This is a genomic window from Mangrovihabitans endophyticus, assembly GCF_014646155.1.
Lineage (GTDB): Bacteria > Actinomycetota > Actinomycetes > Mycobacteriales > Micromonosporaceae > Actinoplanes > Actinoplanes endophyticus.
In genome coordinates this window covers 7,544-65,214 of sequence record NZ_BMMX01000010.1, presented here as the reverse complement: position 1 = coordinate 65,214, position 57,671 = coordinate 7,544, and the positions used below count along the sequence as shown (strand labels likewise).

47 protein-coding genes (1 of these 47 cut by a window edge) are annotated in these 57,671 nt (G+C 70.8%); 24 read left to right on the top strand and 23 right to left on the bottom strand.

Annotated features, from left to right (window positions below; all coding sequences use genetic code 11):
* Positions 1-550: the 3' portion of a CDP-alcohol phosphatidyltransferase family protein gene (locus IEY73_RS13795; protein WP_373292783.1), read on the top strand. The gene continues 428 nt to the left of window position 1, outside the view; the window shows 550 of its 978 coding nt (coding positions 429-978); its start codon lies beyond the left edge, outside the window; it ends in the stop codon at positions 548-550.
* A 97-nt stretch (positions 551-647) separates the two neighbouring features.
* On the opposite strand, the gene IEY73_RS13790 is transcribed toward IEY73_RS13795, so the two are convergent.
* The 3 genes from IEY73_RS13790 to IEY73_RS13780 form a co-directional block, all read right to left on the bottom strand.
* Positions 648-1,895 carry a phosphatidylserine decarboxylase gene (locus tag IEY73_RS13790; protein WP_189079592.1) on the bottom strand — a complete coding sequence of 416 codons (1,248 nt, stop codon included), beginning with the start codon at positions 1,893-1,895 and terminating at the stop codon, positions 648-650.
* 91 nt (positions 1,896-1,986) lie between these two features.
* Entirely contained in the window at positions 1,987-2,415 is a 429-nt protein-coding gene (locus IEY73_RS13785; RefSeq protein WP_229715820.1) for a hypothetical protein, read from the bottom strand.
* A complete protein-coding gene (locus tag IEY73_RS13780; RefSeq protein ID WP_189079591.1) occupies positions 2,412-4,136 on the bottom strand; it encodes a PspC domain-containing protein in 1,725 nt (574 codons plus the stop codon). Before IEY73_RS13780 ends, IEY73_RS13785 begins: the two co-directional genes overlap by 4 nt.
* 173 nt (positions 4,137-4,309) lie before the next feature.
* Here IEY73_RS13780 and IEY73_RS13775 point away from each other — a divergent pair, with 173 nt between their 5' ends.
* From IEY73_RS13775 to IEY73_RS13745, 7 genes are all read left to right on the top strand, one after another.
* Positions 4,310-5,551: an ATP-binding protein gene (locus IEY73_RS13775; protein WP_229715819.1), complete on the top strand. Its 1,242-nt coding sequence runs from the start codon at positions 4,310-4,312 to the stop codon at positions 5,549-5,551.
* Positions 5,548-6,210: a response regulator gene (locus IEY73_RS13770; RefSeq protein WP_189079590.1), complete on the top strand. Its 663-nt coding sequence runs from the start codon at positions 5,548-5,550 to the stop codon at positions 6,208-6,210. Before IEY73_RS13775 ends, IEY73_RS13770 begins: the two co-directional genes overlap by 4 nt.
* Before the next feature lie 316 nt (positions 6,211-6,526).
* Complete coding sequence (locus IEY73_RS13765; protein ID WP_229715818.1) at positions 6,527-8,155, top strand: peptide ABC transporter substrate-binding protein; 1,629 nt, start codon at positions 6,527-6,529, stop codon at positions 8,153-8,155.
* 137 nt (positions 8,156-8,292) lie between these two features.
* On the top strand, positions 8,293-9,219 hold the full coding sequence (locus IEY73_RS13760; RefSeq protein WP_189079589.1) for an ABC transporter permease: 927 nt from the start codon (positions 8,293-8,295) through the stop codon (positions 9,217-9,219).
* Positions 9,212-10,150 carry an ABC transporter permease gene (locus IEY73_RS13755; protein WP_189079588.1) on the top strand — a complete coding sequence of 313 codons (939 nt, stop codon included), beginning with the start codon at positions 9,212-9,214 and terminating at the stop codon, positions 10,148-10,150. The genes IEY73_RS13760 and IEY73_RS13755 overlap by 8 nt, the downstream gene beginning before the upstream one ends.
* Positions 10,151-10,157: 7 nt before the next feature.
* Positions 10,158-11,192, top strand: coding sequence for an ABC transporter ATP-binding protein (locus tag IEY73_RS13750; protein ID WP_189079587.1), 1,035 nt, complete (start codon positions 10,158-10,160; stop codon positions 11,190-11,192).
* Complete coding sequence (locus IEY73_RS13745) at positions 11,185-12,192, top strand: ABC transporter ATP-binding protein (RefSeq protein ID WP_189079586.1); 1,008 nt, start codon at positions 11,185-11,187, stop codon at positions 12,190-12,192. The genes IEY73_RS13750 and IEY73_RS13745 overlap by 8 nt, the downstream gene beginning before the upstream one ends.
* 420 nt (positions 12,193-12,612) lie before the next feature.
* On the opposite strand, the gene IEY73_RS13740 is transcribed toward IEY73_RS13745, so the two are convergent.
* Together IEY73_RS13740 and IEY73_RS13735 are read right to left on the bottom strand one after the other, a co-directional pair.
* Complete coding sequence (locus IEY73_RS13740; RefSeq protein WP_189079585.1) at positions 12,613-12,903, bottom strand: chorismate mutase; 291 nt, start codon at positions 12,901-12,903, stop codon at positions 12,613-12,615.
* Between the two features lie 295 nt (positions 12,904-13,198).
* Entirely contained in the window at positions 13,199-15,043 is a 1,845-nt protein-coding gene (locus tag IEY73_RS13735) for a bifunctional metallophosphatase/5'-nucleotidase (protein WP_189079584.1), read from the bottom strand.
* Positions 15,044-15,261: 218 nt separating this feature from the next.
* Here IEY73_RS13735 and pcrA point away from each other — a divergent pair, with 218 nt between their 5' ends.
* On the top strand, positions 15,262-17,778 hold the full coding sequence (gene pcrA, locus IEY73_RS13730) for a DNA helicase PcrA (RefSeq protein ID WP_229715817.1): 2,517 nt from the start codon (positions 15,262-15,264) through the stop codon (positions 17,776-17,778).
* 16 nt (positions 17,779-17,794) lie between these two features.
* Here pcrA and IEY73_RS13725 read toward each other — a convergent pair whose 3' ends face one another.
* Together IEY73_RS13725 and IEY73_RS13720 are read right to left on the bottom strand one after the other, a co-directional pair.
* Positions 17,795-18,523, bottom strand: coding sequence for a M23 family metallopeptidase (locus tag IEY73_RS13725; protein ID WP_229715816.1), 729 nt, complete (start codon positions 18,521-18,523; stop codon positions 17,795-17,797).
* 487 nt (positions 18,524-19,010) lie between these two features.
* Positions 19,011-19,748 (bottom strand): M23 family metallopeptidase, encoded by a 738-nt coding sequence (locus tag IEY73_RS13720; protein ID WP_189079582.1) that lies wholly within the window; start codon positions 19,746-19,748, stop codon positions 19,011-19,013.
* 439 nt (positions 19,749-20,187) lie between these two features.
* On the opposite strand from IEY73_RS13720, the gene icmB reads away from it, so the two are divergent.
* The 4 genes from icmB to IEY73_RS13700 all read left to right on the top strand — a co-directional run bounded on the left by icmB (position 20,188) and on the right by IEY73_RS13700 (position 24,644).
* On the top strand, positions 20,188-20,592 hold the full coding sequence (icmB, locus tag IEY73_RS13715) for a coenzyme B12-dependent isobutyryl CoA mutase small subunit (protein WP_189079581.1): 405 nt from the start codon (positions 20,188-20,190) through the stop codon (positions 20,590-20,592).
* A 464-nt stretch (positions 20,593-21,056) separates the two neighbouring features.
* Positions 21,057-22,235, top strand: a complete 1,179-nt coding sequence (sucC, locus tag IEY73_RS13710; RefSeq protein ID WP_189079580.1) for an ADP-forming succinate--CoA ligase subunit beta — start codon at positions 21,057-21,059, stop codon at positions 22,233-22,235.
* 4 nt (positions 22,236-22,239) lie between these two features.
* Positions 22,240-23,121 (top strand): succinate--CoA ligase subunit alpha, encoded by an 882-nt coding sequence (gene sucD, locus IEY73_RS13705; protein WP_189079579.1) that lies wholly within the window; start codon positions 22,240-22,242, stop codon positions 23,119-23,121.
* Between the two features lie 116 nt (positions 23,122-23,237).
* On the top strand, positions 23,238-24,644 hold the full coding sequence (locus IEY73_RS13700; protein ID WP_189079578.1) for a cell division protein PerM: 1,407 nt from the start codon (positions 23,238-23,240) through the stop codon (positions 24,642-24,644).
* A 43-nt stretch (positions 24,645-24,687) separates the two neighbouring features.
* On the opposite strand, the gene IEY73_RS13695 is transcribed toward IEY73_RS13700, so the two are convergent.
* Positions 24,688-24,960, bottom strand: coding sequence for a DUF4190 domain-containing protein (locus tag IEY73_RS13695; RefSeq protein WP_189079577.1), 273 nt, complete (start codon positions 24,958-24,960; stop codon positions 24,688-24,690).
* A 126-nt stretch (positions 24,961-25,086) separates the two neighbouring features.
* Here IEY73_RS13695 and purN point away from each other — a divergent pair, with 126 nt between their 5' ends.
* Together purN and purH are read left to right on the top strand one after the other, a co-directional pair.
* Complete coding sequence (gene purN, locus IEY73_RS13690) at positions 25,087-25,704, top strand: phosphoribosylglycinamide formyltransferase (RefSeq protein ID WP_189079576.1); 618 nt, start codon at positions 25,087-25,089, stop codon at positions 25,702-25,704.
* On the top strand, positions 25,701-27,275 hold the full coding sequence (gene purH / locus IEY73_RS13685; protein WP_189079575.1) for a bifunctional phosphoribosylaminoimidazolecarboxamide formyltransferase/IMP cyclohydrolase: 1,575 nt from the start codon (positions 25,701-25,703) through the stop codon (positions 27,273-27,275). Before purN ends, purH begins: the two co-directional genes overlap by 4 nt.
* On the opposite strand, the gene IEY73_RS13680 is transcribed toward purH, so the two are convergent.
* A complete protein-coding gene (locus IEY73_RS13680) occupies positions 27,247-28,038 on the bottom strand; it encodes a type IV toxin-antitoxin system AbiEi family antitoxin (protein WP_229715815.1) in 792 nt (263 codons plus the stop codon). The genes purH and IEY73_RS13680 overlap by 29 nt on opposite strands.
* Positions 28,039-28,484: 446 nt before the next feature.
* On the opposite strand from IEY73_RS13680, the gene IEY73_RS13675 reads away from it, so the two are divergent.
* The 3 genes from IEY73_RS13675 to IEY73_RS13665 all read left to right on the top strand — a co-directional run bounded on the left by IEY73_RS13675 (position 28,485) and on the right by IEY73_RS13665 (position 31,488).
* The gene (locus IEY73_RS13675; protein ID WP_189079574.1) at positions 28,485-29,081 is read left to right on the top strand and encodes a pentapeptide repeat-containing protein; all 597 of its coding nucleotides are present in this window, start codon (positions 28,485-28,487) and stop codon (positions 29,079-29,081) included.
* 71 nt (positions 29,082-29,152) lie between these two features.
* The gene (gene mdh / locus IEY73_RS13670; RefSeq protein ID WP_189079573.1) at positions 29,153-30,103 is read left to right on the top strand and encodes a malate dehydrogenase; all 951 of its coding nucleotides are present in this window, start codon (positions 29,153-29,155) and stop codon (positions 30,101-30,103) included.
* A gap of 170 nt (positions 30,104-30,273) precedes the next feature.
* Complete coding sequence (locus IEY73_RS13665) at positions 30,274-31,488, top strand: NADP-dependent isocitrate dehydrogenase (protein ID WP_189079572.1); 1,215 nt, start codon at positions 30,274-30,276, stop codon at positions 31,486-31,488.
* A gap of 285 nt (positions 31,489-31,773) precedes the next feature.
* Here IEY73_RS13665 and galT read toward each other — a convergent pair whose 3' ends face one another.
* The 4 genes from galT to IEY73_RS13645 form a co-directional block, all read right to left on the bottom strand.
* A complete protein-coding gene (gene galT / locus IEY73_RS13660) occupies positions 31,774-32,856 on the bottom strand; it encodes a galactose-1-phosphate uridylyltransferase (RefSeq protein WP_189079571.1) in 1,083 nt (360 codons plus the stop codon).
* The gene (locus IEY73_RS13655) at positions 32,853-33,629 is read right to left on the bottom strand and encodes a DeoR/GlpR family DNA-binding transcription regulator (protein WP_189079570.1); all 777 of its coding nucleotides are present in this window, start codon (positions 33,627-33,629) and stop codon (positions 32,853-32,855) included. Before IEY73_RS13655 ends, galT begins: the two co-directional genes overlap by 4 nt.
* Positions 33,630-33,724: 95 nt before the next feature.
* Positions 33,725-34,639: a glycosyltransferase family 2 protein gene (locus tag IEY73_RS13650; protein ID WP_189079569.1), complete on the bottom strand. Its 915-nt coding sequence runs from the start codon at positions 34,637-34,639 to the stop codon at positions 33,725-33,727.
* Positions 34,639-35,580: a sulfotransferase gene (locus IEY73_RS13645; RefSeq protein ID WP_189079568.1), complete on the bottom strand. Its 942-nt coding sequence runs from the start codon at positions 35,578-35,580 to the stop codon at positions 34,639-34,641. The genes IEY73_RS13650 and IEY73_RS13645 overlap by 1 nt, the downstream gene beginning before the upstream one ends.
* A gap of 62 nt (positions 35,581-35,642) precedes the next feature.
* Between IEY73_RS13645 and IEY73_RS13640 the strand changes: the two genes are divergently transcribed.
* The gene (locus IEY73_RS13640) at positions 35,643-36,449 is read left to right on the top strand and encodes a WecB/TagA/CpsF family glycosyltransferase (RefSeq protein ID WP_189079567.1); all 807 of its coding nucleotides are present in this window, start codon (positions 35,643-35,645) and stop codon (positions 36,447-36,449) included.
* A 48-nt stretch (positions 36,450-36,497) separates the two neighbouring features.
* Here the strand turns inward: IEY73_RS13640 and IEY73_RS13635 are convergent, their stop codons facing one another.
* The 8 genes from IEY73_RS13635 to cysC all read right to left on the bottom strand — a co-directional run bounded on the left by IEY73_RS13635 (position 36,498) and on the right by cysC (position 46,727).
* Positions 36,498-37,511 (bottom strand): glycoside hydrolase family 26 protein, encoded by a 1,014-nt coding sequence (locus IEY73_RS13635; protein WP_229715814.1) that lies wholly within the window; start codon positions 37,509-37,511, stop codon positions 36,498-36,500.
* 1 nt (position 37,512) lies between these two features.
* A complete protein-coding gene (locus tag IEY73_RS13630; protein WP_189079566.1) occupies positions 37,513-38,247 on the bottom strand; it encodes a methyltransferase domain-containing protein in 735 nt (244 codons plus the stop codon).
* Positions 38,244-39,842 (bottom strand): lipopolysaccharide biosynthesis protein, encoded by a 1,599-nt coding sequence (locus tag IEY73_RS13625; protein WP_229715813.1) that lies wholly within the window; start codon positions 39,840-39,842, stop codon positions 38,244-38,246. Before IEY73_RS13625 ends, IEY73_RS13630 begins: the two co-directional genes overlap by 4 nt.
* A complete protein-coding gene (locus IEY73_RS13620; protein ID WP_189079565.1) occupies positions 39,839-40,717 on the bottom strand; it encodes a sulfotransferase family protein in 879 nt (292 codons plus the stop codon). Before IEY73_RS13620 ends, IEY73_RS13625 begins: the two co-directional genes overlap by 4 nt.
* A gap of 4 nt (positions 40,718-40,721) precedes the next feature.
* A complete protein-coding gene (locus IEY73_RS13615) occupies positions 40,722-41,957 on the bottom strand; it encodes a hypothetical protein (protein WP_189079564.1) in 1,236 nt (411 codons plus the stop codon).
* Complete coding sequence (locus IEY73_RS13610) at positions 41,954-43,345, bottom strand: O-antigen ligase family protein (RefSeq protein WP_229715812.1); 1,392 nt, start codon at positions 43,343-43,345, stop codon at positions 41,954-41,956. The genes IEY73_RS13615 and IEY73_RS13610 overlap by 4 nt, the downstream gene beginning before the upstream one ends.
* Positions 43,342-45,066 carry a tyrosine-protein kinase domain-containing protein gene (locus tag IEY73_RS13605; RefSeq protein WP_229715811.1) on the bottom strand — a complete coding sequence of 575 codons (1,725 nt, stop codon included), beginning with the start codon at positions 45,064-45,066 and terminating at the stop codon, positions 43,342-43,344. Before IEY73_RS13605 ends, IEY73_RS13610 begins: the two co-directional genes overlap by 4 nt.
* 140 nt (positions 45,067-45,206) lie before the next feature.
* Positions 45,207-46,727, bottom strand: coding sequence for an adenylyl-sulfate kinase (gene cysC, locus IEY73_RS13600; RefSeq protein ID WP_189079562.1), 1,521 nt, complete (start codon positions 46,725-46,727; stop codon positions 45,207-45,209).
* A 165-nt stretch (positions 46,728-46,892) separates the two neighbouring features.
* Between cysC and IEY73_RS13595 the strand changes: the two genes are divergently transcribed.
* From IEY73_RS13595 to IEY73_RS13575, 5 genes are all read left to right on the top strand, one after another.
* On the top strand, positions 46,893-48,212 hold the full coding sequence (locus tag IEY73_RS13595) for a glycoside hydrolase family 26 protein (protein WP_189079561.1): 1,320 nt from the start codon (positions 46,893-46,895) through the stop codon (positions 48,210-48,212).
* 111 nt (positions 48,213-48,323) lie between these two features.
* Positions 48,324-49,238 carry an ABC transporter ATP-binding protein gene (locus IEY73_RS13590; RefSeq protein ID WP_189079560.1) on the top strand — a complete coding sequence of 305 codons (915 nt, stop codon included), beginning with the start codon at positions 48,324-48,326 and terminating at the stop codon, positions 49,236-49,238.
* The gene (locus IEY73_RS13585; RefSeq protein WP_189079559.1) at positions 49,231-50,094 is read left to right on the top strand and encodes an ABC transporter permease; all 864 of its coding nucleotides are present in this window, start codon (positions 49,231-49,233) and stop codon (positions 50,092-50,094) included. Before IEY73_RS13590 ends, IEY73_RS13585 begins: the two co-directional genes overlap by 8 nt.
* On the top strand, positions 50,091-51,011 hold the full coding sequence (locus IEY73_RS13580) for an ABC transporter ATP-binding protein (protein WP_189079558.1): 921 nt from the start codon (positions 50,091-50,093) through the stop codon (positions 51,009-51,011). The genes IEY73_RS13585 and IEY73_RS13580 overlap by 4 nt, the downstream gene beginning before the upstream one ends.
* Entirely contained in the window at positions 51,011-51,718 is a 708-nt protein-coding gene (locus tag IEY73_RS13575; RefSeq protein WP_189079557.1) for an ABC transporter permease subunit, read from the top strand. Before IEY73_RS13580 ends, IEY73_RS13575 begins: the two co-directional genes overlap by 1 nt.
* Before the next feature lie 73 nt (positions 51,719-51,791).
* Here the strand turns inward: IEY73_RS13575 and ppc are convergent, their stop codons facing one another.
* Together ppc and IEY73_RS13565 are read right to left on the bottom strand one after the other, a co-directional pair.
* On the bottom strand, positions 51,792-54,587 hold the full coding sequence (gene ppc, locus IEY73_RS13570; protein WP_189079556.1) for a phosphoenolpyruvate carboxylase: 2,796 nt from the start codon (positions 54,585-54,587) through the stop codon (positions 51,792-51,794).
* 556 nt (positions 54,588-55,143) lie between these two features.
* Positions 55,144-57,420, bottom strand: a complete 2,277-nt coding sequence (locus IEY73_RS13565; RefSeq protein ID WP_189079555.1) for an enoyl-CoA hydratase-related protein — start codon at positions 57,418-57,420, stop codon at positions 55,144-55,146.
* Between the last annotated feature and the right edge of the window lie 251 nt (positions 57,421-57,671).

The window sequence follows — 57,671 nt, the reverse complement described above, 5'->3', positions numbered from 1 at the left end:
GGCGTGCCTGGTCGCGTGCGTGGTGTTCGACGGCCTCGACGGCGCTCTGGCGCGCAAGCTCGGGGTGTCGAGTCCGTTCGGCGCGCAGATGGACTCGCTGGCCGACATGTGCTCGTTCGGCCTCGCCGCGCCGGTGGTGGTCTATGCCTCGCTGGCGCACTCGGTGCCGACGGCGGCCGCCGCGGTGGCCTGCATGCTGGTGGCCGGGTGCGCCGCCATCCGGCTCGCCCGGTTCAACGTCTCGCCCAAGGACGGCAAGTTCTTCTCCGGCGTGCCGACCACCATGGCGGCGGCGGTCCTCGCCCTGTCCGTGCTGATCGACCTGCCCATTCCGGGCATCGCCCTGCTGGGCGGGGTCGCCCTGCTCGCCTTCGCGATGGTCTCCAGCTTCCCGTACGCGAAATTGGCCCGCTTGGTGAAGCTGCCGCCGTGGCTGTGGCTGCTGCCCGTCGTCGGGGCGCTCGTCGACCCCCGGCTGACCTTCGTCTGCCTGGTGGCGGCCTACCTGGTGAGCGGCCCCGTGATGTGGGTGCGCACCCGCCGCGTCTGAGCCGCGCTCGTCCCGCCGGGGCGATCCCCTCTCGGGGCCGCCCCGGCAGAGCCTGTCTTTCAGCAGACGGCGGCGGTCCCGCTCACCGTGATTGCCCTCACCGCGTCCACCGGGCGATGACCGACGAGCCGCCCAGCACCCGGTCGCCCACGGTCACCATGCTCTCCGCCTTGTCGGCCGGCAGGTAGACGTCGGTGCGGGAACCGAACCGGATCAGCCCCATGCGTTCCCCGCGGGCGACGAGCGCACCGACCGGCGTGCGCTGCACGATCCGCCGGGCGATCAGTCCGGTGCGCTGCGCGACCACGACGGTGCCGTGCTCGGTGTCCAGCACGGTGTAGGCCGCCACGTTGTGTTCCGCCGCCGCGGTCATCGCGTTGGCATATCCGCCGTCCTCCACGAAGTGGTCCGTGACCCGGCCCGCGACCGGGATCCGGTTCACGTGGACGTCCAGGACGGAGAGGAAGACCGCGATGCGCAGGAACTCGCCGGCGCCGAAGCGGGAATCCGTCAGACGCTCCACCGACAGCACCCGGCCGTCGCTCGCGGCCACCACCGCGGACGGTTCGCCGGGCACGTCCCGCTCCGGATCCCGGAAGAACGCGGCGATCGGTGCCGCGGCGATCGCCGGGAGGAGCCAGAGCCGGGAACCCGGCCGACCGACCCGCGCCAACAGGGCCAGGCCGGCGGCGATGCCCGCGGCGGCGATGCCGTTGGAGTCGATGTGCATCGTCCGGGACACCGGCACGCTGGAGGTGCGGTAGGCCGGGGCCAGGGCCGTGGCCCGAGCGGCGGGCGCCGCGGTGAACCGTAGGCGGTGCACGCGTACCGGCGGATTGTTGCGCACCACCAGGTCCGAGCCGACCCCGAAGAGCGCGCTCTGCCGGAAGAGCTCCGCGGCGGCCCCGCCGGTGCGGCCGGGCAGCGCCGGCGTGGCGATGGCGACCACCGCGCCGTCGGTGAGGTATTTGGTCAGCGCGTCGAGGGTGGCACGCACGTCCTCGGCGGTACCGGTGAGCGGTTCGCCGATGATCACCACGTCGGCCGGGTCGGCCTCGGCCAGCGTGTCCACGATCTTGACCCGGTCGGAGATCCAGCTACCCAGCCCGGTGATGTGGTCGCGGAGCAGATCTGCGGTGGTGCGCTCGCCGGCGACCAGGGTGAGGCTGTCGTCCGGTAGCAGGGCCTCGATGGCCGCGGCGATCACGCCGGACGCGTGGTCGGCGCCGATCACCAGCGCCGACGTGGCGGTGTTGTGCCGTGCGAACTCCGCGGTCAGCGCGCGAGCGGCGCGGGGTCCGATGCTTGCCACCGGGGCCGTGGAAACGGCGGGAAACGGCGTCATGACGGTGCGTGCTCCTCGCGCAGTGGACTCGGATGCGCCGAGTTTATTGCGCCGCCCGCGGGTTTGTTCACCCGCGGGCGGCGCCCCCCGTTCACCCGCGCGCTGAGTCGTCCCTGCCACCGGTCGGCGGTCGCGCCGCGAGCTCCTCGGTGGGCGGCTCGGTGGGCGGCTCGGTGGCCGGCCGGGCCGACGGCTCGGGGTGGTCCCGGCCGAACCGCTCGGCGGAGTTCTCCATCAGCTCGCGGACGATGTCGGCGTGCATCTGCGGTGGCAGCCCCCCGGCCGCGGTGTCGTCCGGGGCCGGCTCGGTCGTCGTCGCCTGCACCGGCTCCGCGCGCCGCCCGGACCGGATGGCTCGCAACAGCCCGATCATCCCGAACAGGATCAGCATGCCGGCGATCAGCCAGCCGAGGGTCGGCAACCGGAGGTGAACCACCCGGGAGACCGCCCACCACGCGGCGACCAGCACGAAGATCAGGCCGAAGCTCAGCGAAACCCCGTCGGCGCGGTGCGGCTTCATCGGGTCACCTCCACGGAAACGGTGTCCATGTCCAGATCCAGGGCCAGCGATCCACCGCCCGGCCCGTCGACGCCGTCATCGGTGACGACCTGCCTGGCCAGATTGTCACCGGACCATTCGTGTCCGAGCACGTTCACCTGGCCACGCTGGACGTGGACCGTGACGGTGACGTCCACGTCGGGCGGCAGCAACACCTGGACCTTGCCGAGTTTCATGCCGATCGACGTCCGCTGGTCGGCGCCGGCGAAGTCGACGTCGCGCAGGTCGACGGTGGCATCTCCGGCCTTGAAGCCGTAGCGCTCGGCGATCGCGCCGACGGTCTGCGGGCGGTAGACACTCTGGCCGACGTGCCCGTCGTAGCCGCTCACCGCGGTCGCAGCGGCCAGGCCGATCGCGGTGATCAGGCCGAGCGCGATGAGTCCGCGGGCGCGTCCCACCCAGGTGCCCAGCACCAGGCCCAGCCCGATGGTGGCCAGCGCGGCGGCGAAGTAGGCGGCCACCGGTATGTGCGCGCCGGCCGCGGAGGTCAGTGCCATCAGTCCCACCACCAGCAGCACCCCGAAGAACGTGATGCGCCCCAGCCGGGATTTCTCCCGCGGCGGTTTCGGTACGCGCGGCCGGGGCGCGGCGGGAGGCGGAGGCGGCGGATACGCGGGTTGTGCCCACGGCCCGTGCGGTGCGAACGGCGGACGGTAGCCGCCGGTGGATTCCGGCTGCGCCGCGGGCCCGGGCGGCGTCGCCCCCGCGGATGCCGCGCCGGGTGGCCGCGGCGGCAGCGGCCCGGTCTGCGGCGCGGCGGTCGGCGTGCGGCCGGCGGGCGGAGCACCGAAGCCGGCGTGCGGGGTGGCCGCGGCGAACGCGGGTGAACCGGCACCCTCGGACGGTGCCCGCCCGGACGGCGGCGTGCCCCAGGGCGTGGCCGGGCGGTTGTTGCGCCGCAGCAGCAGTGCCGCGCCGCCGAGCACCGCGGCCGCCAGCAGCGCGGTACGGAACCCGTCGTTCACGGTGAACGCGAAGCTCATCAACGCGGCGACGCCGAGCAGCACCACGGACAGCGGTGACATGGCGGACCGGCCGCGGCCCAGGAGCGACTCGACCGGGGAGACGGCGTCGCCCTCGCCCGCGATGGTGAGCCAGCCGACCAGATAGATCAGCACGCCGACGCCGAAGATGCTGAGCACGGCCAGCAGCACCCGCCACAGCACCGGGTCGGTGTTGGTGGCACGCCCGATGGCGGCGCACACTCCCGCGATGTACCGGCCCTGGCGGGGACGGATCAGCTTGTCGCGCGAGAAGCTGAGCCCCTCGGTGCCGCCGGACCAGGGCGGTGGGTCACCCGGTGCGCCGGGCGGCGGACCCTGGCCGGGCGGCGGCCCGCCTTGGGGCGGTGGTTCTTGGCCCGGGGGCGGTTCTTGGCCCGGGGGCGGGCCTTGGGCTGGTGGCGTGTCCTGGTGGGGAGGCAGGCCGGCGTCGGGCGGCGTGGCCGCTGCGGGGAACTCCGCCGCGGGGAACTCCGCCGTGGCCTCCTCGTTCCGCGCAGGCTCGGTTTCCTCGTTCCGCGCGGGCTCGGTTTCCGGATGTGTTCCGCCGACGGCGCCGGACGCTTCGCCCGAAACGACGCCGGGAGTGGTGTCTGCGGTGGCGGGTGCCGGGGCGTCCGACGACGGAGCACCGGTCTCCGTCGTCGCCGGTCTGCGGGACTCGGCAGCTTCGTCGGTCATGCCATCGATACTGAAGGTCCCCCGGCCCGAGCCGCTTCCGGTGCCGACCCTGAGGCCACCCTGACTCGGCGGGCGTCCCAGGCTCCGGGAAGTTCCCCGTAGCCCCGTGGCTCCGGGCGTGTGATGCTCGAAAGCGAGCAGAGGAGAAGCCGATCGCCACCGTCACCGCGCCCGTGCCGCCGCGCCGCCTGTACCGGCCGCGCGACCACCGGATCATCGCCGGGGTCGCCTCCGGGCTGGCGCGCCATCTCGGCATTCCGGTGATCGCGGTGCGCATCGCGCTCGTCGTGTTGCTGAGCTTCTCCGGGCTCGGCCTGATGCTCTATGCGGCCTACTGGGCGGTGCTCCCGCAGCAGGTTCCGGACGGCGAGCAGCCCACCCGGCGCGACTTCGGCGCTATTCTGCCGTTCGCCGCCATCGGCGTCGGCGTCGTGCTGCTCCAGGCGCTGGTCTTCGGCGATGACCTGACCGGAACGGCCGGATGGCTGATCGCCGTCATCGCCGTCGGCGCCGGCGTGATCTGGCACCAGTCCGACCCCGAGCGGCGCGGTCAATGGGCGCACAATCCGCAGGCGCCGTGGCTGGCCGCGGTGGTGGCCGAGAGCGACCGCCGGTCGTTCCTGTTCCGGTTCATCGGGGGCGGCGTGCTGGTCGCCGTGGGCATCATCGGCATCGTCGCGGTGTACGCGCCGGCCGGCAGCCTGGACTCGGTGCTCAACGGCGTGCTGTTCGCGCTGATCGGCCTGGCCGGCGTCGGCGTCGTGGTCGCGCCGCTGTTGTGGCGGATGTTCAGCCAGCTACGCGCCGAGCGCGAGGGCCGGATCCGCGAGCAGGAACGCGCCGAACTCGCCGCGATGATTCACGATCAGGTGCTGCACACGCTGGCGCTGATCCAGCGCAACTCGACGGACATCAAAGAGGTGCAGCGGCTGGCCCGTGGGCAGGAGCGCAGCCTGCGCAACTGGCTCTACAAGCCGACCGCTTCGCCGACCGAACGGTTCGGTGCCGCGCTGGAGCAGGCCGCGGCGGAGGTCGAGGACACGTACGCGATAAGCGTGGAGGCCGTCGTGGTGGGCGACAAGGACTGCGACGAGGGTGTCGCCGCCCTGGTCGCCGCGGCGCGCGAGGCGCTGGTCAACGCCGCCCGGCACTCCGGGGAGCAGAGCGTGTCGCTGTACGCCGAAGTCGAGGCGGACCAGCTAAGCGTGTTCGTGCGCGACCGCGGGGCCGGCTTCGACATCGCCACCATCGAGGAGTCGCGGCACGGCGTCCGTGGCTCCATCATCGGACGGATGGAACGCCACGGCGGACGTGCGGTCATCCGCAGTTCCCCGGGCGACGGCACCGAAGTGCGCCTGACCCTGCCCGTCTCGTCGCGGGAGAGCATTGGCGCCGGGAAGGAGATGGCGAGATGAACGAGCCCGTTGCGGAGGGTGGCCGGCTCACCGTCTTCCTCGTCGATGACCACGCGATGTTCCGCGCCGGTGTGCGGGCCGAGCTCGGCGCGCATGTCGACGTCATCGGCGAGGCGAGTTCGGTGTCCGAGGCGATCAGCCGGATCGCCGCGAGCACGCCCGACGTGGTGCTGCTGGACGTGCACATGCCCGACGGCGGCGGCCGAGCGGTGCTGGAATCGATCCGCCGCACCCATCCGCAGGTGAAGTTCCTGGCCCTGTCGGTGTCCGACGCGGCCGAGGATGTGATCGGCCTGATCCGGGCCGGCGCTCGCGGGTACGTGACCAAGACGATCTCCCCGGATGAGCTGGCCGCCGCGATCAAGCGGGTGGCCGACGGTGACGCGGTGTTCAGCCCGCGGCTGGCGGGGTTCGTGCTGGACGCGTTCGCGGCCCGTTCCGAGGTGCCGCTCGCGGATCCGGAGCTCGATCAACTGACCAACCGGGAACGCGAGGTGCTGCGGCTGCTGGCGCGCGGGTACGCGTACAAGGAAATCGCCAAGGAGCTGTACATCTCCATCAAGACGGTCGAGACGCACGTCTCGAACGTGCTGCGGAAGCTGCAGATGTCGAACCGGTACGAGCTGTCGCGGTGGGCGGCCGACCGGCGCCTGGTCTGAGGCGCCCCGCAAGAGTGACCGCCGGGGCGGACAAATTGCCTCAAGCCGCAGGTCCGGGGGTGTGTGAGGGGGTCCTGCCAACCGTTCGGAGATTAAGTCGGACCAATCGGCTATTCACCGTAAGATCGCCATGACGAAGGGTGGTTATTGCAGGTCAGGGGCCTTTTATTCCAGGCATAGATGATCTTCGTCGCGCTGCTGGGGCGTATCGGGCGAATATCGGCTTGATAACAGCGGCCACGGGCACCCAGGAGCGCGTGCGAAGGTGGCACCTACTCACACAACCCCTCGTGAGCGCCCCTGAGGAGATACTCCCATGCTTGGGAAAAGCCCATGGAAGATGGCGGTCGGAGCGACCGCCATCGCCTTGTTGGCCGCCGGTTGCAGCAGCGGTGGGTCGGGTGGCAGCGACTCCGCTGACAAGACCATCGTCGTTGGCATCGGTGAGCCGCAACACCTGATCCCGTCCAACACCACCGAGTCCAACGGTGCCGAAGTGCTGGATGCGCTCTTCTACCCGCTGATCAAGTTCGATGACAAGAACGAGCCGGTCGAGGTGGCCGCAGAGTCCATCACCTCGGATGACAACAAGGTCTGGACCGTCAAGCTGAAGTCTGGCTTTACGTTCAGCAACGGCGAGCCGGTAGTTGCCGACAACTACATCGACGCCTGGAACTACGGCGCCTACGGCCCGAACGGGCAGAACGCGGCGTACTTCTACGAGCGCATCGAGGGCTACGCCGATCTGCAGTCCGAGGACCCGGACGGCGACGGCCCGAAGGAAGCGCCCGAGCCCAAGGCGAAGACGCTGACCGGCCTGAAGAAGGTGGACGACAACACCTTCACGGTCACGCTCTCGGCTCCGTTCACCGGCTGGAAGTCGGTCATGGGCTACACCGCGTTCCTGCCGCTGCCCAAGGCGGCCTTCTCGGCGCCCGGCGTGATCGCCGACGGCTTCGAGGAGAAGATCGTCGGCAACGGCCCCTTCAAGATGAAGGGCGCCTGGCAGCACGACGCGCAGATCCAGGTGGAGAAGGTCGACGACTTCAAGGGCGACGTCCCGAAGGTCGACGGCGTGACCTACAAGATCTACCAGGACGACCAGGCGCAGTACGCCGACCTGGTCGCCGGCAACCTCGACGTGCAGACCACGATCCCGATCGAGAGCCTCGCGAGCGCGCCCAGTGACCTGGGGGACCGCTTCAAGAAGAGCCCGAACTCGGTGTTCCAGTTCGTCGGTTTCCCGACGTTCCAGAAGGAGTTCGCGAACGCGGACGTCCGCCGGGCGATCTCCATGGCGATCAACCGTCAGGAGATCACCGACCAGATCTTCCTCGGCTCGCAGACCCCCGCGGCGGCGTTCGTGTCGCCGGTGGTGGCCGGCTACCGCCCGAACTCCTGCGGTGAGTACTGCACGTACAACCCGACCAAGGCCAAGCAGATGTACACGGCTGCGGGCGGCCCGTCCGAGATCAAGATCACGTACAACGCGGACGGTGGGCACAAGGCGTGGGTGGACGCCACCTGCAACCAGCTCAAGGCCGCGCTCGGTGTGAACTGCACCGGTGTCGGTGAGCCGAAGTTCGCCGACCTGCTGACCAAGGTCGAGAAGAAGGAGCCGGTGGGCCTGATCCGTCTCGGATGGATCATGGACTACCCGCTGATGGAGAACTACCTCGGCCCGCTGTACTCGACGACCGGTTCGTCGAACTACTACGGCTACAGCAACCCGGCGTTCGACAGCCTGGTGAAGGAGGGCTCCGAGGCGCCGACCACGGAGGAAGCCATCAAGAAGTGGCAGCAGGCTGAGGACATCTTGGCGCAGGACATGCCGGTGATCCCGCTGCGGTTCGGGCAGAACGTCTTCGGTCACTCCGAGCGGGTCAAGAACGTGAATGTCGACCTGTTCCAGAAGCTGGACCTCTACAAGATCGAAATGGCCTGACCTTCAGTCCGAGTTGACGGTGGTGGCGTCGCGGGAAATGTGAAACCGTGACGCCATCACTGTCTTTCATGTCTACGCCGAGTTGCCAAGCCCACGACGCTCGGTAGCTTATCCTTCGCGGAAGGCGCTCAATCCCCATGTTCCGCTACATCGTGCGGCGCTTGCTGCAGATGGTCCTCACCTTCTTCGGGGCCACATTTCTGCTGTACGCGCTGGTGTTCGCCAACCAGGAAGACCCCATCCAGGCGTTGGCCGGCGAACGACCCATCACCCAGAACGTCCGTCAGGTGCTAACTGAGCGTTACCATCTCGACGACCCCTTCCTCACGCAGTACTGGTATTACATGAAGGGCCTGCTGACCGGCGACTTCGGGACCTCGCTGACCGGCCGGTCGATTTCCGACATGATGGCCCAGGCGTGGCCCACGACGATCCGGTTGGCGCTGATGGCCATCATCATCGCGGCCACCGTGGCGATCGTCGCCGGTGTCATCTCCGGCATCCGCCGGGGCAGCATCTTCGACAACGTGACCCTGGTGCTCACGCTGGTCATCCTGTCCCTGCCGATCGTGGTGCTGGCGCCGCTCACCCAGTTGATCTTCGGAATCAAGCTCGGCTGGTTCCCGCCGACCACCGGCGCCGATCCGGGATTCTTCAAACTCCTCATGCCCGCCCTGGTGCTGGGCAGCCTCGTCGTTGCGACCGAGCTGCGGGTCACCCGGACGTCGGTCGCCGAGAACCTGCGGTCGGACTATGTGCGTACCGCTCGGGCCAAGGGTCTGTCGCGCCAGCGCGTCATCGGCGTGCACGTGCTGCGCAACTCTCTGATTCCGGTGATCACCCTGATCGGTGTGGACATCGGTCAGCTCATGGCGGGTGCGATCGTCACCGAGCAGGTGTTCAACATCCCGGGAGTCGGGTTCAACCTGTTCCGGGGCATCCGGACCGAGGACGGCCCGCTGGTCGTCGGGTTCGTGAGCATCCTGGTCATCATCTTCCTGGTCGTGAACCTTCTGGTCGACCTGCTGTACGCCGCCCTCGACCCGAGGATCCGCTATGAGTGACATCCAAGCAGCGACCGCCGAAGAACAGCCGGACGCCGCCGCGCCCGAACCGCGGCACAATGCGAAGCGCGACAAGCCGCGCAGCCTCGCCGCCGACGCGTGGGCCGATCTGCGGCGGAACAAGATCTTCTGGGTGGCCGCGGTGCTCGTCGTGATCATCGTGACGATGGCGATCTTCCCGTCGCTGTTCACCTCGGCGAATCCGCGAGCGTGCACCCTGAGCCGACAGCACTCCGGGCCCACCGGATCGGCCTTCTTCGGGTACGACTTCCAGGGTTGCGACGTCTATGCGCGCACCATCTACGGCGCCCGTGCCTCGGTCGAGGTCGGTGTGCTCGCCACCCTGCTGTCCGGGGTGATCGGCCTGATCTTCGGCCTGAGCGCGGGGTACTTCGGCCGATGGGTGGACGCGGTGCTGTCGCGGTTCATCGACATCGTCCTGGGCGTGCCGTTCCTGCTCGCCGCGATCGTGCTCGCCAAGCGCCTGTCGCAGGACCCGCAGAACAACGGCGTGGTGGCGGTCATCGTCACGCTCGGCGTGCTCGGCTGGACGAGCGCGGCGCGCATCATGCGATCGTCGGTCATCGCGGCCAAGAACCAGGACTACGTGGCGGCGGCCCGCATGCTCGGCGCCGGGCCGGCGCGGTTGATGATGCGGCACATCCTGCCCAACTCGATCGCGTCCTTCATCGTGGTGCTGACCATCCTGCTGGGCATCAACATCGCCAGCGAGGCGACGCTGTCCTTCCTGGGTATCGGCCTGAAGGGCGACGCGATCTCGTGGGGCATCGCCATCTCCGAGGCGGGCCCGTACGTACGTGTCGCCCCGACGCCGTTGATCTGGCCCTCGGTCTTCCTGGCCGTCACGGTGCTGGCCTTCATCATGCTGGGCGACGCGGTGCGCGACGCCTTCGACCCGAAGCTGCGGTGATCCCGACATGACCGACATCAAGGCGGAAATCGACGCCCTACCGGGCCTCGATCCGCAGGCTCCCCTGCTCGACGTCAACGACCTGCACGTGGAATTTCGCACCAGGGACGGCGTGGCCCGCGCGGTCAACGGCGCGAACTTCACCCTGAAGCCGGGGGAGACCCTGTGCATTCTCGGCGAATCCGGGTGCGGCAAGTCCGTCACGGCGCAGGCGATCATGGGCATCCTGGACACTCCGCCCGGCTTCATCACCGAGGGTCAGGTGCGCTATCGCGGCATCGACCTGCTGAAGCTGCCGGAGGCCGAACGCCGCAAGGTGCGCGCCAACCACATCGCGATGATCTTCCAGGATGCGCTCTCCGCACTGAACCCGGTCTACTCCGTCGGGTTCCAGCTCGGCGAGCTGTTCCGTAAGCACCGGGGAATGTCTCGGGGCGATGCCAAAAAGCGCTCCATCGAGCTGCTCGACCAGGTGCGGATCCCGGCCGCGCGGAGCCGCGTCACGGACTACCCGCACCAGTTCTCCGGCGGCATGCGCCAGCGCGTCATGATCGCCATGGCGCTGGCGCTGGACCCCGAAGTGCTCATCGCGGACGAGCCCACCACGGCGCTCGACGTGACCGTGCAGGCGCAGATCATGAACCTGCTGGCAGACCTGCAGAACGAACGCAACATGGGCCTCATCCTCATCACCCACGACATGGGCGTGGTCGCCGACGTCGCGGACCGGATCTCGGTCATGTATGCCGGCAAAGTGGTCGAAGAGGCACCGGTGTACGACATCTACGCGCGCCCGGCCCACCCGTACACGAGGGCCCTGCTGGAGTCGATCCCGCGGCTCGACCACAAGGGAAGGCAGCTCAACGTCATCCGTGGCCTGCCGCCCGCGCTGACGGCCATCCCCGACGGATGCGCCTTCCACCCGCGGTGCAGCTATGCCAAGGACGATTGCCGGCAGGATCCACCCCCGCCGCCGTACGCGGTCCAACCGAACCGCACGGCACGCTGCCACTTCTGGAGGGAGGTCGTGGGCGATGAGTGACGTTGTCCTCGAAACCAAGGGCCTGGTCAAACACTTCCCGATCACCCGCGGCATCGTCTTCCAGTCGAAGGTGGGCGCGGTCCGCGCGGTGGACGGCGTCGACCTCCAGCTCAACCGGGGCGAGACGCTCGGCGTGGTCGGCGAGTCCGGCTGCGGCAAGTCGACCCTCGCCAAACTGCTGGTCGGCTTGGAGAAGCCCACGTCGGGCGAGATCAACGTGCGGGGCGAGGACATGGTCCGGCTCAAGGGCCGCGACCTGCGCCGAGCCCGGCGGCACATCCAGATGGTGCTGCAAGACCCGTACACGTCGTTGAATCCGCGGATGACGGTGGGCGACATCGTCGGGGAGCCGTTCGAGATTCACCCCGATGTGACGCCGCGCAGCGGCCGCACCAAGGCCGTCCAGGACCTGCTGGACATCGTCGGCCTGAACCCCGACCACGTGAACCGGTACCCGCACCAGTTCTCCGGTGGGCAGCGGCAGCGCATCGGCATCGCCCGCGCGCTGGCGCTCAAGCCGGAGATCATCGTCTGTGACGAGCCGGTGTCCGCGCTGGACGTGTCGATCCAGGCGCAGGTCATCAACCTGCTGGAGGGTCTGCAGGACGAGCTGGGGCTGTCGTACATCTTCATCGCGCACGACCTGTCGGTGGTGCGGCACATCTCCGACCGGGTCGCGGTGATGTACCTCGGCAAGATCGTGGAGGCGGGTGGTGACGTCGCCATCTACGAGCAGCCGACCCACCCGTACACGCAGGCGCTGCTGTCGGCGGTGCCGGTGCCGGACCCGCGGCTGCGGGGGCAACGGGACCAGATCGTGCTGGAGGGTGACGTGCCGTCGCCGGCGAACCCGCCGTCCGGCTGCCGGTTCCGCACACGGTGCTGGAAGGCGCAGGACATCTGCGCGCAGGAGGAGCCGAAGCTGGAGATCCGGGATCGCTCGGGTCACCCGAGTGCGTGCCACTTCGCGGAGGCTCGGGAGATGTTCGCGAGCGGCTGATCCCGTCTCACGTGGGGTTGCCGCCCCTGCGTCGGGTCGTCGCCCCTCGGCCCGGCCCTCGCCCCGGGGCGCGGGTCGTCGGTCTCCGCCCGGGGGTGTGGGTCGTTGATCTCCGCCCGGGGGTGTGGGTCGTCGATCTTGGACTTATTGTGCCCGCTCTGATGTGACAAAGCCCGACTTGTCCGACCGCAATTTCCAAGATCGGCCGGAGGTGGGCGCTCGTCGCGCGCGATCTTGAAGTTAGTGGTCGGATAAGTCGGGTATATCGGGGTGAAGTGGGCACGTAAAGTTCAAGATCGGCGGGCGCTGCGGGCGCGGGCGTGCGGGGCGCGGCGCGTGCGGGGCGCGGGCGTGCGGGGCGCGGGCGTGCGGGGCGCGGTGCGCGGGCGTGCGGGCGTGCGGCGGGTGGTGGGGCTGCCGTCAGAGGGGGCCGCGGCCGGCGCGCAGGATCATCAGCGCCACCTGTGTGCCGTCGGCGCCCAGTGCGGAGCGGAAACGCTCCACGATCTCGCGTTCGCGGGACAGCACCAAGCGGGTGCCGCCGGACGCCATGCGGGTGCGGCCGACCTCGCGCGACAGGCGTGCGCGTTCTTGCCACAGGTCGATGATGGCCTGGTCGATCTCGTCTATCCGCTCGCGCATCGCGCGGATTTCGTGGTCCGCCAGCGGCTCGTCCGCGCCGGTCGGCTGACCCACCATGTTGGCTGTCATGTCCTGCTCCTCGGATGCCGAGGCCCCGGCCGCCCCTGCCCAGTCAGCATCAAGCCCCGGGCTGTGCGGCCCGGGGCTTGATGTAGGTCTGTCGTTCAGACGCGTCCTACGGCCGCCGGACTGCCGGTGCCGTAGAAGTAAAATCGCGCCCTCTGAATCACGAGCAGAGTATCCCCCCGCTCGGGCCGCTCCGCAAGGAAACGGCCCGAACCCGGGGATGTCGGCGTGGCGGGGATGTCGGCGTGGCAGGGATGTCGGCGTGGCAGGGATGTCGGCCGTGGCGGCGGACCGCCGATCAGCCGACCGTGGTGATCCGGTCGGCCGGGCCCGGCGCCACCGGGTCACCCGCGCCCAGGTAGGCCACCAGCGCGTCGATGTCGAAGCCCGGCGCGGTGGTGCGGTCGGTTCCCTGCGTCAGGTTGCTGAAGCCGTCACCGCCGTTGGCCAGGAAGTCGTTGGTGGTGACGCGGTACGTCGCCGCGGGATCGATGGGTGCGCCGTTCAGCGCCATGTCACTGATCTTCGAGCCAGCCGGGGCGCCGGCGCTCCAGGCGTACGTGAATCCGCGCGAGACCTGCAGGATCTTCTGCGACGTCTGCGCGCCGAACCCGACGAACTGCTCCTCCAGCACGTCCTTGAGCTGCGCGCCGGTGAAGGTCTGGGTGACCACCAGGTTGTTGAACGGCTGCACGGTGAACGCTTCGCCGTAGGTCACCTGGCCGGGAGCCTCTCCGCCGGACACTTCGGCGTACGTCAGCGGCGCCCGGATGCCGCCCGGGTTCATCAGTGCGATCTGGGCGTCGTCATCCTGCGTGTAGGCCAGTTGGGCGTCGGCGATCACATCGCCCAGCGGACTCTCCCCGTTGGCGCCGTTGTCCCGCACGATGTCCGTGGTGATGCTGCCGACCACGCGGTTGGCGATCGGCTCGACCGCCGTACGATATTTGTCCGCCACCTTCTTGGCCGCCGGGTCCACCAGGTCGGGGTTTTTGACGTAGACCCCGCCCTCCTGCTTCCAGGTGCCGTCCGGGTTGCGCACGCCGTTCTCCACCACCACGTTCTTGGCGTCGACCCGCGCGAATCGGCCGGTGCGCCGGTCCAGGGTGTAGTCGATGTCGGTGATGATCGTGCCGTTGCTCCCGGCGCTGGTGACCACCGACGTGCCGCCCCGGTTGGGCAGCGTGCAGGTGTAGAAGCGGTGGGTGTGGCCGGAGACGACCAGACTGAACTCCGGGTTGAGCCCGGCCACGATCGACGTGATCGGACCGGAGAAGTTGATGCAGTCCGACACGCCGGCGCTGGTGCCCGTCGGCGGGTTCTGCTGACCGCCCTCGTGCACCAGCAGGACCTGGGCCTTGACGCCGAACAGCTTGAGCAGACGACCCCACTTGTTGGCGGTCTCCACCTCGTCGGCGAACCGGACGTTCTGAATCCCGGCCGGGTTGACGATCCCGGCGGTGCCCTCCAGCGTGAGTCCGACGAAGCCCACCGGCACCCCGTTGATGAACTTGATGTCGATCGGGGGCAGGATCGGCAGCCCGGTCTTCTTGCTGATGGTGTTCGCCGCGAGGTAGTGGAATTTGGCGCCGCCGAAGCCGTCGCCGTCCTGGCAGCCGTCCACCGGGTGGCAGCCGCCGCGCTGCATGCGGATCAGCTCGTCGACGCCCTCGTCGAACTCGTGGTTGCCGACCGAGCTGACCTCCAGCCCGACCTCGTTCATCAGTTCGATCGTCGGTTCGTCGTGAAACGCCGCGCTCACCAGCGGGGAGGCGCCGATCAGGTCCCCGGCGCCGACCGTGGTGGTCTGCCGGCCCTGCTTCTTCGCCTCGGCGCGCAGCTTCTTCAGCCAGGTGGCGAGGTATTCGACGCCGCCGGCGGGGGTGCCGTTGACCAGGCCGCCGCTGCCCCCGGGCGGGTCGATCGCGCCGTGGAAGTCGTTGTAGCTGAGGAATTGCCCGTTCACCGTACGGCCGTGCGGCAGACCGTACGAGACGCTGGCGGGGGCCATGCCGGGCGCGGGTGCCGCGGCGGCGGGTGATGCGGACTGGGCCATCGGCACGGTGGCGACGACGGCCAGAGCGAGAGCGGGTGCCGCCAGATGGCGCAGCACCGCCCGGCCGCGGAGGCGGGCGTGGTCCATGGTATTCGGTTCTCCCGATCGGGGTACGGATCAACGAACGTTGACAGCCTGATGTATCGATCCTGGTCACCGCTACCTCTGCCGGGTGACAGCTTGGTTGCGGCGAAGCGTGAACCGCACCCGACGGGCATCCGGCACGAATCGACGCGCGCGGCGCGTCGGGCGAAGGATGACGGCCCGGAATCTTGTCGTACGCGCGGCATAGACTGCACGCCGTCATGCGTGCTTCTTCCGAGACCCCCGACAGCCGATCGGCGACCGACTCCCGGCCCGCCGACGCCCACTCTGCTCCCGACGGCCGCTCCGGCGCGGGCTCTGCTCCCGACGGCCGCTCCGGCGCGGGCCCGGCGGGGCTCTTCCCGGTTCCCGCCGTGCGCTCGCCGGAGCCGGCACGACGGCCCGCCCGGCGCGTCGATCCGCAGGCGTTGCTGGCCGGGCTGAACGGCCCGCAGCGGGACGCGGTCACCCACGCCGGGTCACCGCTGCTCATCGTGGCCGGTGCCGGTTCCGGCAAGACCCGGGTCCTCACCCACCGCATCGCCTACCTGCTCGCCGACCGGGACGTGCACCCCGGGCAGATCATCGCCATCACGTTCACCAACAAGGCGGCGGGCGAGATGAAGGAGCGTGTCGCGGCTCTGATCGGCCCGCGCGCCCGGCTGATGTGGGTGTCCACGTTCCACTCCGCCTGCGTGCGCATCCTGCGGGCGGAGCACGAGCACGCCGGGCTGAAGAGCACGTTCTCGATCTACGACGCGGACGACTCTCGCCGCCTGATGCAACTGGTCGCCCGCGAGCTCGACCTCGATCCGAAGCGATACACCGCGCGCGGGCTGGCCGCCCAGGTGTCCAATCTGAAGAACGAACTGGTCGGGCCGGACGACTTCAAGGGCCGGGCATCCGGGCCCAACGAGCGGGCCGTGGCAGAGGCGTACGAGCTTTATCAGCGCCGTCTGGCGGAGGCGCACGCGCTGGATTTCGACGACCTGATCATGTCGACGGTGCACCTGTTGCAGTCGCATCCGCATGTGGCCGAGGTCTACCGGCGACGGTTCCGTCACGTGCTGGTCGACGAATACCAGGACACCAACCACGCGCAATACATGCTGGTCAAGGAGCTGGTCGGGGCGGGCGGAGAGGATCTGCCGCCGGGTGAGCTCTGCGTGGTCGGCGACGCGGACCAGTCCATCTACGCCTTCCGCGGCGCGACCATCCGCAACATCCTGGAGTTCGAGCGCGACTTCCCGGACGCCCGCACCATCCTGCTGGAACAGAACTATCGCTCCACCCAGACGATCCTGTCCGCGGCCAACGCGGTCATCGACCGGAACACGTCACGCAAGCCGAAGCGGTTGTGGAGCGACCAGGGCGCCGGCGAGCAGATCGTCGGCTACGTCGCGGACACCGAACACGCCGAGGCGGACTGGGTGGCCCGGGAGATCGACCGCCTCTGCGACAACGAGGACGTACGGCCCGGCGATGTGGCGGTCTTCTACCGCACGAACAACCAGTCCCGGGTCTTCGAAGAGGTGTTCATCCGGGTCGGCCTGCCCTACAAGGTGGTCGGCGGCGTGCGCTTCTACGAGCGCAAGGAGGTGCGCGACGCGCTCGGCTATCTGCGCGCCATCGCCAACGACGACGACACGGTGAGCATCCGCCGCGTGCTGAACACGCCGAAGCGAGGCATCGGCGACCGCGCGGAGGCGTGCGTGGAAGCGCTGTCCACACGGGACCGGATCTCGTTCGGTCAGGCGCTGCGCCGGGTCCGCGACGCCCCCGGCATCTCCACCCGCGCGGTCAACAGCATCACCGACTTCGTGGCGCTGCTCGACGAGTTGCGCGAGCTGTCCCGCAGCCGGCCGCCCGAGGAGGTCCTGGAAGCGGTGCTGCAACGCTCCGGCCTGCTCGCCGAATTGGAGGAGAGCCTCGACCCGCAGGACCAGGGCCGGGTGGAGAACCTCCAGGAGTTGGTCAGCGTCGCCCGGGAGTACACCGAGCGGGTGGAGGCCCAGGCGGAGGACGACCAGGCCCCGGCCGCCACCCTGGAGGGCTTCCTGGAGCAGGTCGCGCTGGTGGCGGACGCCGACCAGTTGCCCTCGGACGATCCGGACCACCAGGGCGTGGTCACGCTCATGACCCTGCACACCGCGAAGGGCCTGGAGTTCCCGGTGGTGTTCCTGACCGGGTTGGAGGACGGGGTTTTCCCGCACATGCGTGCCCTCGGCGACAACACCGAGCTGGAGGAGGAGCGTCGGCTGGCGTACGTCGGCATCACACGGGCGCGGCAGCGGCTCTATCTGTCCCGTGCGGTGACCCGGTCGGCGTGGGGCCAGCCGCAATACAACCCGGCCTCCCGCTTCACCGACGAGTTGCCGGCCGAGCTGGTTCGCTGGGACCGGGTCGCCGGATCGTACACGTCGTGGTCGGGCACCGGCGGCGGGGTGGGCGGCCGGGGCGGCGGTGATCGCGGACGCGGCGGCGGCTTCTCCGGAGGCACCCCGAAGGCGCAGCGCCTCGCCGAGCGGCTCGGGGTCGACGCCAGCAAGCTGTCCACGGCCAGCGAGCTGCGTCAGGTGCCGAAGGTCGCCGCCGGTGACCGGGTCAACCATCAGCGGTACGGGATGGGCCGGGTGGTCGTCGTCGAGGGGCACGGCCCGAACGCGCGTGCCCAGATCGACTTCGGCGACCAGGTGATGTGGTTGGTGCTGCGGCACGCGCCGGTGGAGAAGCTCTAGCCGGGCGTGCCGCGGATCACTCGTCCGCGGTCGTGCAGCCCGGGATGTCCACGCCGTGTTCGCGCATCCAGGCGGTCGGCTCGATCGGATTCTTGTACGCGCCCCGGTGCACCTCGAAGTGCAGGTGCGGGCCGGTGGAGTGGCCGGTGGATCCCTCGTACCCGACCGGGGTGCCGGGCTCGACGCGGTCGCCCTCGGCCACCGTGACGGCCGACATGTGACCGTAGTGCGTGAGATACCCGTTGCCGTGGTCGATCAGCACCGCAATGCCATAGCCTTCGGCCTCGCCCGCCGCCACCACGACGCCGGCACCCGCGGCGTGGATGGGGGTGCGGTCCGCCGCGGCGATGTCGACACCGGCGTGCAGGCGCCCCCAGCGCTGCCCGTAACAGGACGTCACGGTCCCCTCGGGAAGCGGGCTCACCCATCGGACCACCGGCGGTGGCCGTTCCTTGAGCCGAACCGCCGCGGCGGCCGGTGTGATGCGGGAGATGACCGGCGCTGCCGCCCCGCCGATCTGCGCGGCGCCCATCTGTGCGGCGCCCATCTGTGCGGCGCCCATCTGTGTGGCGTCGGTCGGCGATGCGCCGGTGGTGGGCACGCTGGTCGGCGTGTCGTGACGCACGGCTATGCCCGAAGCGGTATGCGCCTGCGGCGCCGCGGACTCGGCGTGGCCGGAAGCCGTCGCGGCGCTCACCGTCACGGCGCCCACAGTGCCCACACCGGCGAGAAGAGCGGCGGTCATCGCCGCGTGCCGGCCGCGCTCGCCCAGCACCAGTGGCGCGACGGGGGTCCGTGGCGCACGGTGGCGGGGACGGATGTCCTCCCGGCGGTGCCGTCCTCGGGTAGTGGCTCGGTGCCGCACGATGATGACGTCCTCCCGGCTTGGCGTGTTCCGACACCTGCCTGTCGGCACGCCGTGACTCGCCCTGAGCCGGATGGACCTGTGGTGGTCGCCACCACCGAAACGCAACCGGACGAGTTCTCGCGGTGGAATGCGAAGATCTTCCCGAAACGCTCACCATGCACGAAACCGGCACCGATGCGACGTACCCGGTATCAGTGCCGTGTTAGGTCCGGAAGAGTGAAATGCGGACGAGACTTATCATGTGGCCCCATGCAAGGAGCATGGTGGGAGGACGCAACGGGAGGGAGAACATCCACCCCGGCAATCGGACGCCGGTGGACAACTTGATGAGGGCGGGACATGCGGCGAGACCGCAGGCCGCGCGTCAGGAGGCGGCGAGACCCCCGAAGACCGACTCGATCTTCAGCTTGATGTCGACGCCGTGGTCACGCAGCAGCGGGACCGGATCCGTGGGCTTGCCGTCCACGTGGATCTCGACGTGCAGATGCGTCCCGTAGGAGGCTCCGGTGTTGCCGACCTCGCCGATGGTGTCGCCCGCCTTGACGGTCTGGCCCTGCTGGACGAGCACGCGACGGGCGTGGCCGTAGATGATCTCGGTGCCGTCGTCTTGCTTGACGGTGATCGAGTAGCCGTACGCGCCGTTGTATCCGGCTTGAGTGACGGTGCCGGCGTGGATCGACGTGAACGGCGTGCCCTCGGGGGCGGCCAGGTCGATGCCCGCGTGCAGCTTTCCCCAGCGGACGCCGTAGGCCGAGGTGAACGTGTAGTCGTCCAGCGGCAACATCCACGCCTGAGCTTCGATCTCCTCGTCGCTCATCTTGGTGGTGACGTCGCTGGCGCGCTCCGATCCGCGTGAGGCGCGATCGTCCTGGGCCGCGCGACCCGTCAGCGCGTCCTGTGCGGCGGATGCCTGCTCAAGGTTTTGCAGGACGGTCGGGTTGACCGCCTTCGCATCCGGAAGATTGGAGGCGGCGCCCAGGGCAACGACTCCGGCACCCATGAACGCAGCCGCGCCGACCACGGCGTAGCGGCTGCGTGGGGGAGTCTGCACACGACGTCGGCCGCGATAGCGATCGGGCTCAGACGACAAGCGCTGGCGCACGAACAACCCTCCGTCAGTGGCGAACGACCGATGACCAACCACGTCTGAACTTCAGATGAATGGCGGGCCTCCGAGCAGTCGACTGAGTCAAACAGCCGACAGCCGTGGGACACGGTAACGAAACGCAACGCGGGTCACAAGTCGCGCAACCAATTTCTCGGCGAGTCGACGACCGTATTGAGCATCTAATGTCCGAATTAGTTACCTTTTCGGGCACGCGTCGTTGCTAGCTCTCTGTCGCTGAGGCTAAACGGAAAGTCATGCATTGGGTAGTCCTCCCCACCCATTCGTGGTCGATGAGAGTGGCGTCTTCCCTAGTCGGCCGTCGGTGAGAGTGTGCGGTGAACGGGGCGCGACGGTATGTGTGGAAGGGGTTACCGGCCGACGGTCCGGGGACTACCGTTCGGCTCGGGAGCCGACAGCGCCGAAGGGGTCGCAGATGCAAGCACGGATCAGGGTCGTCGTCGCCAAGCCCGGCCTGGACGGCCACGACCGCGGTGCCAAGGTGGTGGCCAGGGCGTTGCGGGACGCGGGCATGGAGGTGATCTACACCGGTCTGCATCAGACACCGGAGCAGATCGTGCAGACCGCGATTCAGGAAGACGCCGACGCCATCGGTCTCTCCGTGCTCTCCGGTGCGCACATGACGCTGTTCCGCCGGGTGCTGGAACTCCTCGCCGAACGTGACGCCGGCGACATCGTGGTCTTCGGCGGCGGCATCATTCCGCCCGACGACATCACCGAATTGGCCGAGCTGGGTGTTGCGCAGATTTTCACGCCGGGCGCAACGACCGCATCGATTGTCGAATGGGTGCGCGCCAATGTGTCGCAGCCGGTGAGCTGAGCGTCACGCGAATTGTTCGGAGAGTATTGGTAAAAGGAGGGGTCGGACGCACCCCTCACACGTCCGACCCCTCTATCGCACGACGCCCCGCCGCCACCCCTCGACCGACAGGGCATCGGCCGTTCCGCCGGGCCGCTCAGCGCTCCGACATCACACTCAACGACAACCCGCCGAGTCGGTTACGCGGAGCGGGCCGCCCATAGCCCGGCGGTGCGAGGCGCCCGGCAGTTCGAGGGCCGGAGGCGGTCCCCGCGCAGGGGCGGCGGTGTGTGGTCTTGCACACCGCGCACCCGCGGCGGCATACCACGGCCGCCGGTGACTACTCTGCGAGACAAGGCCGCTCTGGCAGGGAGCGGCGACACAATCCTCTTGCTCGCGGCGCCGCAACGTTGCGCCGCGGACACAGGTCGGGACGCAACGGTGCGGCTTGCCGACGCGGGCGCGCCGCGAGCGGAAGGAGACACGTGGACCTGTTCGAATATCAGGGGCGCGACCTGTTCGAACGGCACGGTTTGCCCGTGCTGGGCGGCGGCGTCGCCGAGACCCCGGAGGAGGCCCGCGCGATCGCCGAGCGGCTCGGCGGCCGGGTCGTCGTCAAGGCGCAGGTGAAGGTGGGCGGCCGGGGCAAGGCCGGCGGCGTCAAGCTGGCGGACGGCGCGGACGAGGCGCAGGCCCGCGCCACGGACATCCTGGGCATGGACATCAAAGGCCACACGGTCGGCAAGGTGATGCTGGCCGAGACGGCCGACATCGCGGAGGAGTATTACTTCTCCTACCTGCTGGACCGCGCGAACCGCACCTTCCTGTGCATCGCCAGTGTGGCCGGCGGCATGGAGATCGAGCAGGTCGCCGAGGAACAGCCGGACCGGGTGGCCAAGGTCGCCGTGGACGCGAACCGGGGCGTCGACCAGGCGCTGGCCCGGGAGATCGTCGCCGGGGCGGGTTTCCCTGCCGAGGTCGCCGACCAGGTGGCGGAGATTGCCGTCAAGCTGTGGGCGGCGTTCGCCGCCGAGGACGCCACCCTGGTCGAGGTGAACCCGCTGGCCAAGGTGCGCGACGGCCGGGTGCTCTGCCTGGACGCCAAGGTCACGCTGGACGAGAACGCCGGTTTCCGGCACGCCGACCACGAGGCACTCGTCGACCAGTCCGCGGTGGACCCGCTGGAGCAGGCCGCGAAGGCCAAGAACCTCAACTACGTCAAGCTCGACGGCGAGGTCGGCATCATCGGCAACGGCGCCGGCCTGGTCATGTCGACGCTGGACGTGGTGGCGTACGCGGGCGCCGACCGTGGCGGCGTCAAGCCGGCGAACTTCCTCGACATCGGCGGCGGCGCCAGCGCCGCGGTGATGGCCAACGGGCTCGAAGTGGTGCTGTCCGACCCGTCGGTCAAGTCGGTGTTCGTGAACGTCTTCGGTGGCATCACCGCCTGCGACGAGGTCGCCAACGGCATCATCCAGGCGCTCGCGCTGCTCGAACAGCGCGGCGAGCAGGTCACCAAGCCGCTTGTCGTGCGGCTCGACGGCAACAACGCCGAGGCCGGGCGGACCATCCTGGACGAGGCGAAGAACCCGTTGGTCGAGCGGGTGGACACGATGGACGGGGCGGCCGAGCGCGCCGCCGAGCTCGCGGCTGCGGGGAAGTGACGACATGGCAATCTGGCTCACCAAGGACTCCAAGGTCATCGTCCAGGGCATGACCGGCTCGGAGGGTTCCAAGCACACCCGTCGCATGCTCGCGGCGGGCACCACCGTGGTGGGTGGCGTGAACCCCCGTAAGGCCGGCACCTCGGTCGACTTCGACGGCACCGCGCTGCCGGTGTTCGCGAGCGTCGGCGAGGCGATGAAGGAGACCGGCGCGGACGTGTCGGTCATCTTCGTGCCGCCGGCGTTCACCAAGGCGGCCGTGCTGGAGGCCATCGACGCGGAGATCCCGCTGGCCGTGGTCATCACCGAGGGCGTGCCGGTGCAGGACTCGGCCGCGTTCTGGGCGCACAACGTGGCCCAGGGGGAGAAGACCCGGATCGTCGGGCCGAACTGCCCGGGTATCGCGTCGCCGGGCGCCTCCAATGCCGGCATCATCCCGGCCGACATCACCCCGGGCGGACGCATCGGCCTGGTCAGCAAGAGCGGCACGCTGACCTACCAGTTGATGTACGAGCTGCGCGACATCGGCTTCTCCACCTGCGTCGGCATCGGCGGTGACCCGATCATCGGGACCACCCACATCGACGCCCTGCGCGCGTTCCAGGCGGACCCGGAGACCGACGCGATCGTCATGATCGGTGAGATCGGCGGCGACGCCGAGGAACGCGCGGCCGAGTTCATCAAGGCCAACGTGACCAAGCCGGTGGTCGGCTACATCGCCGGATTCACCGCCCCGCCGGGCAAGACCATGGGTCACGCCGGCGCCATCATCTCCGGTTCGGCCGGCACCGCCGACGCCAAGAAGTCGGCGTTGGAGGCGGCCGGGGTGAAGGTCGGCAAGACGCCGAGCGAAACCGCGCGGCTGATGCGCGACGTGATGAGCTGAGCCCGCAGCGACGGGCGTCGGCGCGCCGCCTTCACCAGTGCCGAAAGCACTCCGAAGGCGGCGCGCCGTCGTATCTGCGTCGCTCAGTGGCCACAGTCATGGAAAAGTAGTTCACGATGCCGACGACACCCGACGGTCCGGACGGCTCGGACGACCCAGACGAGGTCTCCGGGGCGGCGGACGTTGCCGACCGCGAGACGGTGCCGGTCGATGTGTCCGGCCGTGAGACGCGGCGTGTCGACGTGCGCGGGCATCCCACCGTCCGGGTGGACACCGGGCCGGGCAACCGGGCCACCGTCAAACTGCCCAGCCCCCGCCGGCCGCCGGGCCATGGCGGGCGCGCCCCGCTGGCCGTGGCGACCGGCGTCGCCACCGTCTGGGCCGCGCTTCTGACGTACGTACCGGTGGCCGCGGTGATCGGCCTGGCCAGAACGTTCGAGGGCGCCGGGGGGCTGGGCGGCGCGGCCGGCGCCGGACTGGCCGGGTGGTTGCTCGGGCACGGCGTCCCGCTGGGCACCACCATCGGGTCGTTCGGCCTCACCCCGCTGCTGCTCACCCTGGTCGCGGTGTGGCGGCTGAACCGTGCCGGTCTGCATGTCTCCCGGGCGATCGGCGGCCGGGCGCGCCCGGCGATGCGCACCGCGCTCACCGTGGCCGGCTCGGTCGGCCTGGCGTACGCGGTGCTCGGCCTGCTCGCCGCGGTGCTGGTGGACCGTCCCGGCCTGGAGGTCTCGGTGCTGCGGGCGGCCGTGGACTTCTTCGGCATCGGCGCCTGCGGGGCGCTTGTCGGCGCGGTGCGACACACCGGTGCGCTGCGGGTCGTGGCGCGGCGGATCCCGCCGGTGCTCCGGCACGGCCTGCGCACCGGGGTGGTGGGCGCGCTGCTGATCGCCGCCGCGGGCGCCGCCTTCGCCGGCCTGGCCGTCGCGGTCGGCGGCGCGCAGGCGGCCGACATCATCGCCGCGTACCGCACCGGCGTCACCGGGCAGGCCGGCATCACGCTGGTCAGCCTGGCCTACGGCGGGAACGCGGCCGTCTGGGCGGCGGCCTACCTGCTCGGACCGGGCTTCCTGCTGGGCGCCGACACGGCCGTACGGGTGACCGAAGTGACCGTGGGCCCGCTGCCGACGCTGCCGCTGCTGGCCGGCCTGCCGGACGGTCCGATGGGCGCCACCGGCGCGCTGCTGCTGTCGGTGCCGGTGCTGGCGGGCATGTCGGCGGGGGTGATGCTGACGCGTCGCCTGACCCGTCCGCGCCCTCCCCGCCCCGGTGAACCGGCGGCGCCGCCGCCCGCGCCCGGTTGGGGACGGCTGTGCGGGGCGAGCCTGATCGCCGGCCCGGTCGCCGGTCTCGTGCTCGGCGCGCTGGCGCACCTGTCCGCCGGTCCGCTGGGAGACGGGCGGTTGGCCCGGATCGGACCGGTCGCCTGGCAGGTGACGCTGGTGGCGACGATCGTGGTCGCCGTCTCGGCCATGCTGGGCGCGCTCGCCGCGCGCACCTTCGCGCGTCCGCGGCGCGCCTGACGGGGGCGCCCCGGTTCGCCGGGACGCCCCTGCCAGGGTCGATTCAGTTGTTGTTCACGATGTTGTTGAGCGTGCCGGTGGCCGCCAGGACGATGTTGAGGACCAGCGCCAGCGCGAGGATGCCGAAGGCGACGTAGGACAGGGTGGGCGGCTTGCCCACCTTGCGGGCCTCAAGCAGGCCGAGGATGGCGAAGACGACGCCCAACGGCCAGCAGCAGAAGGCGAACACGATGCCCAGGACGCCCCAGAGCGTCACCTTGTCGTTGCCCGGAGCCGCGGCGGGCGGGCCGTAGTTCGGTGGTGGTGGTGGCGTCACGGATATTCCTCCTGAGAATTCGCTGTCAAGCAAGGATCGGCAGGATAACCGAAGATCGCCGCTCTTCGCGCACCCGCGTACGACCCGTTGTACGAGGCCGGACTGCCCGGCGATAGGGTTTGTCGGGTGACCGACCCCGCGCCCGCCCGGCTGGTCGTCCTCGTTTCCGGCTCCGGCAGCAATCTGCAGGCCCTGCTCGACGCCAGCGCGGATCCCGCGTACGGCGCCCGGGTGGTCGCCGTGGGAGCCGACCGGGACGCCATCGCCGGCCTCGACCGTGCCGCCGCCGTCGGCGTGCCCACCTTCGTGGCCTCGCTCAAGTCGTACGCCACGCGCGACGACTGGGATGCGGCGCTGACCGCCCAGGTGGCCGAGCACAAGCCGGACCTGGTCGTGTCGGCCGGATTCCTCAAGCTGGTCGGCGAGCGCTTCCTCGCCGAATTCGGCGGACGGTACGTGAACACGCACAACGCGCTGCTGCCGGCCTTCCCGGGCATCCACGGCCCGCGCGACGCCCTGGCCTACGGGGTGAAGATCGCCGGGGCCACCCTGTTCTTCGTCGATGCCGGAGTCGACACCGGACCCATCATCGCCCAGGTCGGCGTGCCCGTACTGGACGACGACACGGAAGCGGTGCTGACCGAGCGGATCAAGGTGGCCGAGCGCGCGCAGCTCGTCGATTACATCGGCCGGCTGGTGCGCGAGGGCTGGACCATCCAGGACAGAAAGGTACGGATCCCATGAGCGAGCACGGCACCGACGAGGGGCGGCGGCCGATCAAGCGGGCGCTGCTCAGCGTGTACGACAAGACCGGCCTGGTCGAGCTCGCCCGCGGCCTGCACGACGCCGGCGTGCAGGTGATCTCCACCGGTTCGACCGCGGGGACGATCGAAGGCGCCGGCGTGCCGGTGACCCGCGTCGAGGAGCTGACCGGATTCCCGGAGACGCTGGACGGCCGGGTCAAGACGCTGCACCCCTCGGTGCACGCCGGACTGCTGGCCGACCTGCGGTTGGAGGCACACGCCGCGCAACTGGCCGAGCTCGGCATCGAGCCGTTCGACCTGCTGGTCAGCAACCTCTATCCGTTCACCCAGACGGTCGCGTCGGGGGCGAGCGTGGACGAGTGCGTCGAACAGATCGACATCGGTGGCCCGGCCATGGTGCGTGCCGCCGCCAAGAACCACCCGACGGTCGCGGTGGTCACCTCCGTGTCCGCGTACCCGCAGATCCAGCAGGCCCTGAAGGACGGCGGCTTCACCACCGCGCAGCGTCGGCGGCTAGCTGCGGAGGCGTTCGCGGACATCGCCGAGTACGACATCGCGGTGGCCAACTGGTGCGCCACCACGCTGACCGCGGACGAGTCGTCCTGGCCCGCCTTCTCCGGCATCGGGCTGCGCCCGGCGGCCACCCTGCGTTACGGCGAGAATCCGCACCAACAGGCCGCGCTCTACGTCGACCCGGCGGCACCGGCCGGCCTCGCTCAGGCCGAGCAGTTGCACGGCAAGGAGATGTCGTACAACAACTATGTGGACGCGGATGCCGCGTGGCGCAGCGCCAACGACTTCACCGAGCCGTGCGTCGCGGTGATCAAACACGCCAACCCCTGCGGCATCGCGGTGGGCGAGGACGTGGCGCAGGCCCACCGCAAGGCGCATGCGTGCGACCCGGTTTCCGCGTACGGCGGGGTCATCGCGGTGAACCGGGAAGTGACCGCCGAGCTGGCCGAGCAGGTGGCGGAGATCTTCACCGAGGTGATCGTGGCGCCGTCCTACGCCCCGGCCGCCCTGGAGACGCTGCGCGGGCGCAAGAACCTGCGCGTCCTGGTGGCACCGCCGTGGAACCCGCCGCCCGCCGAGCGGAAGCAGGTCGGCGGTGGCGTGCTGGTGCAGGTCTCCGACCGGGTGAACGCCACCGGCGACGACCCGGGCGACTGGACGCTGGCGGTGGGCGAGCCGGCCGCGCCGGACATGCTCGCGGATCTCGGGTTCGCGTGGCGTGCGGTGCGCTCGGCGAAGAGCAACGCGATCCTGCTGGCCCACGACGGGGCGACGGTGGGCGTCGGCATGGGACAGGTGAACCGGGTCGACTCGGCGCGCCTGGCGGTGGCCCGCGCCGGTGCGGAGCGGGCGAAGGGAAGCGTGGCGGCCAGCGACGCGTTCTTCCCGTTCCCGGACGGCCTGGAGGTGCTGCTCGAAGCGGGCGTCACGGCGGTGGTGCAGCCGGGCGGATCGATCCGCGACGACCAGGTGATCGAGGCGGCGCGCAAGGCGGGCGTCACCCTGTACTTCACCGGTACGCGGCACTTCTACCACTGACCGGTTCGGCCGACGCCGTCGAAGGGGTGCGTGCCGGTGTTCGCTGCCCGGGCTGCAGCCGCCGCAGCTCGGTGATGGTGTCTGCCACCAGGCGCACCGTCCGGGCAGGGTGCCGCAACACATCGTCCGCCGTGCAGCGGAGCAGACGCTCCGGCAGGGCGAGATCGACCCGGGCGATGAGCCGGCGGCTCGGGTCGCGCACCACATGCTGGGCGGTCATCGCCGGCAGACCGGCGTCATGCAGGAGCAGGCGAAGCCGGGTTTCCATCGGCGATTCGGCAAGTGGCTCCGCCAGCCGAACCGCCTCACGGAGCTGGGCCAGGCCCGGCCAATGGCGCCGCATCCGCGCCCGCGCTTCGAGCGTCTCGATCGTGACCAGCCGCTGGTGCAGCATGGCATCGACGGCAACCACGGCTTCCGCCCGCGAGTTGCGACGTGCGAGATCGAAAAGGGTGCGTTCCGGCGTGGTCACCGGCATTCCCGCGACATGTGTGACATCGCGCTCGGCGAGCACGGTGTAGTGCGGGACGATCCGGGGATCCGCGCGGAGCCGCCGTCGGCGGGGCATCACCACCGAGACCGTCATCGAGTTGCCGGGCAGCAGGTCGACTCCCCACAGAAGAGCGGCGCTCACGCCGCCCAGAGCGGCGCCGTCCGGCAGGGTGAGGACGACCGCCCGGCACCACATCGTGTGATCGAGCTCGGCGTCCCGATGGACGTAGACATCAGGAAACAGCCGACGCCACGAGGCGCCGCGGAGCATCGACCGGGGTAAGCGTCCCCTGGGCGACGGCATCGGAGCCCCGGAACGGACCGGTACGCAGCGACGGCGGAATCTGGGCGCGAAACGACACGTCGCCTAGGTTGGCGCACCGGCGTCGGCGGTGCCGGACAACAATCCTCGCCTGTGGATATCGCCAGTCGCCGGTGGATTCCGAGCCGGGCGGCGGGCCGTCGCTGGTGGCTGTTCCGAGCGGAAGGGCCGTCGCTGGTGGCTGTTGAAGAACGGGCATGACATTCGCCAGGCACGGCTGAGTGCCTGCGGGCAGCCGTGGGCTACGGCTGGGCGGGCGGAAGGGCGCGGCTGAGTGCTTGGGGCAGCCGCGGGGCTCCGGCGGGCCGGGTGGAGGCGTGTGCGGACACGCCCAGCGCGACGGCGGCCCTGCGGGGCTGCCGCAGTCGTCCGTCGGCACGCCGTAAGGTGGTCGGGTGGCCGAGACGGTGTGCAACGAGACGTACTCCGGCGCGGACTGGGCACTTGCCGAGGTCGAGCGCGCTCGATACGAGGACTGCGCCTTCCACGATGTCGACTGGTCCGAGGCCACCCTCACCGGGTGCACGTTCGTGCGCTGCCAATTCGGGAACGTGCGCTTCAACGCCTCGGTTCTGGAACGTACCGCGATGTTGCAGTCCGTCCTGCAACGCTGCTCGTTTTTCGACGCCTCGCTGATCGACTGCAAGCTCACCGGCACGCAATTCGTCGACTGCGGGCTGCGTCCGCTGACCGTCGACGGCGGCGATTGGGGCTTCGTCTCGCTCCGCGGTCAGAATCTGACCGCCACGAAACTCGGTGCGCTTCGTCTCGCCGATGCGGATCTCACCGGCGCCGACCTGACTCGGGTCGATCTGCGGGGTGCCGATCTGTCCGGAGTTCGGCTGAAGGATGCCGTGCTCAAGGGCGCGGACCTGCGCGGGGCCGACCTTGTCAACGTCGACCTGCGGGACGTGGACGTCACCGGTGCGAAGATCGACATGGCGCAGGCGGTGCTCTTGGCGAGGTCCTACGGTGCCGTGGTCAGTGACTGATCTACCGGCCGGTAATACCGCGTCATCAGGCTGATACGGTCGGAAAAAACGAAAGGAAGTGGACTTCAGCCATGGGTAAGAAGGTCACCGTCGTAGGCGCCGGATTTTACGGCGCGACGACCGCGCAGCGTCTGGCCGAGTACGACATCTTCGACACCGTGGTGCTCACCGACATCCTGGAGGGGCGTCCCGAAGGACTCGCGCTCGACCTGAACCAGTCCCGTCCGATCGAGGGCTTCGAGACGACCGTCGTCGGCGCGACGACCGGCACGAACGGCGAGGGCTACGAGGCGATCGAGGGCTCCGACGTGGTGGTGGTCACCGCCGGGTTCCCGCGCAAGCCGGGCATGAGCCGGATGGACCTCCTGGAGGTCAACGCCAAGATCGTCCGTCAGGTCGCGGAGAACATCGCGAAGTACGCGCCGAACGCGGTCGTCATCGTCGTCTCCAACCCGGTGGACGAGATGACGGCGCTGGCCCAGATCGCCACCCAGTTCCCCAAGAACCGGGTGTTCGGCCAGGCCGGCGTCCTGGACACCGCCCGCTTCACCAACTTCATCGCCCGCGAGCTCAACGTTCCGGTGGGCAGCGTCAAGGCGCTGACCCTCGGGTCGCACGGTGACACCATGGTCCCGGTCCCGTCCCGCTGCACGGTGGACGGCAAGCCGCTTGCCGATCTGCTGCCCGCGGACAAGATCGAGGAGCTGGTGGTCCGTACGCGTAACGGCGGGGCCGAGGTGAACAACCTGCTCAAGACCGGGTCGGCGTTCTACGCCCCATCGGCCGCGGCGGCGCGGATGGCCCGTGCGGTGATCGAGGACTCGGGCACGGTGATGCCGGTGTGCGCCTGGGTCGACGGTGAGTACGGCATCTCGGGCGTCTACCTGGGCGTGGAGGCCGAGATCGGCGCCCGGGGCATCACGAGGGTGGTCGAGGACAAGCTGTCGGACACCGAGGTGGCCGGCTTGACGGAGGCCGCCGAGGCGGTTCGTGCCAAGCAGTCGGACGTGGCCGGCCTCTGAACCGCCGCACCACACCACCAGGCCGGGACTGCTGCGGTCCCGGCCTGCGTCGTGGGGGCGCCGACCGCCGAAACCGGGCGAAGCAGGCGCGATGCCGGGTGGTCGACGCGCCGCCGAGAACTCTCCAGTACGCTCGTACTGCTACGCACGTCTGAGAGGAGCGCCGGCCGATGGCGAAAATCAAGGTCAACAACCCGGTGGTGGAGCTCGACGGCGACGAGATGACCCGGATCATCTGGAAGCAGATCCGTGAGCAGTTGGTCCTGCCCTACCTCGACGTCGACCTGGAGTACTACGACCTGTCGATTCAGCACCGCGACGAGACCGACGACCAGGTGACGGTCGACGCGGCGAACGCCATCAAACGGCACGGCGTGGGCGTCAAATGCGCCACCATCACCCCCGACGAGGCGCGGGTGGACGAGTTCGGGCTGAAGAAGATGTGGCGCTCGCCCAACGGCACCATCCGCAACATCCTCGGCGGCGTGGTCTTCCGCGAGCCGATCATCATGTCCAACGTGCCGCGCCTCGTACCCGGCTGGACCAAGCCGATCGTGATCGGCCGGCACGCGCACGGCGACCAGTACAAGGCGACCGACTTCGTGGCGCCCAAGGCCGGCAAGATGACGATCACCTTCACGCCGGACGACGGTTCGCAGCCGATGGAGTTCCACGTCGCCGACTTCCCGGCCGGCGGCGTCGGCATGGGCATGTACAACTACGACGAGTCGATCCGGGACTTCGCGCGCGCCTCATTCCGGTACGGCCTGTCCCGCGACTTCCCGGTCTACCTGTCCACCAAGAACACCATCCTCAAGGCGTACGACGGCCGGTTCAAGGATCTGTTCGCCGAGGTGTTCGAGACCGAGTTCGCCGACCAGTTCAAGGCCGCCGGTCTGACGTACGAGCACCGGCTGATCGACGACATGGTCGCCGCCGCGCTGAAGTGGGAGGGCGGGTACGTCTGGGCGTGCAAGAACTACGACGGTGATGTGCAGTCCGACACGGTGGCGCAGGGCTTCGGCTCGCTGGGCCTGATGACCAGCGTGCTGATGACCCCGGACGGCAAGACGGTGGAGGCGGAGGCGGCGCACGGCACCGTCACCCGGCACTACCGGCAGTGGCAGAAGGGCGAGAAGACCTCGACGAACCCGATCGCGTCGATCTTCGCCTGGACCGGCGGCCTGAAGCACCGCGGCGTGCTGGACCAGAACCCGGCGGTGACCGAGTTCGCCGAGACGCTGGAGAAGGTCTGCGTGGAGACCGTCGAGAGTGGCCGGATGACCAAGGACTTGGCGCTGCTGATCGCCAAGGACGCCCCGTGGCTGACCACCGACGAATTCATGAATACGCTGGACGAGAACCTGGCCCGCAAGCTGGCCTGAGCGCGACGGTCGCGGATGTCGGCGTGTCGGGGACGGCACGCCGACATCCGCCGTCGGAACCTCCACACGGGCGTAACGCCTGTTTTGCCGCGTCGTTTCTCAAGGCAGAACGGATGACGGTCGCGACGCCGAGAGAGACGCCCGCCGATCCGGCTGCCTTGTCCCGGGCGCCGATCGGGTCTCCTCGCCCCCGACGCGGCCGAGTAGGCAATGCGCCTGCCGTCCTTCCCTGCGGGGGGCCTTGTCCCGGGCCCCCCGCCCCCTAGACGGCGGCGCGCCGACGCCTCAGATCGCGTCGCGCAGCATCTGCGCCGCCCGCTCCGGGACGATGTCGTTGATGAACACGCCCATCGCGGATTCGGAGCCGGCGAGGTATTTCAGCTTGTCCGCCGCGCGCCGGATGCTGAAGAGTTGCAGGTGCAGATAGCCGAGTTCGCGGCCCGCGCCCACCACCGCCTGGTGCCATGCGGAGATGTAGGGCATCGGCTTGTCGAACAGCGCGTCGAACCGGTGCAACACGTCCAGGTAGAGCGGGGCGAACGCGTCCCGCTCGGCGTCGCTCAGGGCGGGGATGTCCGGCACCTGACGATGCGGCGCCAGTTGCACCTCGAACGGCCACCGCGCGGCTGCCGGGACGTACGCCGTCCAGTGTTCGTTGGCGGCCACGATCCGGGTCTGCGCCTTCTGCTCGGCAGCCAGCACGTCGGCGTAGAGGATGCGCCCTCCGGTGCGATTGGCGTGTCGGGCCGCGGCCCGCAGCATGGCCTGGGTGCGCGCCGGAACCATCGGATAGGCGTAGATCTGCCCGTGCGGGTGGTGCAGTGTCACGCCGATCTCGACGCCGCGGTTCTCGAACGGGAACACCTGTTCCACGCCGGGCAGCGCGGACATGGCCGCGGTGCGGTCGGCCAGCGCGTCGATGACGGTCCGGACTCGTGCGGCCGGCAGTTGACCGAAGGCGCTGTGGTGGTCGCTGGTGAAGCAGACCACCTCGCACCGGCCGACCCCGGGGCGTACCGGGACCTGCTCGGTGAGTTCGGTGATCTCGTCCGGGCTGACGCGGTCGCTGAATGAGGGGAACTGGTTTTCGAAGACCACGACGTCGTAGTCGGGTGCCGGGATCTCGCTGGCGAAGTCCGGCGTCGACGGGCACAGCGGGCACTTGTCGCTGGGCGGCAGGAAGGTGCGCTTCTGCCGGTGCGCGGCGACCGCCACCCATTCGTCGACCAGCGGGTCGAGGCGCAACTGCGAGGTGGGCGGTGGCGGCGGCAGCTCACGGGTGTCCGGGAACGAGCGGTCCGCGTCCGCCCGCTCGTCGAAGTAGATGAGCTCGCGCCCGTCGGCCAGGGTGATGGCGGTGCGCCTCACTGGGCGCTCACCACCATCAGCTCCTCGACCTGCTCCTCAAGGATGGCGCGTGCCGTCTCGTCGAGCCCCTCGTCGGTGATGACGACGTGGGCCCGGTCCAGCGGCACGATCGAACTGATTCCCACGGTTCCCCATTTGGTGTGGTCGGCGAGGACGACGAGGCGTTCCGCAGCCTCCACGAGCGCGCGGTTGACGTCGGCCTCCATGAGATTCGGAGTGGTGTAGCCGGCTCGTTCGCTCATCCCGTGCACGCCCAGGAACAGCATGTCGAGATGCAGGGTGCCGATCGCGGCGACGGCGACCGGGCCGACCAGTGCGTCCGAGGGCGTGCGGGTGCCGCCGGTCAGCACCACGGTCTGGTCCGGGCGACCGGCACGGTAGAAGACGTCCGCCACCGGGATGGAATTGGTGACCACGGTCAGTGATGGCACGTCGACGAGGCGTTGGGCCAGGCCCGCGGTGGTGGTGCCGGCGGACAGCGCGATGGCGTCGCCGGGCGAGACGAGTGCCGCGGCCCGCATCGCCATTGCGGCCTTTTCGACGCGTTGGCGCACGCTCTTGGCGGCGAACCCGGGCTCATGCGCGGATCCGGGGCTGACCGTGGTCGCCCCGCCGTGTACCTTCGCCAGCAGGCCGCGGTCCGCGAGGGACTCCAGGTCACGCCGGATGGTCATGTCGGAGACGCCGTACTCCGCGGCCAGCTCGCTGACCCGCACGCCACCGGCGGCGCGGACCCGGTCGAGGATGGCAGCCTGGCGTTGTTGGGCCAGCATCAGCAGCCCTCCGACCCGCGTCGCGACAACCGCACTATTTCGAACACGCCCGAACACTACCTGGCGATCGGGTGTGCGGAAAAGAGTGGGGTTTGTTAGATTCCTCGCCCGTGCCGGTGCAGCGCCGACAACACGTTCTCCACCTTCACCGCTCCGGTGATCGCGGCCAGGGCGATGGCCGTCCGCGGCTCGCGCCAGTTGGCCCGCACCGCCTCCTTGCTGAACCGCCACGCCGCGGCCCGGTTGCCGGAGGCGGCGGACCAGCAGGCGAGCTGGCCATAGACCCGGGCGGCGCCGGGTCGGCAGCCGCTGATCTCCGGATGCCGTTGCATCATCCAGCGCAGGGAGGAGATCTTCGTCGCGTACTCGTACGCGTAATGCGACGTCCGCCCCCACAGCACCCGGACCAGCGGCTCGTCGACGTGCACCACGGGTGCGCGCCGCGCGGCCCGCAGCAGCAGATCCCAGTCCTCGTTCTGGCTGCCCGGCGCGTCCTCGGCGACCAGCCCGATGGCGTCCGGTGCGAACGCCTCCCGGCGGGCCAGGAACGAGCTGGAGTGCAGCATCGCCATCCGGGAGCGGGCCAGGTCGGAGACCGTCACCCGGCTGCGCCCGGCCAGGCGTGGCGTGGCCCGGCCCTCGTACTCGACCTCGATGGCGCAGGTGGCGAATTCGGCCGTGGGCTCGGCCTGCAGCGCGGCGACTTGCCGCCGCAGCTTGTCCGCCGACCAGCGGTCGTCGTCGTCGCAGAACGCCACCACATCGGTGTCCAGGGCGAGGATGCCGGTGTTGCGGGCGCCGGCCAGGCCCGCCATCCGCGCGTTGGTGAGCACGGCCACCGGCGTCTCGCCGGTCGCGGCGAGCGTGTGGTCCGGCTCGGCCTGGTCGTAGACGACCACCACCCGCACGTCGCCGGGATACTGCTGGCCGCGCACCGCCGCGATGGCCTGGCGCACCAGTTCCGGCCGGTTGCGGGTGGGGATCACGACGCCGACGGACGGCCAGTTCATCACGCCTCCTGGTGCGCTTGCGCGGGATTGATCGGGTAGCCGTACGCGCGGAGCATCGGCGCGCACATGGCGCCGACCAGCCGTCGCTGAGCGCGCGGCAGCGCCTGCATCCAGGCGTCGTCGTGGCGCAGCGGCAGCCGGCCGACGGTGAACCGCATGGGGTTGCCGGCCGCGCTGTGCCCGGTGCGCAGGTCGGCGTGACCGGACCGCAGAAAGTCCAGGTCGGTCGGGGCGATCCGGAGGCCGGCGAAGTCCGCCAGGCGCACCAGCGCGGCCCGCGGATCGGTCAGGAACTCCTCATAGCGGATCCGCCGCACCGGCACGCCGCGGCGGGCGAGCAGCCCGAACGCGGCGTTGTGCGCGTTCCACAGCATGGCCGACCGGGTCGGCGGGTAGCGCGTCATGGTCTGCGCGCCGTCGGTCTCCGGCCGGTCCACGGTCTTGGTCCAGGAGTAGGCCACGCCGCGCGCATCCCGGACGACGTGCACCACGCGCAGGTCGACGTTCTCGGCCAGCCGCAGCACGTGAGCCAGGGAGCTGTGCTTGGAGGAGTCGACCACCGCCTCGGCGCCGGACACCGCTGCCGCCGCCGCGTAGACCCGGCCGTAGTAGTCGGCGTATTCGCGGACCACGGCTCGGCCGACCCGGCCGGCGGCCAGCCGGGGGATGTGCCGGGTCCGCTCGACCGCGTCGCGAAGAGCGTGCACGCGGTCGACATCGACGTTGGACCACCCGCCGAACGCCCGTTCGCCGACCGCACGCCAGAAGGCGCAGGCGGAGAAGTGCTCGCCACAGCCGCAGCGTTCGTCGTCGCGTACGTCTCGTTGCCAGAGGTGGACGACCTCGCCGAGGGCGCAGACGGTCGGAAGCTCGCCGAGGAGGCGTTCGACGAGTGTCGTTCCGCTTCGTCCCAGTCCGCCCAGATATATAACCCGTGCCACTTTGGACCACCTTCACTCGTTTCACGCCTATAACGAGCGAACGAGGGTGAAGGAGGCGTTACGTGGCCATCGAGGCTTTCGACCGCGTACACCTGGACGGAACGGGCATCGACCGCATCACCGAGGGCGAGGTGGTGTCCGTGGTGCGTGACGCCCTGACCGCTGGCCGGGGCGGGCGCATCATCACCCCGAATGTGGACATCCTTCGCCGGGCGCGGCTGGACCGCCGGGTCCGCGCGTACCTCGACGACGCGGACCTGATCGTCGCCGACGGCATGCCGCTGATCTGGGCCAGCCGGATCGGTGGGACGCCGCTGCCCGAGCGGGTGGCGGGCAGCAGCCTGGTCTGGTCGCTGTCCGCCGGACTGGCCCGCGACACGCGGTCGATCTTCGTGGTGGGGGGCCGGCCCGCCACCACGCACGCCGCCGACGGCGCGTCTCGGGCCGCCGAACGCCTCGCCGCCGCATGCCCGGGGCTGCGCATCGCCGGAACCCTGTGCCCGGAGTACGGGTTCGAGCGCAACTCCGCGGTCTATGCCACCTTCCGGGATGCCATCAAGCAGGCCAAGCCGGACATGGTGTTCGTGGGCATCGGCTTCCCCAAGCAGGAGATCGTCATCGACCGGCTGCGCCGGGAACTGCCGCAGGCGTGGTTCATGGGCTGCGGCGCGGCGGTCAACTTCGTGGCCGGTGACGTGGACCGGGCGCCACGCTGGATGCAGCGCACCGGCCTGGAATGGGCGCACCGGCTCGGCACCGAGCCCCGTCGGCTGGCCGGACGGTACCTGCGGCACGACGCCCCGTACGCGCTGCGCCTGCTCTCCGCCGCGGCCCGACGGCGTACCGCACCGGCGGAACTTCGCCGCTGACCGCGCCGGCGCGGGGCGGCCGGCATCGAACCGGCCGCCCCGCACACCTCACGACGGGTTGAAGTACGGGTCCTTGGTCATCTCTCGGAACGCGGCGAACGCCGCCGCGTCGCCGGTCAGCCGGAACTGCTGGTTCGGCCCGTTACCGTCCGGATCGGACTCGAAATAGCTGATCGCCTTGATCTGCGGGTTGGCCTTGAACGTCCGCTCGGCGTCCCGCAGCCACGCCGCGCGACCCTGCGTGCCCCAGGCGCGGGCCACCCCGAACTCGCCCACCACGATCGGCTTGGGCCGCTGCGCCGCCCACTGCAGGAACGGGCCCATCAACCGGCCGATCGACTGGAACCGATTCCCGGCGTACACGTCCACGCAGGTCCAGTCCACCTGGTCGTCGCCGGGATAGAAGTCCGGGGCGTCGCCGCGCTGGAACCCCTCCGCGGTGGGGCACCACACCCACGAGACGTTGGTGGCCCCCTCGTCTCGGAACAACTCCCGCACGTGCTTCCACGCGGCGACGAAGTCCGGCCCGGACCACATGGTGGCGCGCAGGTTGGGGCGGTCCATTTCCCAGCGCATCCGCAGCAGCATCGGCACGCCGGCGTCGCGTACCGCGCGTGCCTGCCGACGGATCAGCTCGTCGTGCGCGCCCGAGACGATGGAGCGGTTGTCCCCGGTGGCCCAGCTCACCATCAGGGTCACGCCCTGAGTCAGGAACTCGTGGTCGCTCTCCGTGCCCACCATCTGGTCGAATCGCCGGTACGTGTTAAGCACCTTCAGCGGGCGGCCCAGGTCCTCTTCCAAGCCGGCCACCGCGGCGACCCGGCCGGGGTGGGTGAGCCGCTCGGGCTTGACCCAGGCACCGAAGTACGCGCCCGCGGCGGGCGGGCGCACCGGCCCGGCGTCAAACGGGCCCCGGTTGACCGCCACGGCGGCCGGCGTTCCGGTCAGGTCCGGTGACTCCGCGGGCCGCGGCTGTGACCGCGACCCGGTGCACCCGGCACTCAGCAGCAGGATGACGGCGACGCCCAGCGACGCCAGGCACCGCCCGGTGCGGCGCGGCACGTCAGGTCCGCTTGCGTCGCGCGGTGTACAGCACGTTCACCGCGTACGCGTCGCTGCCGGGCAGACGGCGGGTCGCCGCGTCCGCCATCCGGGCCAGCCCGTGCCGGTGCATCGACGGCGTCAGCATGGAGAAGCCCTCCCGCCGCACGATCTCGAAACCGTGCCGGTCCAGCAGCGCGGCCACGTCCGCGTGGGACAGCTCGGCGAACCAGCGGCGACCGGTGTTGCGGCGCGACCGCAGGTGCCGTACGGAACTGGCGTTGCCGTGGTTCTCCACCACCAGCAGCCCGGCGTCGGCGTCCGGCAGCGCCTTGGCGGCGAACGCCAGGGCCCGCTCCCGGACCGGGTCGTCCACGTTGAGCAGCAGCCGGAACATGGTCACCACGGCGGGTGTGCCGGCGTCCACCGGGTCCGGGATCGGGCCGTCGGTGGGCACCAGGTGCCACTGCGCCTGCGAACCGACCTCGGCCGCCTTGGCCATCATCTCCGCCGACGTGTCATATCCGTGCGCCTCGCGCACCAGCCCGTGCAACGTGCGGATGGCACGCCCGGTGCCGCACGCGAAGTCGTGCTGGACGGCCCGTCCGGCACCGAACTCGGCGGTGACGAGCCCGCGCAGATAATCCCGCTGCCGCTCGTTGATCTGCGACGCGTAACTGTTCGGCGCGTACGTCACGGTCTCGTACTTCTCCACCGCATCGGTGTCCTGGAACACCTTGGTGTAGTCGGTGGTCAACGGCTCCTCCTTGACATCAGCTTGCGGGGCTTGAAGGCGCCGAGCGCGAGCGGCCGGCGCAACAGCCAGGTCCCGGCGAGGAAGGTGGGCACCGCGACGGCCAGCGCCGCGAGCACCCCGGCCGGGCCGCGGCCGGTGCACGCCAGCACGGTCCACGGCAGCGCGGCGAAGCAGAACGCCGACAGCCCGGCGGCGGCCAGCGTGCCCGCACCGAACGGGTGCAGCCGCGCGGTCCGGCCGACCTGGACCAGGGGCAGCAGATTGTTGGCCACCACCGCGCAGGCCAGCCCGATCGCGGCGCCGAGCGCGCCGTGCGCCGGGATCAGCAGCACGTCCAGGCCGATCGTCACGGCCAGCGCGACAAGCACGTTGACCAGGTTCGCCGAGGTGCGCCCGGCCATCGCCAGCACCATGTCGACCATGCCGCAGCCGGTGGCCACCAGCATCGCGCCGGCCAGCACCACGACCACCGGGGCGCCGGCCGCGTAGCCCTCGCCGAACAGCCGCAGGTAGTCCGGCGCCAACAGGATGACCAGCAGCGTGACCGGCCAGGTGACAAGCACCAGCCAGCCGGTCGCGGTCCGGTAGAGGTGATTGGCGGCGTCCCGGTCACCGGTGGCCATGGCCTCCGCGAGGCGCGGCTGCACGGACTGCGAGATGCCCTGGTTGGCGAACTGGATGAGCACCACGAACCGGCCGGCGACCGCGTAGACGGCAGCCGCGCTCAGCCCGCCCAAGGCGGCGACCAGCAGCACATCCACGCGTTGCAGGGCGAGCTGGGCGACGCTGGCCAGGGCGCGCGGGCCGGTGAAACGCCAGAAGTCGCGGCGCAGGGCACGCCGCTGCGCCGCCGAGGGCGGCCCCGCTGCGGCGGGGCGGTGCGCGCGGTGGATCCGGCGCAGCGCGATCGCGGCCAGCACGGTGACCGGCAGATAGGGCGCCGCCCAGGCGAGCGCGAACACCGGCAGCGTGGCCGACGCCCACAACGCGCACAGCCCGGTCGCCCCGACCAGGACGAGTTGAAGCCCGCTGCGCAGCAGCCGGTCGAGCTGCACGGTGGGGCGCATCATCCGATAACCGCGGGTGGCGGTGAGCAACGCATCGGTGAGCGCTTGCAGCGGCAGGAACACGGCAAGCATCCGCAGCCCGGCCACGTGATCGGCGAGCACCGCCGGGTCGGCGCCCGCGCTCAGCCGGGCCAGGGCCGGTGCGCCCAGCCACATCGCGACGCCCAGCACCACCGCCAGCACGCCCACCGGCACCAGGCCGGCACGCAGGCAGACACCGAGCAGATGGTCCCGTCCGGTGGCCCGCAGCCGGGCTGGCCAGTACACCAGCCCGGTCGGTGTGCCGAGCTTGGCGATCCCGCCGACCAGCACGAACACGGCGGTCGCGGCGAAGAAGGCGCCCGCCTGTGCGGTGCCCAGGGCGCGCGCGACGATCCACGCGACCGCCACGCCGGTGATCCCGGCCAGCGCGGACCCGGCCATGTTGGCCAGTCCGCCCCGCGCGGCCCCGCGCGTCTCCGCCCCGCGCGTCTCCGCCGTGGTGGTCGATCTACTGGTCGCCGGGGGCCGCGCCGCCCGGACCGTCACGGGCGGCGCCAGATCGGGGTCCGGCCCAGCCAGGCGCTCAGCGCGTTGTCGTGCGACTGGTAGTGGGCGGACAGTTCGCGGCGCAGCGCGGCGTCCATGTCGGAGGATCGCGGGCGGGCGTTGTGCCGGGCGAATTCGGGACGATGCAGGCCGGTCGGCAGCCCCAGGAACTCCAGCACCTCGTCGTACGTGTGCTCGGGCTCGGCGAAGAAGCGTTCGCTCTCCACCACGTGGATGCGTTCCCGGCCCACGTGCTGGGCCATCACGCTCAGATAGCGGGCGTACTCGCCGCGCGCGCGATACGCGTGATGCTGGTGCGCGAAGCTGTAGTACGCCGGATCGGTGGCCAGCCGCTCCTCCTGCCGGTGCAGCCGGGCCGGCTCCAGCGCCAGCGCGTTGCCGAAGTCCCGCTCCGGCTCGAAGCCCCGGGCCACCTCGTGGGCGTGCTGGGAATACGCGCGTTCCACCGGGTCACGCACCAGCACCACCAGCTTCGCGTGCGGCAGATCGCGGGCGATCCGGGCGGCGGCCTGCGGGTGGTACATGTAGTACGGGCTGGACTCGAAGGTCCGCGCCGGTACGCCGTACCGGTCGGCGATCCGCTCGGCGCTGCGCTGCAACGGGAAATGACCGCGGTACCACCCCATGCCCCGGTGATAGGACGTGTCGAAGTAGTGCACGCCCTTGTGCAGCACCGCCTTGAGCACCACCGGGTGCGCGGCCAGCGCGCGATACAGCGACGTGGTGCCGCAGCGCTGGCCGCCGCAGATGAGGAACGACGGCGTCATGCGTGCCGGGGCGGTGAGCCGCCCGTACGACCGGGACCCGAGATGCACCACCCGCTTGATCGGGGCGGGCACGTTGCGTACGTCCATGCGGCTAGAGCTCCTTCACCCGGCGGAGGAGCACCGGCAGCAGCCAGGTGCCCAGCACGCCCAGCCGGGCGCCCGCCTCGGCCTGTCGATCGGTCAGATAACGGGTGGCCAGGTCGACCAGGTACAGCAGCGCGGTCAGCTCGCGTGCCTCGCCGGCCACCCCGAACGGCTGCAGCAGTTCGGCGGCCCGGCGCACGGTGGCCTCCACCGCCGCTGTCGCGTCGCCGGATGCCTGGATGCGGCGCTGCAACTCGTGATGCACCGCGTCGAAGCCGACCGGCACGCCCTGCGCGAACCGCTCCCAGTCCCACACCAGCAGGGCATCCGCCAGGTTGGCCATGTTCCACGGCGCCCAGTCGCCGTGCCAGGCGCCGAACCGGAACACGGTGGTGCCGGCGTGCCGGGCGAGCGACTCCGCGGCCTCCGCCAGCGCGGCGCCCTCCGGACGGTCACCCACTGCGGCCAGCCGTCCGCGCAGCTCCGCCCAGTACGTGCTGCCGACCAGCGTCCCGGAGGAATATCCGCAGCAGCCGGCGATGTCCAGCATCGCGGCGGACAGCCGGCGCGGGCTGAGCGGGGCGCGCGGCAACCACACCGGGAGCGCCGACTGGATCAGCACCTGCAACCCGCGCCACCGCCCGGCATGCAGCACCTGCGGCACGGCCAGCTTGGTCAGGCCGCTGCGGCCGAGCGCGGTCAGCGCGTGCGTCTCGTCCCGCACCAGACGCTGGGTGAGCGGGCCGACGCCGATCTTGCCGAAGCCGAAGGTCTCCCCGTCCGGGCTGATCAACTGCAGCACCGGCTTGCGGTTGGCCCGCGCCGGTCCGATGTGGACGCTGACCGACAGGTCCCGGCCGAGCGCCTCGCGCAGGTACCCGTCGATGCTCGTGCCCACCGGCCCGGTCACCCGGATCCGGTCCCGCAGCAGCACCCCGGAGGCGCCGGTGCGCAGGGCGGCGACCACCGCGTCGCGTTTGAGCCGGGCGCTCCGCGACTGGGGCTCGGCGTAGCGGCGCACCGCCGCGGCGGCCACCTTGCGCGAACCGGCCGGTACCAGCAAGCGGGGGCGGCGGGCGTCCGGCACCACGAGGTACTCGGCGATCGGCGGGCCCTCCGCGGCGTCCCGGCCGGTGACGCACGGCGGCGGATAGAGCAGGTCGAGGACCTCGGCGAGGTACTGCGCGCGGAGCGCGGATTCGTTGGCGGTGAGCGCGGCGGGAGCGGTCTTCACAGGGCTCATGCGTTCTCCCGGAGTGGATCCGTGACGTCGGACTGCTGGTTGCGCCAGAGCAGCGCATAGGCGAGGAAAGTGAAGGCCAGCGGCGTGACGAGCGCGTTGTACCAGAGCATGGCGGCGAACGAGGAGACGATCGCGCCGCTGGCCACGATGCCGATCGCGGTGCGGTCGCGGCGGAACCGCCACAGGCCGTACGCGAAGAAGCCGAGGTACCCGACGGTGCCCATGGCGCCGTGCGCGTAGGCGAGTTGCCAGAGCTGGCCGTTGCCGCCGACGGTGAAGCTGCCGCAGCGTTCGCAGCCGGGACGCGGCCCGACGGTGATCGAATGGCGGCTGCCGATCGTGTTGCGGGTGCCGCCGTACCCGATGACGGGGGAGTGCGCGATGCCGTCCAGGGCCCGGTCGACGAGGTACGACCGCACGCCGTTGGACTTGCCGTTGTCCAGGCGGGCGGCGACCGTGTCGCCCAGCGGACTGGCGACCATCGCCACCATCAGTGCCACCGCGGCGCCGGCCAGGGCCGCGATGACCCACAGCTTGCCCTGCATCGCGTACCGGACCGCGGCGTAGACCGCCAGCAGTCCGAGGCCGATCCACAGGCCGCGGTTCAGCGAAGCGACGGCGGGCACCACCGCGACGGCCAGGCACAGCGCGGCCAGCAGCCGGTTGCGTCGCCGTGCGGACGCCCACGCCGCCACCACCAGCCAGCCGACCAGCAGGCAGAAGTTGTTCCCCCAGGTGTTGGTGTATCCCCAGGGCGCCGCCGGGCGGGACTGCTCGCCGCCGATCAGATCCATGATCTGTGCCGCGTACGGGTGCACGAGGGACTGCACGAAGCCGCGGTTGCGGATGTGCGAGGGCAGCAGCCACTCCACCGGGGAGGTGAACTCGAACCGGCCGGCCACCATGCCGAGCAGGCCGCCGGCCACCGTCACCACGAACAGCCAGGCGAGCAGGGCCACCAGCTTGCGGCGGGGCAGTTCCCGCTCGGTCAGGTTTCCGGCGTACAGCAGGAGCACCGTCAACGACGCGTACATGGTCAGCTTGAACAGCGCGGGCAGCAGCCGCGCGGTACCCGGCTCGGGCACCGTGCCCGCCGGGTCGACGCCGAGCACGGTCAGACTGATCACCACGGCCGCCAGGAACACCGCCCACCAGGCGAACCCGGGCGGCAGTCGCAGCCGTCGCCCGGCCGTCCGGCGGCGGGTCAGCAGGACCAGCATCGGAACGGCCAGGATCGGGAAGATCAGCACACCCAGGCCCAGCGCCCACCACAGCGGATAGAGCGCCAGCAGGGCGGTCAGCGGCCAGGCCGGCAGCGCCGTCGAGCGCAGCGGGGCATGCGACGCCGCGCCGACCCGGGCGGGGGCTCCCGGGACGACGGCGGTCACTTCTCGTCGCTCGCGGCCTCGGTCTTCATGTCGATGACCGCGGTCGCGTCGTCGACGCCCTCGGTGCGGGTCTGCCGCGGAGTGGCCGGCCCGGAACCGCTGCGTGTGGCGGCCGGCTTGGGCACGCTCATCGGCTGGGTGCGGGACGTGTCGATGATGGCGGTGTCCGCGGTGTCCGGCTTCGCCGGAGTCGGCAGGGTGACCGCAGCCGGCCGGGGCGTGTCCGTGCGCAGGCCGGCCAGCCGCGGGAGGACCACCGAGCCGAGCAGCGGGGTGCCCACGCGGCGCAACTGCTCCACCGCGTCCACCAGGGCGGGACGCCGGGACCGGCGCAGCTCGACCGCGATGATCGCGGCGTCGGCAAGGCTGGCCAGGCTCTGCGCGTCGGCGCTGCTGCTGGTCGACGGTGCCTCGATGATCACGTACGCGGCCTGCTTGCGCAGTGACTGGAGGGTGTCCCGCAGCCGCTGCGACTGCATCAGTCCGGCCGCCGTGGCGGCGCCGCCGGTGGTGATCACCCGCAGTGACGGGATCCGCGGCGTGCGCTGCATCGCGTTGGCCAGGCCGACGCGCCCGGCCAGCAGGTCGGACAGGCCGGGCGTGGGGGCCACGCCGAGCATCCGGGCCAGCGGTGCGGCATCCACCACGCTGTCCGGCAGGTGTGCGCCGATCAGCACCACGTCGTTGCCGGCGCGCGCCAACGCCGCGGCCAGGTTGGTGGCCACCAGCGTGGACGCCGAACCGCGGCTGGCCCCGGTGACCACGATGATCTGATCACCGGTGCTCATGCTGGCCAGCACCTCGTTGCGCAACCGGTTGAAGACCCGGCCGCCGGGACCGTACGGCTGGAGAACGTCGTCGAAGTGCGGGGTGGTCCGCTCGTCCAGGCTGGCGAGCACCGGGATGCGGGCGCGGTCGCGGACGTCCGTGGCGGTGCGCAGGCGACGGTCCAGACGCTCCCGGGCGAAGGCCAGGGTGAGACCCAGCAGCAGACCGGCCACGCCGCCGGTGGCCAGGTTCAGGGTCAGGTTCGGGCTGGTCGGCGCGTCCGGCACCCGGGCATCGCTGATGATGCTGCCGGCGGCCACGGTGGTGGTGGTCAGCTCGTTCAGCCGTCCGGTCAGCGAGTTGAGCTGGTTCTGCGAGTTGCTGCGCAGACTCTCCAGGTTGCTGCGGGTGGAGCTGTTCGGCGCGGACCGGGCCAGCCGGGCGTTGATGCCCGCCAGGTTCGACGTCAACTGCCGGACCTTCAGGGTCAACGACTTGATCTGCTCGTCCAGGCCGGACCGGGCGGTGTCCTCACGATTGCGCAGGTACGCCTCGGCGAAGGCGTGCGATCCCGCCTGGGCGCCCTCCGGGGTGTCCGCGGAGAATCGCACCATCAGCACGGTGGTGTTCGGCGGCACCTCCACCGACACGTCGCGGGCCAGGTCGATCGGCGAGCGCGGGGAGCGCAGCAACTGCTGTGCCCGCGTCGCGACCGCTCCGGAGCCCACCAGTTGGGCTTCGGTGTCCAGGTTGATGGTGGCCTTGGTCCGGCCGCCGGTGGCGTTGGCGTCCTGGTCGACCGGCTGCACCAGGACCGCGGTCGAGGACTCGTACACCTTCGGGACGGTGCTGGTGAAACCCGCCGCCGCGGCCAATCCCGCCGCGGTGACGGCGATTACCACCCACCAGTGCCGGCGCAGCATGCCGAGGTAGTGCGACAGGTCGGCGGACACCGGGCGAGCTGCTTCCATCGGATCGGCGGCCCTTTCGCGGGTGAAGTTGAGAGTTGACGGCTATCGGGCGTTTCGCCCCCGAGGGGTAAACGGCCGGTACGCCGGTACGTAACTCTCGATTTCCCGCGGGTCACCCCGCCTCAGGTCAGCGCGGGTTCCACCCAGCCGTTCTCGATCAGATAGGCGATCACGACCTCCACCGCGTCGGCCACCGACATGTCCGTGGTGTCCACCGTCAGTTCGGCGTCCTCGGGCGCTTCGTACGGGTCGTCCACGCCTGTCATGCCGCGTAGCTGCCCGGCGCGGGCGCGGGCGTAGAGGCCCTTGCGGTCGCGCTTTTCGCACACCTCCAGCGGCGTCGCCACGTGCACCAGCACGAAGCCGGCGCCCGCCTCCACGGCCATCTGGCGCACCGCCGCACGGGCGCTCTCGTACGGCGCGATCGGGCAGGCGACGGCCATGCCGTGGTGGCGGGCCACCTCGGCGGCGACCCAACCGATCCGGCGCACGTTGCGGTCCCGGTCGGCCTTGCTGAAGCCGAGTCCCGCGGAGAGTTCCCGGCGCACCACGTCGCCGTCCAGGAAGGTGAGGGTCCGTTCGCCGGTCTCGCGTAGCGAATCCGCCAGGCCGCGGGCGATTGTCGACTTGCCCGATCCGGAGAGGCCGGTGAAGAACACCACCAGACCGCGGTAGCGACGCGGTGGTCGCATCCGGGCGAGTTCCTTGGCCACGGCGGGCGGGGTGTGCCACTCGGGCAGCGGGAACCCGCGGTCGAGCAGGTCCTCGATCTCCGCCGGGGTCATCGCGAGGCGCCGGTTGCGCGGCGGGATGTCCTCCCGCCAGCGCCACTGCCCGTCCCGGTTGTCGTAGGCCAGCTCGCGCGGGACGAGCACGCGCAGCCCGGCGCCGGTGAGCATGTCGCCGGTGGACAGCACGTGGGTCACCCCGAACGCGCCGGCCACCCGGGCGCGCAGCAGGGCGTCGCGCACCTCGTCACCGCGCGGCATCAGCGGCACCACGACGATGGTGGCCGGGGGCATCCGATCACGGGCGGCGAACACGGCCCGGACCAGCGCCTCGGGCGGCAGGCCGTCCGGGCCGGGGCCGCTGATCGGCACCAGGATCAGCAGGTGCGCGGCGAGCGTGCGCGCGGCGTGCGCGATCTCGGCGAGTTGTGGGCGGTGCAGCGGCCGATCGGCGATCACGCCGAGCACCCGGCCGGGTGGCAGCAGCGCGCGGACCTCGGCCGGTGGCCGGCGCAAGCGCTGGAACGGGCCGTGTCCGCCGTCGCCGAGGCGTTTCACCTCGCCGCCCACGGCGTGCAGGCCGTCGCGGGTGGGCCACGAGTCGGTCACCTCGATGGCCGCCACCGGTGCGCCCTCCGGATCGGTCAGCACCACGGTCCGGCGTTGCGGATCGTCGAGCTGGAGTCCGTCGGCCATGTCCGCGGGAATCTCCAGGGTCACCGCGACCGGCCACGGCGTGCCGTCGGCCAGCCGGCCGCCGCGACGCAGCGCCTGCAAATCGGCACGTCCCAGGAACCCGGTCAGCGGCGCATAGGCGCCGGAGAGCAGAAGCTCGAGGTCCGCCAGCTCGCGCGGGCGTGGCGTGTACGACGGGGCGTCACGCAGCACGTCCTCGGGCAACACCGAACCATTCACTTCTCTATCCCCCTGGCGGCCGACGACGGGAACAGTTTCGCAGCCAGGCGTGGCCCGGTCGAGTCGGGTCCGGTCCGAGCCGCGGGGGTGGGCCGGTGCGGAAGATGGCGGGGATGGTGTGTTCTTAATGGACAAATACGTATAAAAGCCCGATACTCCTCGATCGTGAGACGTCGCCCACGCCAGTTCCGGCTCCTGCACCTCGCCGCCGCGGCGACGGCCTTCGCCCTGTCCGTCAGCGCCACGTTGTCCTGGGCCTGGACCGGCGGGATCCAGCAGCTCGGCCTGCCGCCGGGGGCGCAGTCGTCGGTGCGTGACCCGGGCGCGGCCCAGGCGGAGGCGCTGGCCGAGCCGGGTCCGGGCGACGATCCGACGGTGCGTCTGCCGGGCGCCTCGACCGCGCCGAGCGCCGCCGGCTCACCGTCCCCGTCGTCCTCGGCCGCCGCGCCCGACTCGGCGCCGGCCGACTCGGCGTCGGCCGGTCCGGCCCCTGCCACTGCGGCGCTGGGCGGCCCACGGCCGGCGGCCCGTGGGCAGACCTGCCGCACCGGCGTCAAACTGGTGCCCACGTGCGGGGCGCTATGGGGCGTCGCGCCGGGCGCCTTCACCGACCGCCGGGGCGCGCCGGCGCTTGCCGACTTCGAGAAACTCACCGGTCGGCGGCAGGACATCTATCACGCGTACCACCGGGGCACCGGCCAGCTCTTCCCGACCAAGGCGGAGATCGCCATCGCCCGGGAGCCGGGCGCGCCGCGGCTGCTCTTCCTGAACTGGAAACCCCGGGACGCGTCCTGGGCGGAGATCGCCGCGGGGGACCCGAAGGTGGACGCCTTCCTGGACCGCCTCGCGGCGCACATCAAGCGGGAGTTTCCGGAACGGTTCTTCCTCACCGTGCACCACGAGCCCGAGAACGACGTGCGGGCGAAGGCCGGCAGCGGATACACCGCGGACGACTACGCGGCGATGTTCCGGCACGTGGTGCGGCGGCTGCGCGCGCACGGCGCGGACAACGTGGTCACCGTGCTCGTGCACATGGCGTACGTGCCGCACACCACGAAACCCTGGTTCGGCGACCTCTATCCGGGGGACGACGTGGTCGACTGGATCGGCTTCGACACGTACGCGTACAGCGATCCCGGATACGGCCACGGCGACTTCGCCGAGATGCTCGACCGGCGGATGAGCAGCAAACCGGGCTGGCCCGGCTTTTATAGCTGGGCGGTGCGGCGGCACCCCGGCAAGCCGCTGATGGTGTCGGAGTGGGGCGTGTGGGGATCTGCGCGCAACCCCGGCCACAAGGCCGACTTCTATCGCATGGTGGCCCGGCAGATCGCCGACTTCCCGAACATCCGGGCGATGGTCTACTTCGACACGCCCCACGATCAGCGGGGTCGCGACTCCACCGTGGATGCGACCCGGAACGCCCTGGCCGCGTACCGGAAGCTGGGCGACCTGCCGATCTTTGGGGTGCGCATCGACAACTGAGAGCACCGCGCGCGGGCCGGTCCGTTCCTGAGAGCAGCCTGAGAAGGCTCGGGGTCGGCTCGGGGTCTCACCTGATCCCGGTTCGTGCTTGCCTTTCCTACGCTGTGCCTCGTGACTCTCATCGTTACGCAAGCGCTGACAAAGACGTACGGGGGGCGGGTGACTGCCCTGGCCGACCTGAGCGTCACCGTCGAGCCGGGGGTGATCGGGCTGGTCGGGGCGAACGGCGCCGGAAAGTCGACCTTCCTCAAGATTATGCTGGGGTTGATCGAGCCGACCGACGGCAGCGTCCGCGTCCTCGGCCTCGATCCCACGGTGGAGCCGGACAAGGTGCGCAGCCGCGTCGGATACATGCCAGAGAACGAAAGCCTGCCACCGGATGTGTCGGCGGCGGAGTTCGTCACCCACATGGGGCGGATCAGCGGGCTGCCCCGCACGGCCGCCCGGGAACGCGCGTCCGAGGCGCTGCGCCACGTCGGGCTCTACGAGGAGCGGTACCGCCAGATCGGCGGTTACTCCACCGGCATGAAGCAGCGGGCCAAGCTGGCGCAGGCGCTGGTGCACGACCCGGATCTGTTGTTGCTGGACGAGCCGACCAACGGCCTCGACCCGGCCGGCCGGGACGCCATGCTCGCGCTGGTGCACCGGATCGGCGCCGAGTTCGGCATCTCCGTGGTGGTGTGTTCGCACCTGCTCGGCGAGGTGGAACGGATCTGCGACTCGCTTGTCGCGATCGAGGGCGGGCGCCTGCTGCGCTCCGGGTCCATGTCGGCGATGACCGAGGCGTCCGACGTGCTCGCCGTGGAGGTCAGCGAGGGCGCCCCGGAGCTCGCCGCGGCCCTGGAAGCGCTGGGGCTGCCGGTGCGCCACGAGGGCCGGATGCTGCTCGTGCCGCTGGAGTCCGAGGAGGCGTACGACCAGATCCTGCGCGCCGTGGCCGAGCTCGACCTGCCCCTGCACCGCCTGGACCAGCGGCGGCACCGCGTCGCCGAACTCTTCACGCCGAAGGAGACCGCCGATGTCTGAGACAAGCGTGATCCATGACATCGGATACCAGCGGTACGAGGGTCCCCGGCTGGGCCGTGGTGCGGTCATCGGCGCGCTCGTCGTGCACGGCCTGCGCGTCGCGTTCGGCCTCGGGCGTTCGGCGAAGGCCAAGATCTTCCCGTGGCTGGTGTTCGGCATCGTCACCGGCGTCGCGGTGATCGTCGGAGCGGTACGCGCGCAGGCCGACATCGTGATCCTCGACTACGTCCAGTTCGCCGACACGATGAGCTGGCTGATCATCCTGTTCGTGGCGATCGTCGCCCCGGAACTGGTGTCCCGGGACATGCGGTCCGGCGTGCTGCCGCTCTATTTCAGCCGGCCGCTGCGCGCGGCGGACTACATCGGCGCCAAGTTCGCCGCGCTGGTGGCCGCCGTCTGGCTGCTGCTCGGCGTGCCGCAACTGGTCATGTTCCTGATCGCCGCGTTCACCACCGACGACGGGATGCGCGGCGTGTGGCACGAGGTCGGCGATCTGCTGCCGGCCTGGGCCTACAGCGCGCTGTGGGCGGTGCTGTTCGCCGCGATCTCGCTGCTGATCGCCTCGCTCACCGGCAAGCGGGCGTTCGCCGCCGGCGCCGTCGTGGCGGTGTTCCTGATGACCACGCCGGTCTTCGGCGTGCTGCAGACCCTGCCCTCGCAGAACGCCCAGCACCTGGCCGGGCTGGCTAGCCCGATGATGTTGATCAGCGGCGTCGGTCTGTGGCTGCTGCCGGACACCAATCCCGGCTGGAGCGTCGGCCGGTTCGGTCCGGTGTACGGCATCGAGGCGGTCGCGCTGATCGTCTGCTGCCTGCTGCTGTTGCTCGCCCGCTACCGGAAGGTGGCCTCGCTATGAGTGCCGGGACCGTGTTGGAACTGAACAACGTCTCCCGCTGGTACGGCAACGTGGTCGCGGTCAACGACGTGAGCCTGCGCCTGCCGGCCGGGGTGACCGGGCTGCTCGGCCCGAACGGCGCCGGCAAGACCACCCTGCTGCACATGATGTCGGGGTTCCTGAACCCGTCCCGCGGCACGGTCACCCTGGGCGGCGAGCCGACCTGGCGCAACCCCGGGGTGTACCGGCGACTGGGCCTGGTCGCCGAGCGGGAGGCGGTGCACGGCTTCCTGACCGCCTGGGAGTTCGTGCTGGCCAGCGCGAAGATGCACCGGCTGAGTGATCCGCGCGCCGCCGCCGTGCGGGCCCTGGAGATGGTCGAGATGACCGACGCGCAAGACCGTCGCATCGAGACGTACTCCAAGGGCATGCGCCAGCGCACCCGGGTGGCCGCCGCCCTGGTGCACGACCCCGAGGTGTTGCTGCTCGACGAGCCGTTCAACGGCATGGACCCGCGGCAGCGCATGCACATGCTGGAGCTGTTCCACCGGCTCGGCGCGGACGGCCGGACGATCGTCTTCTCGTCGCACATCCTGGAAGAGGTCGAGCAGGTCTCCGGCACGGTGCAGGTGGTCGTGGCGGGCCGGCTCGCCGCGTCCGGCGACTACCGTCAGATCCGCCGCCTGATGACCAACCGGCCGCACGTGTTCGCCGTGCAGAGCTCCGACGACCGGCGCCTGGCCGTCGCCCTCATCGGCGAGAAGTCGGTGAGCGGCGTGGAGATCGACACCGGTGGTCTCACCGTCCGCGCCAGCGACTACGGCAGCTTCACCCGCGCGCTCCCGCGGATCGCCCTCGGCCAGGGCATCCGACTGCGCAAGCTGCTGCCGTCCGACGAGTCCCTGGAGAGCGTCTTCTCCTACCTGCTGGAGGCATGATGTCCACGGTCGCCTATATCACCGCACGCGGCCTGTTCGGCCGGCGGCGGGCGCTGCTCCTGCTGCCGCTGCCGGTGCTGCTGATCGGCCTGGCACTGCTGTGCCGCGGGTACGACGTGAACCCCTCCGACTGGGCCACCCCGGTGCTGGTCGGCCTCGGCCTGGCCGTGATGCTCCCGGTGACCGCCCTGATCGTCGGCACCGGCGTGCTCGGCTCCGAAGTGGACGACGGGACCATCGTGCACATCCTGACGAAGCCGTTGCCGCGGCGCGACATCATCCTGCCCAAGCTGGCGGTGGCGGTCGTGGTCACCGCTGTCACGTCCGCGGTGCCGCTGTTCATCGGCGGCATGCTGGCCTCCTCCGCCCGGCTGGGTCTCGGGCTGGCGGTCGGCGCGGCGGTCGGGGCATGCGCGTACTCGGCCCTGTTCCTGCTGTTGAGCCTGCTCACCCGGCGGCCGGTGCTGGTCGGCCTGGTCTACATCCTGGTCTGGGAGGGCCTGCTGGGCCGGTGGGTGTCCGGCACCAAGGTGCTCTCCATCGAGCAGTACGTCATCACCATCGCGGACCGCATCGCCCCGCATGTGCTGGCGACGCGGGTCTCGCTGCCCGTCGCGGTGGTGATGGCAGCGGTGTTTGTGATCGGCTCCACCGTGTTCGCGGTGGACCGGCTGCGATCGTTCCGGATGGCCGGCGAGACGAGCTGATCGCCGGCGGACACGCGGACCGCGGCGCCACGGGGGTGCCGCGGTCCGTTGCGTTCGACCCGGGCCGCCGCGCTCAGCCGGTGTTACGCATGCCCGCGGCGATGCCGTTCACCGTGGTGAGCAGCGCGCGCTCCAGCGCGGTGGAGTCCGACGGCGCCCGCCGCAGCCCCGGTGAGGTGGCCAGTTGGCGGTCCGCCTCGGCCAGATCGCGGTACTGGCGCAGCAGCGCCACCTGCAGGTGGTGCAGCGGCTCCAGGTAGGTGTCCCGGACGCCCAGCGTGCGGTTCAGCTCGGCCTGGCCGTCCAGCAGGCTGTCGCCGCCGGTGATGGCCAGGACCTCGCGCACCGTGCGTGCGTACTCTTCCTCGATCTTGGTGAAGATGGGCCGCAGATTCTCCGGCACCAGCGTCTCCACGTAACGGCGGGCGATGCTCAAGTCGGTCTTGGCCAGCATCATCTCGACGTTGGACAGGAACGTCTTGAAGAACTGCCACTCGCCGTGCATCTCGCTGAGCACCTCGCCCAGCCCGGCCTCGCGGGCGGCGGCCAGGCCGGTGCCTACGCCGTACCACCCGGGCACGATCTGCCGGGTCTGTGTCCACCCGAACACCCAGGGGATCGCACGCAGGCCACCGAGGCCGGCGTCGGTGTTCGGCCGCTTCGCCGGGCGTGACCCGATGTTCAACTGGCCGAGCAGCTCGGTCGGGGTGGCGGCCCAGAAATACGCCGGCAGGTCCGGATCATCGACCAGTTCCCGGTACGCCGAGAAGGCCGCCGCGGACGCGGTGTCCATCGTGGAGTCCCAGCGTGACAGCGACTCCAGGTCCACCGACGGCGACTTGTGCAACAGCGTGGCCTGCAGCACCGCCGCCACGGTCAGTTCCAGGTTCTCCCGCGCCAGCGCCGGAACCGTGTACTTGTCGCTGATCACCTCGCCCTGCTCGGTCACCTTGATGGCGCCGTCCAGGGTGCCGTACGGCTGAGCCAGGATCGCCTCGTGCGTCGGACCGCCGCCGCGGCCGACCGTGCCGCCCCGGCCGTGGAAGAGGCGCAGCCGCACGCCGTGCCGGGCGGCCACGTCACGCAGCGCGCGCTGAGCCCGGTGGATGGACCACTGGCTGGTGGTGATGCCGGCCTCCTTGTTGGAATCGGAGTAGCCCAGCATCACCTCCTGCAGGTCACCGCGCGCCTTGACGATCGCCCGGTAGGCCGGCATGGACAGCATCTCGTCCAGCAGTTCGCCGCCCGCGTTCAGCTCGGCCGGCGTCTCCAGCAGCGGGACGATGCCGATCCGCGCCCGCCCGGTGTGGATGTCGATCAGGCCGGCCTCGCGGGCCAGCACCGCCGCGGCCAGCACGTCGTCCACGCCCAGGGTCATCGAGATGATGTAGGACTCGACCACGTCCTGGCCGAACCGGTCCTGCGCCTCGCGGATGGTGTGGAAGACGGTGAAGGTCTTGCGCGCCGACTCGGATAGCGGCGTGTCCAGGTTTGACAGCGGACGCCGGCCGGTCAGCTCGTCGGCCAGCAGCTTGGTGCGCTGTGTGCGGTCCAGCGCGCCGTAATCCTCGACCTCGCCGACCTGCGCGTACATCTGCTCCAGCACCTCGTGGTGCTTCTCCGCGTGTTCCCGTACGTCGAGGGTGGCGAGCTGCATCCCGAAGGCCGAGACGGCGCGGATCGCGGACGCGACCGAACCCACCGCGGTGAGCTGGCCGGAGTTGCGGGCCAGCGACGCACGCAGCAGATCCAGGTCGCCGATCAGCTCGTCGCTGCCGAGGTAGTCCTGGCCCGGCTTGTGCGGCGTGCCCTGGCGCAGGCGGACGCGCGTGTTCTGCAGCTTCGCCTTGATGCAGCGGACCTTCAGGCGGTACGGCTCCTCGGCGTTGGTGCGCCGGAACCGCGGCGCCACGTCGGTCAGGCACTCCAAGTCGCGGGCCAGGCTGGCGGACAGATCCAGGGAGACGCCGCGCAGCCGGCGCGACACCGACAGCTCCTCGATGAGCTGGTCCATCGCGGCCTCGGTCGCCTGGATGCCGTGCTCGTGCTGGATCATCAGCACATCCCGGGTGACCGCCGGCGTAACGTACGGGTTGCCGTCCCGGTCGCCGCCGATCCAGGAGCCGAAGGTCAGCGGACGGGCCGTGGGCGCCGTCTCCACGCCCAGTTGGCGCAGCGTCTCCGCCAGGTCGTCGAGCACCTGCGGGGCCGCGTCGGCGTACAGGTCCTTCAGGTAGTACACCGCGTTGCGGGCCTCATCGGTGGGGTCCGGGCGGTCCAGGCGCAGCTCGTCGGTCTGCCACAGCAGGTCGATGATCTCGGCGAACCGCCGGGTGGAGGCGGTGGTGTCGGTCGCGCCGTACAGCACCGCGGCGGCGGCCTCGGCATCCAGCGCGTCGGCGAGCTGACGCAGCTTGGACAGAATCGAGCGGCGTGCCGCCTCGGTCGGGTGGGCGGTGAACACCGGCCGCACCGCCAACTGGCGGGCGGCGGCGGCGACCTCGTCGGCCGGCACCCCACGCTCGGCGATGCGCTTCGCGGCCTGGTCCAGCCAGCCGCCGTCGCGGGCACGGCGTCGCCGCAGGTCTCGGGCGCGGTGCACCTGCTCGGTGATGTTGGCGAGGTGAAAGTAGGTGGAGAAGGCGCGGGCCAGCTTGGTGCCCGTGGTGACGTCCATCGCGGTGAGCCGGTCCGCGGCGGCTTGCGCATCCTGACGCACCAGCGCGCGGATCTCCTCCACCAGGTCGAGGAGGGGCTCGCCCTCCTGCCGGGCCAGGGTCTGGCCGAGCAGCTTGCCGATGCGGCGGATGTCGGCGCGTAGTGCCGCGTCATGCCCGTCTGGGTCGAGTTGGCCGTGCAGGTCGGTCACCGGAGCGCTCCTTCACCAGGCGTACGGAAACGGTGCGTACGCCAGGACGGCGCTGTCCCGACTCCCGCGATCGTAACGTCAGCCACCCCGGGGAGGGCGCTTTGAGGCAAGTCTCATAGCCGGGCGCAGGACGGTTCCCGGACGTCCGGGACATGTCACCGACACCCGCCCCGCCCCGCCTGGTCCCGCCTCGCCCGGTCCCGCCTCGCCCGGTCCCGCCCCGCCCGGTCCCGTCGCCCCCGTCGATCTTGAGCTTTGTGGGCCCGGTTCGACCCGCCTTACCCGACTTATCGGACCGTGAAGTTCAAGATCGATCCGTCGATGGCGTCGATCTTGCGGTTTGGGTGCCGGATTTGGTGCGGCGTGGCGGACTTGTCGGACCGCTATGTTCAAGATCGACGCGGCCTGGGCGGATCCGACGCGGCCTGGGTGGATCCGACGCGGCCTGGATGGGTCTGATGCGGCCTGGGTGGGTCTGGTGCGGCCTGGATGGGTCTGATGCGGCGGGTGGGTCTGATGCGGTCTGGGCGGACTGACCTTAGGAGAGGGGCCTCTGTCAGGCGGAGGTGGGCACTGCCGGACGCAAACCCGGCCCAGGGCCTCCCTGCTCGGGGCGGTCGGGGCGCCCCGGTCCCTGGTTGGGGCCGCCCGACCGGTGAGGTTCCTGGTGGGACGGTCCGGGCTGGTGGCCTTCGGGTTCGGGCGGCCATGGCCGATGTCCGCTCGGCTCGTGAGTTGTCCGCCGGGGACTTGCCGACCCGTTGCCCGACGAGTGGGGGCTGGGCACAGGCCCGGTGTTGACCGGGCGATGGGGGACTGACGGTGACGGATGCGGCGGCACCACGGTTCCCGGACCGGCGACGACCGGGGCCGCCGGAACCGCCGACGACACCGGGTAGCCCGCCTGGCCGACGGCGGCCGGCACAGGCCCGGCCGACACCGGCCCGGCCAGCGTCGGGATCGGCCCCGCCGGCGTCTGGATCGGGCCGGGTGGCGTCGGGATTGGGCCGGCCGACACCGGGATTGGGCCGGCCGACACCGGGATTGGGCCGGCCGACACCGGGATCGGGCCGGGCGGCGTCGGGATTGGGCCGGGCGGCACCGACCCCGCCTGAGTCGGATCTGGTCCTCGGGCCGGCATGCGCAATCTGGCCGGTAGGGGCGCGGGTCCGGTGCGGTGCACGAAGGCGTGCCGGGCCGCCGCGAACCCCGATCGGTCGCCGAACGTGTCCCGGCTCATCTCGGCCAGTTCGCGTGCCTCGTACGCGTCCACGGGGATTCGTTCCGCGGCCAGCCTGCGCGCCTTGGCCGACCGGCGGGCGCGTGATGCTCTCGGGTCCGCGTGCGCGCCCGCCAGTGTGGTGAGCCACTCGGTGAATTCTCCCGGATGCCGCGGCCCCACCTCGTCGATGAAGCCCGCCGATGCCGCCCGTTCCACGCTGACCGGCAGCTTCTCGTCGATGAGCCGTTGCGCCGTGTCCGCGCCGACGCGCCGGGGGAGCGTCCAGGTGTGCAGGTCCGAGCCGTACAGGCCGAAACCGTAGTGCGGGTTGAGCACGATCCCGGCCCGCGCCGCGGTCACGTCCGCGCCGAGGCCGAGCATCGCTCCGCCGGCCGCGGCGCTGCCCGCGTACGCCGCGATGATGAGCTGGCGGGTGCAGCCGATGATCTCCTTGCAGATCGCGTTGAAGGCACGGATGTTGTGCCACGCGGCGCTCGCCGGCTCCGCCGCCGCCTCGATCACGTGCAGGTGCAGCCCGTTGCTGAACGCGTCGGTCCCGCCACGCAGCACCAGCACATCGGTGTCCTGCGCGGTCGCGTGCCGCAACCCGGCGAGCAATCGCCGGCAGTGACCGGTGGACATGGCGCCGTTGTAGAAGTCGAAGACCAGCCATCCCACGCCGCCGCTGCGCCGGTAGCGGACCTGCCGGTACGCCGACGGCGTCTCCGGCTCACATCCCGGTGGCACGGGCGAATGCGGCACGTCGTGCAGCCGCTTGCCCAGCAGCGTGGTGGCCGGCAGCTTGCACGCCTGGGGCGCGTCGGCGCGCAGGTGTCCGAGCCAGGCGCTGCCGTCGCCGGTGGCCACCAGCACGGCGCCCTGCCGGCGCATCAGCAGACTTCCGGGACGGCCGCCGCGAGCCGGACCGGGATGGGCGTCGTACGCGAGCACGTTCAGCCCGGCGAGTTCGGCGCGGACGCCCGGGTTGCCATCCGCCGCCCGTACGCGCCTGAGGATCTGCTCGGTCGGCATCGCCCAGTCGAGGGCGCGGTCGTGTGGTGTCACCGCCGGCCGGGCCGTTTGTCCCGGCGCCGCGGTCGGCATCTGATCGGTGTGCACGCCGGAGAACGAGGGGTCGGCCGCCTTGCCGATCACGTCCTTCAGGCAGGCCATGGCGGCGTCGGCGACCGGGCCGTGCATCAGCGCGGTCTTGCGGGGCGCCGCAGCGGGCATGGCGAAGGTGCGGGTGGTCCAGATGCGGGCGGTGTCTGGGTCGTCGGTGAGTTGCAACGCGGTGACGCCCCAGGACGGCAGCCCGTCGACGATCGCCCGATCCACCGGCGCCGGTCCGTGATCACCGACCGGGGCGGGACGCAGCACGACCGTGCGCCAGTGGCGCCACTGCCGACGGTCGCGCCGCATCGCGTGCAGGGTGGCGTCCGACGGGAAGAGGCAGAAGACCAGGTCGGGAGCGGCCGCGCGGACGCCGTCGAGCAGGTCCGGTGCGCCGTCGGCGAGGTGTACGCCGACATCGTGGCCCGCGTCACGCAGCGCGCACCAGGCACGCTGGCTCAGTCCGTCGAACGCGGACACGAGCAACAGAATCCGCACCTTTAACCTGCCTCCCGGGTTCGGTCGATGTCGCGGCATCGGGGCGTTCGCCGTGCCGGCCCGCCCCGCAGCGCCGCAGGATTGTCGCCCAGACCGCCCCTACCAAATCGGACATCCTGTGCGATAGCACAATCGGATGCTGCCGGTGCGATAGCACAATCGGAGGCTCGCGGTGCGATAGCACAATCGGATGCTGCCGGTGCGATAGCACAATCGGAGGCTCGCGGTGCGATAGCACAATCGGATGCTGG

Excerpts from the sequence above, each read along its gene's own strand:
- IEY73_RS13790 (WP_189079592.1), bottom strand. The coding sequence starts at position 1,895 with ATGACGCCGTTTCCCGCCGTTTCCACGGCCCCGGTGGCAAGCATCGGA.
- IEY73_RS13785 (WP_229715820.1), bottom strand. The coding sequence starts at position 2,415 with ATGAAGCCGCACCGCGCCGACGGGGTTTCGCTGAGCTTCGGCCTGATC.
- IEY73_RS13780 (WP_189079591.1), bottom strand. The coding sequence starts at position 4,136 with ATGACCGACGAAGCTGCCGAGTCCCGCAGACCGGCGACGACGGAGACC.
- IEY73_RS13770 (WP_189079590.1), top strand. The coding sequence starts at position 5,548 with ATGAACGAGCCCGTTGCGGAGGGTGGCCGGCTCACCGTCTTCCTCGTC.
- IEY73_RS13765 (WP_229715818.1), top strand. The coding sequence starts at position 6,527 with ATGCTTGGGAAAAGCCCATGGAAGATGGCGGTCGGAGCGACCGCCATC.
- IEY73_RS13760 (WP_189079589.1), top strand. The coding sequence starts at position 8,293 with ATGTTCCGCTACATCGTGCGGCGCTTGCTGCAGATGGTCCTCACCTTC.
- IEY73_RS13755 (WP_189079588.1), top strand. The coding sequence starts at position 9,212 with ATGAGTGACATCCAAGCAGCGACCGCCGAAGAACAGCCGGACGCCGCC.
- IEY73_RS13750 (WP_189079587.1), top strand. The coding sequence starts at position 10,158 with ATGACCGACATCAAGGCGGAAATCGACGCCCTACCGGGCCTCGATCCG.
- IEY73_RS13745 (WP_189079586.1), top strand. The coding sequence starts at position 11,185 with ATGAGTGACGTTGTCCTCGAAACCAAGGGCCTGGTCAAACACTTCCCG.
- IEY73_RS13740 (WP_189079585.1), bottom strand. The coding sequence starts at position 12,903 with ATGACAGCCAACATGGTGGGTCAGCCGACCGGCGCGGACGAGCCGCTG.
- IEY73_RS13735 (WP_189079584.1), bottom strand. The coding sequence starts at position 15,043 with ATGGACCACGCCCGCCTCCGCGGCCGGGCGGTGCTGCGCCATCTGGCG.
- pcrA (WP_229715817.1), top strand. The coding sequence starts at position 15,262 with ATGCGTGCTTCTTCCGAGACCCCCGACAGCCGATCGGCGACCGACTCC.
- IEY73_RS13725 (WP_229715816.1), bottom strand. The coding sequence starts at position 18,523 with ATGACCGCCGCTCTTCTCGCCGGTGTGGGCACTGTGGGCGCCGTGACG.
- icmB (WP_189079581.1), top strand. The coding sequence starts at position 20,188 with ATGCAAGCACGGATCAGGGTCGTCGTCGCCAAGCCCGGCCTGGACGGC.
- sucD (WP_189079579.1), top strand. The coding sequence starts at position 22,240 with ATGGCAATCTGGCTCACCAAGGACTCCAAGGTCATCGTCCAGGGCATG.
- IEY73_RS13700 (WP_189079578.1), top strand. The coding sequence starts at position 23,238 with ATGCCGACGACACCCGACGGTCCGGACGGCTCGGACGACCCAGACGAG.
- purH (WP_189079575.1), top strand. The coding sequence starts at position 25,701 with ATGAGCGAGCACGGCACCGACGAGGGGCGGCGGCCGATCAAGCGGGCG.
- IEY73_RS13680 (WP_229715815.1), bottom strand. The coding sequence starts at position 28,038 with ATGCTCCGCGGCGCCTCGTGGCGTCGGCTGTTTCCTGATGTCTACGTC.
- mdh (WP_189079573.1), top strand. The coding sequence starts at position 29,153 with ATGGGTAAGAAGGTCACCGTCGTAGGCGCCGGATTTTACGGCGCGACG.
- IEY73_RS13665 (WP_189079572.1), top strand. The coding sequence starts at position 30,274 with ATGGCGAAAATCAAGGTCAACAACCCGGTGGTGGAGCTCGACGGCGAC.
- IEY73_RS13655 (WP_189079570.1), bottom strand. The coding sequence starts at position 33,629 with ATGCTGGCCCAACAACGCCAGGCTGCCATCCTCGACCGGGTCCGCGCC.
- IEY73_RS13650 (WP_189079569.1), bottom strand. The coding sequence starts at position 34,639 with ATGAACTGGCCGTCCGTCGGCGTCGTGATCCCCACCCGCAACCGGCCG.
- IEY73_RS13620 (WP_189079565.1), bottom strand. The coding sequence starts at position 40,717 with ATGGACGTACGCAACGTGCCCGCCCCGATCAAGCGGGTGGTGCATCTC.
- IEY73_RS13615 (WP_189079564.1), bottom strand. The coding sequence starts at position 41,957 with ATGAGCCCTGTGAAGACCGCTCCCGCCGCGCTCACCGCCAACGAATCC.
- IEY73_RS13585 (WP_189079559.1), top strand. The coding sequence starts at position 49,231 with ATGTCTGAGACAAGCGTGATCCATGACATCGGATACCAGCGGTACGAG.
- IEY73_RS13580 (WP_189079558.1), top strand. The coding sequence starts at position 50,091 with ATGAGTGCCGGGACCGTGTTGGAACTGAACAACGTCTCCCGCTGGTAC.
- IEY73_RS13575 (WP_189079557.1), top strand. The coding sequence starts at position 51,011 with ATGTCCACGGTCGCCTATATCACCGCACGCGGCCTGTTCGGCCGGCGG.